The 57,671-nt window shown below is 37.5% G+C and carries 58 protein-coding genes and 1 riboswitch (1 of these 59 running past the window's edge); of the genes, 12 read left to right on the top strand and 46 right to left on the bottom strand.

What is annotated here, in order from left to right; genetic code table 11:
• The 19 genes from ACXYMX_RS12760 to ACXYMX_RS12670 all read right to left on the bottom strand — a co-directional run.
• Positions 1-322, bottom strand: part of the annotated coding region (locus ACXYMX_RS12760) for an IS110 family RNA-guided transposase (RefSeq protein ID WP_459044624.1) (this coding region is incomplete at its 3' end). Its footprint begins 802 nt before the window's first position; 322 of its 1,124 annotated nt are in view.
• Positions 323-689: 367 nt separating this feature from the next.
• On the bottom strand, positions 690-947 hold the full coding sequence (locus tag ACXYMX_RS12755) for an HPr family phosphocarrier protein (protein ID WP_459044623.1): 258 nt from the start codon (positions 945-947) through the stop codon (positions 690-692).
• Positions 948-979: 32 nt separating this feature from the next.
• Positions 980-1,927: a DNA-binding protein WhiA gene (gene whiA, locus ACXYMX_RS12750; RefSeq protein ID WP_459044622.1), complete on the bottom strand. Its 948-nt coding sequence runs from the start codon at positions 1,925-1,927 to the stop codon at positions 980-982.
• Positions 1,928-1,951: 24 nt separating this feature from the next.
• On the bottom strand, positions 1,952-2,923 hold the full coding sequence (locus ACXYMX_RS12745; protein WP_459044621.1) for a gluconeogenesis factor YvcK family protein: 972 nt from the start codon (positions 2,921-2,923) through the stop codon (positions 1,952-1,954).
• Between the two features lie 4 nt (positions 2,924-2,927).
• Positions 2,928-3,818 (bottom strand): RNase adapter RapZ, encoded by an 891-nt coding sequence (gene rapZ / locus ACXYMX_RS12740; RefSeq protein ID WP_459044620.1) that lies wholly within the window; start codon positions 3,816-3,818, stop codon positions 2,928-2,930.
• Positions 3,818-4,297, bottom strand: a complete 480-nt coding sequence (locus ACXYMX_RS12735; protein ID WP_459044619.1) for an NUDIX hydrolase — start codon at positions 4,295-4,297, stop codon at positions 3,818-3,820. Before ACXYMX_RS12735 ends, rapZ begins: the two co-directional genes overlap by 1 nt.
• A 228-nt stretch (positions 4,298-4,525) precedes the next feature.
• Complete coding sequence (trxB, locus tag ACXYMX_RS12730) at positions 4,526-5,476, bottom strand: thioredoxin-disulfide reductase (RefSeq protein ID WP_459044618.1); 951 nt, start codon at positions 5,474-5,476, stop codon at positions 4,526-4,528.
• Between the two features lie 73 nt (positions 5,477-5,549).
• Positions 5,550-7,073 carry a tetratricopeptide repeat protein gene (locus ACXYMX_RS12725; RefSeq protein WP_459044617.1) on the bottom strand — a complete coding sequence of 508 codons (1,524 nt, stop codon included), beginning with the start codon at positions 7,071-7,073 and terminating at the stop codon, positions 5,550-5,552.
• A gap of 84 nt (positions 7,074-7,157) precedes the next feature.
• Positions 7,158-7,700 (bottom strand): acyltransferase, encoded by a 543-nt coding sequence (locus tag ACXYMX_RS12720; protein WP_459044616.1) that lies wholly within the window; start codon positions 7,698-7,700, stop codon positions 7,158-7,160.
• Complete coding sequence (gene ppaX, locus ACXYMX_RS12715) at positions 7,697-8,353, bottom strand: pyrophosphatase PpaX (protein WP_459044615.1); 657 nt, start codon at positions 8,351-8,353, stop codon at positions 7,697-7,699. The genes ACXYMX_RS12720 and ppaX overlap by 4 nt, the downstream gene beginning before the upstream one ends.
• Positions 8,346-9,302: a nucleoside recognition domain-containing protein gene (locus ACXYMX_RS12710; RefSeq protein ID WP_459044614.1), complete on the bottom strand. Its 957-nt coding sequence runs from the start codon at positions 9,300-9,302 to the stop codon at positions 8,346-8,348. Before ACXYMX_RS12710 ends, ppaX begins: the two co-directional genes overlap by 8 nt.
• Before the next feature lie 15 nt (positions 9,303-9,317).
• Positions 9,318-10,127 carry a prolipoprotein diacylglyceryl transferase gene (lgt, locus tag ACXYMX_RS12705; protein ID WP_459044613.1) on the bottom strand — a complete coding sequence of 270 codons (810 nt, stop codon included), beginning with the start codon at positions 10,125-10,127 and terminating at the stop codon, positions 9,318-9,320.
• Between the two features lie 11 nt (positions 10,128-10,138).
• On the bottom strand, positions 10,139-11,083 hold the full coding sequence (gene hprK / locus ACXYMX_RS12700; RefSeq protein WP_459044612.1) for an HPr(Ser) kinase/phosphatase: 945 nt from the start codon (positions 11,081-11,083) through the stop codon (positions 10,139-10,141).
• 197 nt (positions 11,084-11,280) lie between these two features.
• A complete protein-coding gene (locus tag ACXYMX_RS12695; protein WP_459044611.1) occupies positions 11,281-12,426 on the bottom strand; it encodes a DUF4097 family beta strand repeat-containing protein in 1,146 nt (381 codons plus the stop codon).
• An 81-nt stretch (positions 12,427-12,507) separates the two neighbouring features.
• Positions 12,508-15,381 (bottom strand): excinuclease ABC subunit UvrA, encoded by a 2,874-nt coding sequence (gene uvrA / locus ACXYMX_RS12690; RefSeq protein ID WP_459044610.1) that lies wholly within the window; start codon positions 15,379-15,381, stop codon positions 12,508-12,510.
• A gap of 8 nt (positions 15,382-15,389) precedes the next feature.
• Positions 15,390-17,372 (bottom strand): excinuclease ABC subunit UvrB, encoded by a 1,983-nt coding sequence (gene uvrB, locus ACXYMX_RS12685; RefSeq protein ID WP_459044609.1) that lies wholly within the window; start codon positions 17,370-17,372, stop codon positions 15,390-15,392.
• 140 nt (positions 17,373-17,512) lie between these two features.
• Positions 17,513-17,746: an IDEAL domain-containing protein gene (locus tag ACXYMX_RS12680; RefSeq protein ID WP_459044608.1), complete on the bottom strand. Its 234-nt coding sequence runs from the start codon at positions 17,744-17,746 to the stop codon at positions 17,513-17,515.
• Between the two features lie 105 nt (positions 17,747-17,851).
• On the bottom strand, positions 17,852-19,063 hold the full coding sequence (locus ACXYMX_RS12675) for an ABC transporter permease (protein ID WP_459044607.1): 1,212 nt from the start codon (positions 19,061-19,063) through the stop codon (positions 17,852-17,854).
• Positions 19,047-19,796 carry an ABC transporter ATP-binding protein gene (locus ACXYMX_RS12670; protein WP_459044606.1) on the bottom strand — a complete coding sequence of 250 codons (750 nt, stop codon included), beginning with the start codon at positions 19,794-19,796 and terminating at the stop codon, positions 19,047-19,049. The genes ACXYMX_RS12675 and ACXYMX_RS12670 overlap by 17 nt, the downstream gene beginning before the upstream one ends.
• A gap of 118 nt (positions 19,797-19,914) precedes the next feature.
• On the opposite strand from ACXYMX_RS12670, the gene ACXYMX_RS12665 reads away from it, so the two are divergent.
• From ACXYMX_RS12665 to ACXYMX_RS12645, 5 genes are all read left to right on the top strand, one after another.
• Positions 19,915-20,343, top strand: a complete 429-nt coding sequence (locus ACXYMX_RS12665) for an HIT family protein (protein WP_459044605.1) — start codon at positions 19,915-19,917, stop codon at positions 20,341-20,343.
• A gap of 113 nt (positions 20,344-20,456) precedes the next feature.
• The gene (locus ACXYMX_RS12660; RefSeq protein WP_459044604.1) at positions 20,457-20,996 is read left to right on the top strand and encodes a tryptophan transporter; all 540 of its coding nucleotides are present in this window, start codon (positions 20,457-20,459) and stop codon (positions 20,994-20,996) included.
• A 124-nt stretch (positions 20,997-21,120) separates the two neighbouring features.
• Positions 21,121-21,483 carry a YtxH domain-containing protein gene (locus tag ACXYMX_RS12655; RefSeq protein WP_459044603.1) on the top strand — a complete coding sequence of 121 codons (363 nt, stop codon included), beginning with the start codon at positions 21,121-21,123 and terminating at the stop codon, positions 21,481-21,483.
• 251 nt (positions 21,484-21,734) lie between these two features.
• On the top strand, positions 21,735-22,307 hold the full coding sequence (locus ACXYMX_RS12650; protein WP_459044602.1) for an HTH-type transcriptional regulator Hpr: 573 nt from the start codon (positions 21,735-21,737) through the stop codon (positions 22,305-22,307).
• 94 nt (positions 22,308-22,401) lie between these two features.
• On the top strand, positions 22,402-22,587 hold the full coding sequence (locus tag ACXYMX_RS12645) for a hypothetical protein (protein ID WP_459044601.1): 186 nt from the start codon (positions 22,402-22,404) through the stop codon (positions 22,585-22,587).
• Positions 22,588-22,633: 46 nt separating this feature from the next.
• Here the strand turns inward: ACXYMX_RS12645 and ACXYMX_RS12640 are convergent, their stop codons facing one another.
• The gene (locus ACXYMX_RS12640; RefSeq protein WP_459044600.1) at positions 22,634-22,726 is read right to left on the bottom strand and encodes a YjcZ family sporulation protein; all 93 of its coding nucleotides are present in this window, start codon (positions 22,724-22,726) and stop codon (positions 22,634-22,636) included.
• Between the two features lie 145 nt (positions 22,727-22,871).
• Between ACXYMX_RS12640 and ACXYMX_RS12635 the strand changes: the two genes are divergently transcribed.
• Together ACXYMX_RS12635 and yghU are read left to right on the top strand one after the other, a co-directional pair.
• On the top strand, positions 22,872-23,762 hold the full coding sequence (locus ACXYMX_RS12635; RefSeq protein WP_459044599.1) for a peptidylprolyl isomerase: 891 nt from the start codon (positions 22,872-22,874) through the stop codon (positions 23,760-23,762).
• A gap of 266 nt (positions 23,763-24,028) precedes the next feature.
• Positions 24,029-24,817: a glutathione-dependent disulfide-bond oxidoreductase gene (gene yghU / locus ACXYMX_RS12630; protein WP_459044598.1), complete on the top strand. Its 789-nt coding sequence runs from the start codon at positions 24,029-24,031 to the stop codon at positions 24,815-24,817.
• Between the two features lie 313 nt (positions 24,818-25,130).
• On the opposite strand, the gene yhaM is transcribed toward yghU, so the two are convergent.
• The 5 genes from yhaM to ACXYMX_RS12605 form a co-directional block, all read right to left on the bottom strand.
• Entirely contained in the window at positions 25,131-26,069 is a 939-nt protein-coding gene (gene yhaM, locus ACXYMX_RS12625) for a 3'-5' exoribonuclease YhaM (protein ID WP_459044630.1), read from the bottom strand.
• On the bottom strand, positions 26,069-28,963 hold the full coding sequence (locus ACXYMX_RS12620; protein ID WP_459044597.1) for an ATP-binding protein: 2,895 nt from the start codon (positions 28,961-28,963) through the stop codon (positions 26,069-26,071). Before ACXYMX_RS12620 ends, yhaM begins: the two co-directional genes overlap by 1 nt.
• 9 nt (positions 28,964-28,972) lie before the next feature.
• Entirely contained in the window at positions 28,973-30,187 is a 1,215-nt protein-coding gene (locus ACXYMX_RS12615) for a metallophosphoesterase family protein (protein ID WP_459044629.1), read from the bottom strand.
• A gap of 123 nt (positions 30,188-30,310) precedes the next feature.
• On the bottom strand, positions 30,311-31,573 hold the full coding sequence (locus ACXYMX_RS12610) for an ABC transporter permease (protein WP_459044596.1): 1,263 nt from the start codon (positions 31,571-31,573) through the stop codon (positions 30,311-30,313).
• Positions 31,566-32,465 carry an ABC transporter ATP-binding protein gene (locus tag ACXYMX_RS12605; RefSeq protein WP_459044595.1) on the bottom strand — a complete coding sequence of 300 codons (900 nt, stop codon included), beginning with the start codon at positions 32,463-32,465 and terminating at the stop codon, positions 31,566-31,568. Before ACXYMX_RS12605 ends, ACXYMX_RS12610 begins: the two co-directional genes overlap by 8 nt.
• 182 nt (positions 32,466-32,647) lie before the next feature.
• Here ACXYMX_RS12605 and ACXYMX_RS12600 point away from each other — a divergent pair, with 182 nt between their 5' ends.
• The gene (locus ACXYMX_RS12600) at positions 32,648-32,833 is read left to right on the top strand and encodes a YhzD family protein (protein ID WP_459044594.1); all 186 of its coding nucleotides are present in this window, start codon (positions 32,648-32,650) and stop codon (positions 32,831-32,833) included.
• A gap of 79 nt (positions 32,834-32,912) precedes the next feature.
• On the opposite strand, the gene ACXYMX_RS12595 is transcribed toward ACXYMX_RS12600, so the two are convergent.
• On the bottom strand, positions 32,913-33,710 hold the full coding sequence (locus ACXYMX_RS12595; protein WP_459044593.1) for an IclR family transcriptional regulator: 798 nt from the start codon (positions 33,708-33,710) through the stop codon (positions 32,913-32,915).
• Positions 33,711-33,801: 91 nt separating this feature from the next.
• Complete coding sequence (locus tag ACXYMX_RS12590; protein ID WP_459044592.1) at positions 33,802-35,067, bottom strand: dicarboxylate/amino acid:cation symporter; 1,266 nt, start codon at positions 35,065-35,067, stop codon at positions 33,802-33,804.
• A gap of 202 nt (positions 35,068-35,269) precedes the next feature.
• Here ACXYMX_RS12590 and ACXYMX_RS12585 point away from each other — a divergent pair, with 202 nt between their 5' ends.
• Both ACXYMX_RS12585 and mgsA read left to right on the top strand, forming a co-directional pair.
• A complete protein-coding gene (locus ACXYMX_RS12585; RefSeq protein ID WP_459044591.1) occupies positions 35,270-36,391 on the top strand; it encodes a saccharopine dehydrogenase NADP-binding domain-containing protein in 1,122 nt (373 codons plus the stop codon).
• Between the two features lie 210 nt (positions 36,392-36,601).
• On the top strand, positions 36,602-37,006 hold the full coding sequence (mgsA, locus tag ACXYMX_RS12580; RefSeq protein WP_459044590.1) for a methylglyoxal synthase: 405 nt from the start codon (positions 36,602-36,604) through the stop codon (positions 37,004-37,006).
• Between the two features lie 80 nt (positions 37,007-37,086).
• On the opposite strand, the gene ACXYMX_RS12575 is transcribed toward mgsA, so the two are convergent.
• The 4 genes from ACXYMX_RS12575 to ACXYMX_RS12560 all read right to left on the bottom strand — a co-directional run bounded on the left by ACXYMX_RS12575 (position 37,087) and on the right by ACXYMX_RS12560 (position 41,153).
• A complete protein-coding gene (locus ACXYMX_RS12575) occupies positions 37,087-37,866 on the bottom strand; it encodes an enoyl-CoA hydratase (RefSeq protein ID WP_459044589.1) in 780 nt (259 codons plus the stop codon).
• Between the two features lie 205 nt (positions 37,867-38,071).
• A complete protein-coding gene (locus tag ACXYMX_RS12570; protein ID WP_459044588.1) occupies positions 38,072-39,580 on the bottom strand; it encodes a coproporphyrinogen III oxidase in 1,509 nt (502 codons plus the stop codon).
• 64 nt (positions 39,581-39,644) lie between these two features.
• Positions 39,645-39,992, bottom strand: coding sequence for a YlbF family regulator (locus tag ACXYMX_RS12565; RefSeq protein ID WP_459044587.1), 348 nt, complete (start codon positions 39,990-39,992; stop codon positions 39,645-39,647).
• A 12-nt stretch (positions 39,993-40,004) separates the two neighbouring features.
• Positions 40,005-41,153 (bottom strand): DUF445 domain-containing protein, encoded by a 1,149-nt coding sequence (locus ACXYMX_RS12560; RefSeq protein WP_459044586.1) that lies wholly within the window; start codon positions 41,151-41,153, stop codon positions 40,005-40,007.
• Positions 41,154-41,309: 156 nt separating this feature from the next.
• A riboswitch (purine riboswitch) is annotated at positions 41,310-41,409 on the top strand.
• A gap of 84 nt (positions 41,410-41,493) precedes the next feature.
• Here ACXYMX_RS12560 and ACXYMX_RS12555 point away from each other — a divergent pair.
• A complete protein-coding gene (locus ACXYMX_RS12555; protein ID WP_459044585.1) occupies positions 41,494-42,567 on the top strand; it encodes an NCS2 family permease in 1,074 nt (357 codons plus the stop codon).
• A gap of 13 nt (positions 42,568-42,580) precedes the next feature.
• Positions 42,581-43,126, top strand: a complete 546-nt coding sequence (locus ACXYMX_RS12550; RefSeq protein WP_459044584.1) for a phosphoribosyltransferase family protein — start codon at positions 42,581-42,583, stop codon at positions 43,124-43,126.
• A gap of 195 nt (positions 43,127-43,321) precedes the next feature.
• Here ACXYMX_RS12550 and ACXYMX_RS12545 read toward each other — a convergent pair whose 3' ends face one another.
• From ACXYMX_RS12545 to ACXYMX_RS12475, 15 genes are all read right to left on the bottom strand, one after another.
• Complete coding sequence (locus ACXYMX_RS12545) at positions 43,322-43,960, bottom strand: class F sortase (RefSeq protein WP_459044583.1); 639 nt, start codon at positions 43,958-43,960, stop codon at positions 43,322-43,324.
• Positions 43,961-44,021: 61 nt separating this feature from the next.
• Complete coding sequence (locus ACXYMX_RS12540) at positions 44,022-45,380, bottom strand: copper amine oxidase (RefSeq protein ID WP_459044582.1); 1,359 nt, start codon at positions 45,378-45,380, stop codon at positions 44,022-44,024.
• A gap of 172 nt (positions 45,381-45,552) precedes the next feature.
• Positions 45,553-46,299: an anti-sigma factor gene (locus ACXYMX_RS12535; RefSeq protein WP_459044581.1), complete on the bottom strand. Its 747-nt coding sequence runs from the start codon at positions 46,297-46,299 to the stop codon at positions 45,553-45,555.
• The gene (locus ACXYMX_RS12530; RefSeq protein ID WP_459044580.1) at positions 46,296-46,856 is read right to left on the bottom strand and encodes an RNA polymerase sigma factor; all 561 of its coding nucleotides are present in this window, start codon (positions 46,854-46,856) and stop codon (positions 46,296-46,298) included. Before ACXYMX_RS12530 ends, ACXYMX_RS12535 begins: the two co-directional genes overlap by 4 nt.
• 268 nt (positions 46,857-47,124) lie before the next feature.
• On the bottom strand, positions 47,125-47,307 hold the full coding sequence (locus ACXYMX_RS12525) for a DUF4181 domain-containing protein (protein ID WP_459044579.1): 183 nt from the start codon (positions 47,305-47,307) through the stop codon (positions 47,125-47,127).
• Between the two features lie 642 nt (positions 47,308-47,949).
• Positions 47,950-49,341: a VanZ family protein gene (locus tag ACXYMX_RS12520; protein WP_459044578.1), complete on the bottom strand. Its 1,392-nt coding sequence runs from the start codon at positions 49,339-49,341 to the stop codon at positions 47,950-47,952.
• Between the two features lie 229 nt (positions 49,342-49,570).
• Positions 49,571-49,876: a hypothetical protein gene (locus ACXYMX_RS12515; protein WP_459044577.1), complete on the bottom strand. Its 306-nt coding sequence runs from the start codon at positions 49,874-49,876 to the stop codon at positions 49,571-49,573.
• Between the two features lie 54 nt (positions 49,877-49,930).
• Positions 49,931-50,215 (bottom strand): CPCC family cysteine-rich protein, encoded by a 285-nt coding sequence (locus tag ACXYMX_RS12510; RefSeq protein WP_459044576.1) that lies wholly within the window; start codon positions 50,213-50,215, stop codon positions 49,931-49,933.
• A gap of 105 nt (positions 50,216-50,320) precedes the next feature.
• The gene (locus tag ACXYMX_RS12505) at positions 50,321-50,506 is read right to left on the bottom strand and encodes a hypothetical protein (protein ID WP_459044575.1); all 186 of its coding nucleotides are present in this window, start codon (positions 50,504-50,506) and stop codon (positions 50,321-50,323) included.
• A gap of 885 nt (positions 50,507-51,391) precedes the next feature.
• Positions 51,392-52,231: a beta-carotene 15,15'-monooxygenase gene (locus ACXYMX_RS12500; RefSeq protein ID WP_459044574.1), complete on the bottom strand. Its 840-nt coding sequence runs from the start codon at positions 52,229-52,231 to the stop codon at positions 51,392-51,394.
• A gap of 432 nt (positions 52,232-52,663) precedes the next feature.
• Positions 52,664-53,149 (bottom strand): RrF2 family transcriptional regulator, encoded by a 486-nt coding sequence (locus ACXYMX_RS12495; RefSeq protein ID WP_459044573.1) that lies wholly within the window; start codon positions 53,147-53,149, stop codon positions 52,664-52,666.
• Positions 53,150-53,250: 101 nt separating this feature from the next.
• Positions 53,251-54,624 carry an MATE family efflux transporter gene (locus ACXYMX_RS12490; RefSeq protein ID WP_459044572.1) on the bottom strand — a complete coding sequence of 458 codons (1,374 nt, stop codon included), beginning with the start codon at positions 54,622-54,624 and terminating at the stop codon, positions 53,251-53,253.
• A gap of 73 nt (positions 54,625-54,697) precedes the next feature.
• Positions 54,698-55,258 (bottom strand): class I SAM-dependent methyltransferase, encoded by a 561-nt coding sequence (locus ACXYMX_RS12485; protein ID WP_459044571.1) that lies wholly within the window; start codon positions 55,256-55,258, stop codon positions 54,698-54,700.
• A gap of 170 nt (positions 55,259-55,428) precedes the next feature.
• A complete protein-coding gene (locus tag ACXYMX_RS12480) occupies positions 55,429-56,328 on the bottom strand; it encodes an NAD(P)/FAD-dependent oxidoreductase (protein WP_459044570.1) in 900 nt (299 codons plus the stop codon).
• A 714-nt stretch (positions 56,329-57,042) separates the two neighbouring features.
• Positions 57,043-57,456, bottom strand: coding sequence for a hypothetical protein (locus ACXYMX_RS12475; protein WP_459044569.1), 414 nt, complete (start codon positions 57,454-57,456; stop codon positions 57,043-57,045).
• Positions 57,457-57,671: the final 215 nt, after the last annotated feature.

Here is a 57,671-nt window from a genome sequence, read left to right as displayed (position 1 = left end):
GATGTGCGTCACTTCGGTCCGTTTTATGGACACGTAGCGTATCGCATTGGAGCTTCGCCTCCAGCGGATTCAGCAGATAATATCCGTAGCCATTATCTCGCATGAAACGTTCAAGGGGCCTGGAATAGACACCCGTCGCTTCAAAGACGATGTGTGGTTGTTCACCATATCCGTCAATTATGTCATCAATTAATAACTTCAGTTCCGCAAATTCGGGACGTGTGTGTTCGATTTCCTTCTCTATTTCACATTTTTTTAGTGCGTTATAAACGACCATATAGCTTTTACCCATACTGATGTCAAATGCAATAACGTGTTTCATACTCTGCCTCCTCTTGATGTTTTGAAGCCTCACCTTCACCTTATCGATTCCCATTTCTTATACACGATCTCAAAGGATCCAACATACTAAAACCTGATTCAAATAAGGGTGGTGAAGTAGACCAGTTTTCAGTACGGATTCGAGATCCAAAGTCCAATTCGGTCTATTCTTCACCTCTACTATACAAAAAAATAGTAGTGCAAACCAATGCCTTGGTCTACACTACTAATCTTAGTATGTTTTCAGTGGCCTCTAAATTTAGGTTCGGTTTTTTATTGTGCAACTAACATACAAGTTCATAAAAAACTTCATACAAAAACCGTTCCCTTCTGTCCATAGACAGCAAGTAACGGTTTTGATTGTTTACTTAATCTTCTTTTTCAACAAAAGCTGCAAGTGAGGATAGCGCTTTATCCTCATCGCTTCCATCTGCAATAAGGGTTATTGAAGTTCCATGAGCGATTGCAAGGCTCATAATACCCATTATACTTTTGGCATTGACTTGTCTCTCATCTTTCTTAAGAAATATATCCGCCATAAATCGATTTGCTTCTTGAACAAAAAGTGCCGCTTGGCGTGCCTGAAGTCCAGGCTTTATTTTCACTTCTACTATTTTTTCTGCCATTCGATGTACCACTCCTTTTTTTTGCAACTCTATTAACTGTTGCCAATTCCTCCATTACGAAGGTTATCCGCTATTTCCTCGATTTTTCTCAGACGATGATTCACTCCAGATTTACTGACCGTCCCACTAGTTATCAGTTCCCCTAGTTCTTTCAATGTAATATCTTGATGCTCCACACGAAGCAATGCAATTTCTTGTAATCTGTCTGGTAGTTCCTTTAAGCCGATTGTACTTTCAATAAATTGGATATTGTTCACCTGGCGCTGTGCAGCACTGATTGTCTTGTTTAAGTTTGCCGTCTCGCAATTCACTAGTCGATTTACGCTATTTCTCATATCCCTTAAAATACGGACATCTTCAAACTTCATTAAAGCGACATGTGCACCCACAAGGCTTAAAAAGTCTGATATTTTCTCTGCTTCTTTTAGGTAGGCAATATAACCTTTTTTACGCTCAATCGACTTTGAATTCAGACGAAACTTATTCATTAAATCGACCAACGCTTCACTGTGCTCTTTGTAAATCGAGAAAATCTCGAGATGGTATGAAGATGTTTCTGGATTGTTCACTGAACCTCCTGCAAGAAATGCTCCTCGCAGATATGCACGTTGGCAACATTTTTTCTTTATCAATTCTTTGGATATTTCATTTTTAAATTGAAACGTTCCAGTTAAAATCAATAAATCTTCTAAGAGTGTTTTTGCGCCTTCGCGTATTCTACATATGTAGACGTTATTTTTCTTTAAGCGCATCTTCTTGCGAACAAGAAGCTCCACTTTATATGGATAAAGATGCTTAAGATTCGTATAAAGCCTTCTTGCAATAGCTGCATTCTCTGTTTGTACATCTAAACTTAGCTGCTTATTAGAGAATGATAATACACCATTCATACGAATAAAGGCAGCAATTTCAGACTTAATACAGCAATCATCAGCTTCAATCTGCGTCATTTCTTTTTTTGTTCTAGCTGCGAACGACATGAGCTATCCCCTTTCAAGCGAAGATCAGGTCTGTTCCATTTCTTTCGCACTTTCTATATAATTCATGAGCCATTCTGCTACTTTATCAGATTTATGCCCTATAATACCATCTCTAATAATTGCAATGTCTTTTATTACGATATCCTGTACAAGCAATTCAAGTTTTTTGACATCTATTTCGACTGGCCAAGGAGGTCCTCCATTGAAATAAGAAGAGAATTCTCCTGAGTTCAACAATATCGTATCAATAAATGGTGCCCCTGCATGATCGTATAGCGCTTTGATATGCTCTGATGCAGTATACCTATAAGTTTCTCCTACCTGTGCAGTTAGATTGCAAATATACACCTTTTTCGCAGTACACTTGATGACAGCATCTCGAATGTCTTGAACAAGAATTGTCGGTAAAATACTTGTATACAGACTACCCGGTCCGAAAATAAGTAAGTCGGCAGACATAATCGCAGCTACCGTTTCAGGTAGTGGTTTCACTTCTTCTGGCGACATAAAAACACGCTTAATTCTCTGTTCATATGCTGGAATTTTCGATTCTCCAGTAACCATCGTACCATCTTCAAGCTCTGCATGAAGTGTAATACGCTGATTAGCAGCAGGCAGCACTTTCCCTTTAATATTAAGTACACGACTCATCTGCTCAACTGCTCGAGCAAAATCTCCCGTAATATCCGTTAATGCGGCAAGCATCAGATTTCCAAGTGAATGCCCTTTTAAATCCTCTGTACTTGAAAATCGATATTGAAACATTGTTTCAATTAAGGGCTCTACGTCTGAGAGCGCTGCCATGACATTGCGGATATCTCCTGGAGGCGGAATGTCATATTCATCGAGAAGCCTGCCTGAACTCCCGCCATCATCAGCAACAGTAACAACCGCTGTTAGATCCACTGAATAAGTTTTTAGGCCTCTTAGCAATGTAGCTAACCCGGTGCCGCCACCAAAAACGACGATTTTCTTCTCTTTCCCGGATTGCGTCATAGTGTCAACCCTTTCTCTTCTCAATATCACGGTGGGTGATTAAAGTCTGGTACTCACCCTCAAATCGTTTTCCAAAAAATTCAGCTAGTGTCACAGAACGATGTTGACCACCTGTACAGCCAAATGCGATTACCACCTGTGATTTCCCCTCATTTTTATACTGAGGGATTAGAAATTTAAAGAGATCTGTTAATTTTTCAATTAACATTTGTGTGTCTCCCCATTTTAACACATAATCAGCGACTTCTTTTTGTAATCCCGTTTTTGTTTTTAATTCTTGTATATAGAAAGGGTTTGGCAAAAATCGAACGTCAAAAACGACATCTGCATCAATTGGCATACCATGCTTAAATCCGAATGAAATAAAATTCACTGTAAAAATAGACTCTCCAGTTGATGAGAATTCTGTCATAATTTTTTCGCGAAGTTCTCTTGGCTTTAAATTTGACGTATTGTAAATCGATCGTGCCCGACCTTTTAACTCAGATAGAATTTGTCGCTCTTTACGTATTCCATCAAGCGGTAAACCACCTTCAGCAAGGGGGTGAGAGCGCCTGCTTTCTTTATATCGCCTAACAAGTGCTTCATCGTTAGCGTCTAAAAATAATATGCGAGAAGAGATACCTTCACGGGCAATCAAGTCATCCACAGCACCCATTAATGAATCAAAAAGGTCTCCACCCCGCGTATCCATCACTGCCACTATCCTTCTCATACGATTTTCCGACTTGGTCATCAAATCAAGAAAAGTAACAAGTAATTCAGGCGGAAGATTATCGATACAATAAAAACCTAGATCTTCAAAACTTTGCATCGCTACAGTTTTACCCGCTCCGGACATTCCTGTAATGATGACTAATTCCATGTCATCATTATAAATTCCCTCTTCTGTCATTATTCATCACCTTCCTTAGAATGCTGAATTTCTTCCTTCAGTAATACGAATTGTTCCGTATAAACAAACGTTCCATATTGCATTCCAGAATTTGTAACCGCAAACATTAAATTCGTTCGGTCACCCTCGGCCATTGGAAGTGTCTGTATGCTCTCTATTGGATGCCATTCCAACTCACCTTCAGTTGTTACCGTAAATGGAATGCCCTCTAAATCGTTTGCCAAGAACGTATACAACATCCATTCATCTACTTGCTGCTGACTATCTTCATCTACGATAACCATCGTATAGACGCCTTTAAGGTGAGGCTTTATTGGTTCTGTCCCTGTTTCTTCCCTAAACTCTCTTTTAGCCGCTTCATAAATCGATTCGCCTGGTTCTATTTTTCCACCTGGAGCCACATACCAGCCTCTTCGTGGTTTTTTCAATAATAGTACGTTTCCGTCTTTCACGACGAGTAAATTTGCGATTCTTTGCATAATACCAACTCCAAAATATTTTCACGTATAGTATTATTATACATCTAAATCACCCAAAACAACATTAGAAAGAAAAAAGAGACCGCCTACTGGAATTAACCAGTAGACGGTCTAAATTTTTTAAATCTATATCAAAAGGGGGGTCAATTGATAACTCTACTATAACCCACTCATGTTGCATAACTGTTACAGTCATGTTAAAGATTTATTAAGTTAGGTTAAATCAACTTATGCTTCTACGCCTAATTTTTCTTTTAATTCTTCAATGTACTTCTGGACAGCTTGTGCTGCAATGCTTCCATCACCAGTCGCAGTAACAATTTGTCTTAGGAGCTTCTCACGTACATCCCCTGCTGCGTATATACCTGGGACAGATGTTTCCATAATTTCATTTGTATCAATGTATCCATTTTCATCAAGGATTCCAAGTTTTTCAAAAGGAGCTGTCAATGGATCCATACCGATATATACAAACATTCCCTCTGTCTCGTACTCTGTCTCAGTACCATCTACTGTAGAAAGGAATGTAACTGAACCGATTTTGCCATCTTTTTCGTTCACTTGCTTAATTGTTGTGTTCCAAACAAAGTCCATTTTCTCATTAGCAAATGCGCGGTCTTGAAGAATTTTCTGAGCACGTAATTCATCACGACGGTGAACGATTGTTACTTTGTCAGCAAAACGAGTTAAATAAGATCCTTCTTCGACTGCAGAGTCTCCTCCACCAACTACGATGATCTCCTTACCTCGGAAAAATGCACCATCACACACTGCACAGTAACTTACACCGCGGCCAGTTAGTTCGGTTTCCCCAGGGATACCCATCTTTCTATACTCAGCACCCGTTGTAATAATGATCGCACGAGCTTTATATTCTTTACCGCCTGCAATAATCGTTTTATAACTTTCTCCGTCAATTACTTCTTTAACATCACCATATGCATATTCTGCACCAAATTTACGCGCATGTTCAAACATTTTTGTTGATAAATCTGGGCCTAAAATATGGTCAAAACCTGGATAGTTTTCAACGTCTTCCGTGTTTGCCATTTGACCACCTGGCATTCCTCGCTCAAGCATTAGTGTCGATAGATTTCCTCGCGAAGCATATACCGCAGCTGTCAATCCAGCAGGTCCAGCACCTATAATTATTACATCATATATTTTTTCTGTCGTCATTTGAATTTCCTCCTTCGAACAATTACACTGACCAAATCGTATAATAATTGCTTGGTACTATCAACTTTTTTGCTTATTTATCAAAATGAGGTAAGAACTCAATTAATTCATTCACGTATTTAGTCAATGTAGGCACGGATACTTCAAACTTTTTTGCAATTGCCTTTTTCGTCACATCTGTATAACGTGCAGATTGAAACATATAATCTGCTGCCGCCGCAAGGCCTTTTGGATTTCTGAAGTGATAAGATTTCGTCAGCGCACTTTCACATAATGTGAACCACATTTGAAATAAATGCGTTGCCTGGCGATCTAACGGCCGATAGTTTTTGTAAAGTAATTCAGTTGTTTCAAGAGCGCGCATAAAAGATTTATCAAATGAAGTTTCAGGCATGAATTCATAATCAAGACCACTTACAAGAAAAAGTTGTTCCAAAGAACTTAGCTTCTCGACGTTAATATAGGAAGGGTGGGATATCAGTTCTTGTTTATGGCCCGATTTACCAAGTAGATAGAACCCAAACATTCTTTCGCTACGATATGAATTTCGTATTTTTGCTAGCAAAAAATCTCTATCCTGCTCAAGCGAGCTAGATTCGATGTCCTTTTCTACACCATTCCAAGGTTCGAATCCTGCTTTTGTAGGATCCATTTCAATAAGTTTAGCGTATGCATCCTGTGCTACTTCTTGATGCCCTGAAAAGTAAGCAGAATGTGCAAGCCAAAAGTAGTAACCCGCATCACCTTCAAATCCACGTTTCTGTAAACTTCTAAGCCAATTGAATGCTTCTTGATGCTTACCTACGAGTGCAAACGTTGCGCCTAATTTATATCTATGTTCGATTACATAGGGTTTAATTTTCACTAATAACTTAAGAAGTTCTTCTAGCTCTTCTTCCTTCTTTTCATAATAATAAAATACGGCAAGATTACAAAGTGCATGAAGATTTCCTTTGTTTTTCTTAAGAATATCATCAAGAAGTTCTCTAGCTTTTTTCGTTTTTCCGATATAAAAATAAGCAAGCGCTAAGTTATTATATGCAGCCCAAAAGTCCGGGTTGTCAGAAATAATCGACTCAAGAAGCTCAGTGGCTGCCTTAAAGTCCCCGGCTTCCATTAAGCGTCGTGCTTTTTCTTGTAAGAAATATACTTCACCATCTCGAACTTCATCTTCATCGTAAAATGCATCTTCTTGCTCGGCAAAATCTATAATTTCCATTGATTCATCAGCAAACGGTCCATCAGGATCCATTGAAATATACTTTTTCGCATAAGCTTTCGCATCTCGAAGAAGGCCCAAATGCGCATGTATCTCAGCTAGATAAAAGACAATTTCTTCCTCCGAGGAATCAAGTGCATGAGCGGCTAACAATAGTTCCAAAGCATCTTCAAAACGCCCCTCTTCCATGACAAGTACACCGTACTGCATTAAAATCAGGGGATCGTCCGGTTTCAATTCTGTCGCTCTTTTTAAATACTTATGTGCTTCTTCAAAACGATCCTTTTGCATCGATTGAACAGCTTTTTTATAATAAAACTCACCATCTGGATTGAAGGAGATTATATTTTTATTGTGTGTGTCATTCTTATTATCCATTCATATGCCTCCAAAAAAAGAAGAAGGAACGTATCATACGTTCCTTCTCGTAATTGTTTCTATTATATCATAGATGAGGCGTCGTCAGTCATTTTCTAAAACTATGCCCGATGTAGAAGTTTTTAACCGCTCTTCCATTTCTTCTTTTGTAAAAATAATTTTCACAGGATTACCACCCGCAAAAACACCTGGTGGTATATCCCGATTGACCAATGTCGCAGCCGAAACAATCGCTCCATCGCCAATTTCTACACCTGGAAGGATCGTTGTATTTGCTCCAATCAACACATTCTTACCAATCACTACATCGCCAATGCGATATTCATCAATTAGATATTCATGTGCCAGAATAGTCGTATTATAACCAATTACTGAATTGTCACCTACCGTTATTCGTTCTGGAAACATGACGTCCGGCATAACCATTAATGCAAACGATGTTTTATTTCCAACTTTCATTTTCAGAAACGTACGAAAAAGAAAGTTTTTCATCGGGATAAAAGGCGTATACCTTGAAAGTTGGATAACAGCAAAGTTCTTAGACACTTTAAAAAATGGGACCGTTTTATAAATATGCCAAAGTGAATTTGCTCCACCTTTTGCAGGGTATCGCTCAGTGCGTCTCAAACCGATTCCTCTTCTACAATTGCCAGTATATCTGAAATATGGTGCAACATAAAATCAGGGTTAAACGTTTGTAGATATGCTTCTCCTTTTAATGCCCAAGCAACCCCAACAGTTCGAACACCCGCATTCTGTCCACCAAGAATATCATGATAATTATCCCCAACCATTAGCGCCTCTTCCTTACTTACTCCTAATTTATCGAGCGCAAATAAAAGTGATTCTGGATTTGGTTTTGCATGTGTAACTTGGTCCAATCCAATAATGGCGTCAAACAATGTTTCATCGACATCTAAGAGCTTTACGCCTCTTTTTACCATAGCCGTTTGCTTTGTCGAGACAATGGCTATTTTCAAACCTTTCTCTTTTAGCAATTTTAGAGTTTTGGAAACACCTTCAAATTCATGAACAAGGCCATCATGCATTTCTTCATTCCACGCTCTATATTCCTGAATGAGTTGGCTCGACTTCTCGGGGTTAATTGATTCGAACGTTTCTTCTAACGTTGGCCCAATAAAAGCGTAAATATCTGTTCGTTCATACTTCCCAGGATAATGTCTACCAAGAACATGTTCAAAAGTTTGTACAATCAATTCGTTTGTATCCATCAATGTCCCATCAAAATCAAATAAAATTGCAGTAATCTGTTTAGACATCCGCAACAGTGCCCCCTTTCTCTTTCTTCTCCGCACTGCTCTCTTCCCTACGCCTCCATACATACGCAACAGCAATCGTCAATACAAAAGCTGTTACAATTCGAATGAGAAGTAAAGGTAAAATTGGTACCCCAAGTGGAATAAATATCAATGTGTCCTCGATGACTGCGTGACAAGCTATCAGAAATATAAATGCAAGCGTAGCATCTTTTTTACTTAAGCCGTCATCTTTTACTGCTTGAATTAGTACTCCGGCACCTATTGCCAGACCGACAACTAATCCAGCAACAAGTGTCATCGAAGCATTTGGCTTTAGGCCAATTACCTTCGTAAAGGGTGCCAACTTTTCGGAAAATTTCTGTAGATAATTCAAATCCTTTAAATATTGAACAAGTATCATCAATGGAATCACAATGAGTGCGAGCTGAAAGACTCCATAGGATGCCTTTTGAACTCCCAGCAACACAATTTCTAACCAACCTTCCGGAAGTTCAGTGATTTTCGGAGCCATCCCATATTTCGCAATTTCTCCTCCACCCTTCCAGAGTAGGTTAATAACAATACCCGAAATTGCAGCGAGACCAAATCTTACCAGTAGAACAACCCAGAGTTTTACACCGACCTTCAACGCAACACTCGTCTCGATAAAAAGATTGTGGGAAAATGACAGCATTACTGCAATGATAAATACCTCTTTCACAGACATTTCAAGCGATAAAATACCCGCAATTGCGGCATATAAATTCAAGGCATTTCCCAATACTAGGGGAATTGCAGCATCTCCACTTAGTCCAAACAGACTCATGAAAGGTGCAACAAGATTAATTATCCAAGGAAGAACAGGGGTATGTTGCAAGATAACAACTAGAATCGTTATTGGGAAAATAATTTTTCCCAACGACCAAGTAGTTTTCATCCCTTCTTGCAATCCTTTTTTAATCGAACTCATTTACGCAACTCCTGTTCACTTATCATTATAATTCGTATCGACTTTTTGGACAAAACGTCGGATGATAAAAATGGCAACGGCAACGACGATTGTTATTATTGAAACTAGTTGAGCTGCACGTAGTTCCCCGATTACGTACAAGCTGTCTGTCCGCATGCCTTCGATGAAGAAGCGTCCAAGAGAATACCATGCAAGATAGAACAAAAATACCTCTCCGCGTTTTAAATTAATTCTCCGTAAAACTAAAATAAGAATTAGCGCAACGAGATTCCACATCGATTCGTAAAGGAATGTAGGATGATACGTAATCCCTTCAATCGTCATCTGATTCATAATCCAGTCTGGGATGATCGTCGTATCAAGGAAGTTTTGGGATACAGGACCACCATGAGCTTCTTGGTTCATGAAGTTTCCCCAACGCCCAATAATTTGGCCAATTAATAACCCTGGTGCAGCTATATCAACAACTTTCCAAAATGATATCCCACGACGTTTCGTGAAGAAATATGTTGTAATAAAGGCACCAATTAATGCACCATGGATTGCGATGCCGCCTTCCCATATTTGAATAACCTGTCCGATATTATCTTTATAATAATCCCAAGTGAAAATAACATAATAAATTCGCGCACTAATAATTGCTATCGGAACTGCCCAAATAAGTAAATCCGTTAGAAATTCCGGATGCATACCTTGTTTAACCATTTCCCGCTGAACAACTATAAATGCAAGAACGATACCTAGTGCGATTAAAATCCCATACCAACGGACTTCTAAAGGTCCAAGTGAGAATGCAATTGGATTAATTGCCAATAAATTTAACACGTTTAACCACCTTACCTTTCTTCATTTCCATGATTTGAAGACGTTCCAATCATATTATCAAGCTTGTCGGAAAATGTTTTCGCTGCATTTATACCTAAACGCTTCATTCTATAGTCCATCGCTGCTACCTCAATAATGACGGACAAATTACGTCCCGGTCGTACGGGCACTGTTAACTTATTTAACTCCGTATCGATAATTTTAACTTTTTCCTCATCCAGGCCTAGGCGATCATATTCCTTTTCTGCTTCCCATACTTCCAGATCCAAAACAATCGAAATTCGAGCGTCTCCTTTGATCGCACTTGCGCCAAATAATGTCATGATATCAATTATGCCAATTCCACGTATCTCAATCATATGCTCAATCAGTTCTGGTGCTTTACCAATTAATATATTTTCAGCAACTTGTCTAATTTCCACCGCGTCATCTGCAACCAAGCGATGACCTCTTTTCACAAGTTCAAGTGCCGTCTCGCTCTTGCCTATGCCACTTTTCCCTGTAATTAGGATTCCAATTCCATAAACATCAACTAAAACACCATGTACCGTTGTAATAGGTGCCAATTTACTTTCTAGGTAATTTGCCAACATTCCAGAAAAGCGAGTTGTTGGGATTTTAGTTTTAAAAACAGGCACTCGATTTTTTTCAGCTGCATCTAACAATTCATCTGGAACAACCATACTATTTGCTACAATAATAGCAGGCGTATCTGCTGAACAAAGCTGAATCATTCGATCGTCTTTCACGGATTTTTCAAGTTTCATAAAAAAAGAAATTTCTGTTTTGCCTAGGAGTTGAATTCGGTCGGCTGGATAAAAATCAAAAAATCCTGCCATCTCCAGACCAGGCCTTGAAATGTCACTCTTATGTATTTTTTTATCTAACCCTTCTTGCCCCGCAATTAGTTCTAATCCAAAATTACTTTGCACATCTTTTACAACTACAAAAGACATAGTCAATCCTCCATTCAATAATTACACAGCATTTGTACTTATATTAACATACCATCGAAAAAGACTTACATCTGCGGATTGCCTTCTTTATTTAATTTTAGCGAAGTTGAAATAGTCCTTAAATGATGTAGTTTTTATAATTAAAAACAGCCCATCCCCAGTGAATAATCCAGGTCCAGGCTGTTTTCGGTTTTTATTTATTCGTGTTTAGCATTGTAACAGACAAGAACAGATCCGGTTTTCGCTTCTCCAGAAATTTGTAACGGAGATGTAGAACCTTCTACTTCCTTTTTAAATCGAATTGAACGTTGGAAGAATTGTTCATGCTCATCTGTATGGTCAACATCTTTAAGTTGCAAGTCGAGTCGTCCCATATTAGAAGCAATTTCTCCTTTTAACGCTATGCCAGATGGAATGTAGATTTCAACTGATCCACTCATTGTTTTGGCATCAATACTTTCTGCATTCACATCACTTGTTGTTACAGCAACATTGCCGCTAAGTGATTGTGCTTCTACCTCTTTTAAAACACCATCAATGTAGACACGCCCATTTAATGATTCAGCTTCTAGTTTCTTTCCCTTTAAACCACTTAAGTTAATTGCTCCATTGGCCGTTTCAAATTCAGCTTCATCAAAATCTAGACCTTTGACTTCGATTCTACCATTGGCCGTTCTCACTCGGACTTTCTTTGAGTCAGCATTATCCATTCTAAACGATCCATTTAACATACGAGCTGATATTTTTTCATAGTGCTTTACAGGTAAATATAGATTCAAATTTACTTGAGTCAATTTCATATCACTTGAAATTAATAACTTCTTTTCATCTCTCACAACAATAACACGGTCCAAAAAGTATTCTTTCGCTTTCTTTTCTGAATCATGTTTATGTGTTTTCACTGTGAATTCAGCACGTACTTCCTCGGTATCTTCAGAATGAATTGCTATTTTCCCATTATCAAGGTCGATAACGATTTCATCCAGACCTTCCGCATTTTTTGTTTCTGAATGCTTAAATGTGATTGATTCACCAAATGGAGATTCAAAATCAAACGTTTTAACTTTTTGAACTGCTGTTTGCATGAAATCCATGAATCGATCTCCTGCATGCGTAAAATCTTTTCTTAAGTTCTCAAGAAATTCCTCCATTGAAGGCTCTTCTTTTTGTCCTTCCGAAGAAGTAGACTTTTTTTCCTTTGATTCTTGTTGTTTCGCTTTATCTTCGAAAGGTAGAGCTTTCTGTTTTGGTTCCTCTAATTTTTCCAGAAGTGTTAATGCATCACTTGTCGTGATTTTCCCATCTTCAAGCATCGCTAAAATACGTTTCCGTTCATTTTGCATCGCTTTACCTCCTAGATGATAGTATTCGGATTACTCCGTTTTCATCTTATCTTATATATACGAATAGGCTTTGAAAAAGTTTCACTTTGTGATCGTTTCGGCATTATTAACTCGTTTTTCCATTCGTTCGCGGTCTCTCGCTAGAATCGATTGTAGATAGTATCCAGTATGAGAGTCCTTTGATTTTGCAATTTTCTCTGGAGTTCCAGTTGCGATAATTTGGCCACCTTTATCTCCGCCCTCGGGTCCAAGGTCTATAATATGATCGACTGTTTTAATAACATCTAGATTATGTTCGATGACGAGTACTGTATTTCCGCTATCAACAAGTCTTTGAAGTACAACTAATAGTTTTTCTATATCAAACGTATGAAGCCCCGTAGTCGGTTCATCGAGAATATAAAAGGATTTACCATTCGAACGTTTATGCAGTTCTGAAGCCAACTTCACACGTTGGGCTTCTCCACCTGATAACGTCGTTGCCGGTTGGCCCAACTTAATATAACCTAAACCGACATCTACAATTGTTTGTAGTTTACGACTAATCTTTGGTATGTTTTCAAAAAACACAAGCGCATCTTCAACTGTCATTGCAAGAACATCCGCGATATTCTTGCCTTTGTATTTAATTTCAAGTGTTTCTCTATTATATCTTTTTCCGTGGCATACTTCACATGGTACGTATACGTCTGGTAAGAAATGCATCTCTATTTTAATAATGCCATCTCCACGACACGCTTCGCATCGTCCACCTTTTACGTTAAAGCTAAACCTACCTTTTTTATATCCACGTACTTTCGCTTCATTCGTTAAAGCAAATACATCTCTTACATCATCAAACATACTTGTATACGTTGCAGGGTTCGACCTTGGCGTTCTCCCTATTGGTGACTGATCTATCTCAATTACCTTTTCCAATTCCTCTAACCCTACTACTGATTTATGTTGGCCCGGCTTTTGCTTCGAGCGATTTAATTGCTGCGCAAGCACTTTGTACAACACTTCATTCACAAGTGTGCTTTTCCCGGAACCAGACACCCCTGTTACAGCAATAAATTGTCCAAGTGGGATGTTAACGTTGACGTTTTTTAAGTTGTTTGCTGAAGCACCTTTAATAGTTATTTTTCTACCATCTGATTTCCGTCTTTCTAAAGGTAAAGGTATAAATCTTTTCCCACTTAAATATTGACCTGTTAACGAGGCAGGATCATTCATTACCTCTTCAGGCAATCCCGCAGAGACAACCTCGCCGCCAGCGACACCCGCACCTGGTCCCATATCAATCAGATAATCAGCTGCCATCATTGTATCCTCGTCGTGTTCGACGACAATCAATGTATTCCCTATATCTCTCATGCTTTTCAACGTGCCAATTAACCGTTCATTATCACGTTGATGCAAACCGATTGAAGGTTCGTCCAAAATATAAAGCACACCGGTAAGCCTAGATCCTATTTGAGTTGCAAGTCGGATACGTTGTGCCTCACCACCAGAAAGTGTTCCTGCAGCTCGTGAAAGTGTTAGATAATCGAGTCCAACGTTAATTAGAAAACCAAGACGTTCTGCAATTTCACGCAAAATTAACGCAGCAATCTGCTGATCCTTTTCAGATAGTTCAAGGCTTTTGAAAAAGGCGTCTGCCTCAGTAATTGAGAGTTCGGTAACCTTTCCTATATGAACATTATTCACTTTTACTGCTAACGTTTCCTCTTTCAAACGATAGCCGTTACATGAAGGACAATCACGTTGAGCCATATATTTCTCCATTTGGTCACGAACGTAATCTGATGATGTTTCCTTATAGCGTCGGGCAACGTTCGACATGACCCCTTCGAAGTAAATGTCGCTATCTCTTGTGCCGCCAAACTCATTTGTATACTTGAACCTGATTTTTTCTTCACCAGACCCATTTAAAATTTTATCCAATTGTTCTTCAGATAATTTGCTAATAGGTGTAGCCATTGAAATCCCGTAATGCTTGGCCACAGCTTTCAGGAGTTCTGGATAATACTGTGAACTCGTTGGTTCCCATGGCGCGATTGCATGTTTTTTTAACGAGAGCGACCAATCCGGTATGACAAGCTCGGGATCGACTTCAAGTTTTGTTCCTAATCCATCACATTCCTGACATGCACCAAATGGGCTGTTGAATGAAAACATCCTCGGTTCAAGTTCACCAATTGAAAATCCACATAATGGACATGCGTGATGTTCGCTAAACAGTATTTCTTCACCATCAATGACATCAATAAGTGCATTTCCTTCAGCTAGCCGAAGTGCGGATTCTAGCGAGTCACCTAATCGAGCTGCGATATCTTCTTTCATTACAATGCGGTCGATAACTACTTCAATCGTATGCTTCTTATTTTTATTCAGTTCAATTGTATCGTCAAGATCTAAAATATCTCCATTTACACGAACCCGAACATAGCCCTCTTTCCTTATGTCCTCAAGTAGCTTCACATGAGCCCCTTTACGTCCTGAGACAATAGGTGCTAGAACTTGTAATCGGGTACGTTCAGGCAACTCCATTAAGCGGTCCACCATTTGCTGTACAGTCTGAGACTTAATTTCTGTGCCGTGAATTGGACAAATCGGTTTTCCAACTCGAGCATATAAAAGGCGTAAGTAATCGTATATTTCCGTCACAGTACCTACCGTTGAGCGAGGATTTCGACTCGTCGTCTTTTGGTCAATAGAGATTGCTGGTGATAACCCTTCAATTACATCTACGTCAGGCTTTTCCATTTGCCCCAAGAACTGACGAGCATACGACGACAGAGACTCTACATACCTTCGCTGCCCTTCCGCATAAATCGTATCGAATGCGAGAGAAGATTTTCCTGATCCGGATAAACCCGTCATTACAACGAGTTGGTCGCGTGGTATATTCACGTCAATATTTTTTAAATTATGTGCACGTGCACCTTGAATTACAATTTCTTTGTTTTTCATCCTTGGCCTCACCTTTCAGCTTTGAGTTCCAAAATCGTGTCTCTTAGTTCTGCCGCTCGTTCAAAATCAAGCTCTTTTGCTGCCGCCCTCATTTCTTTATCAAGCACAGCGAGAAGCGAGGTCTTCTCATCTTTTGTAAGCTTCTTACCTTTTGTTAATTTTTCAACATATGACTCTGCTTCTTCCACCACTTGCGACGCACGAATTACATCTCGGATTTCTTTAACGATTGTCGTTGGCGTAATTCCATGTTTTTCATTGTGAGCAATTTGAATATCGCGTCGCCGTTGAGTTTCCCCTAAAGCTTTTTCCATCGAATCTGTTATTTTATCGGCATACATAATAACATGTCCATTCGAATTTCGAGCCGCTCGACCAATTGTCTGAATTAGCGCCCTCTCCGAGCGAAGAAAACCTTCTTTATCTGCATCTAGTATTGTAACAAGCGACACTTCAGGAATATCAATTCCCTCTCGTAAAAGGTTAATTCCAACAAGTACATCATGAATACCCATTCTTAACTCTCTAATAATTTCAATTCGTTCAAGTGTTTTTATTTCGGAATGTAAGTATTGAACTTTAATTCCTATATCTTTCAAATAATCCGTTAAGTCTTCAGACATTTTTTTGGTTAACGTCGTAATAAGAACACGCTCATTCTTCTTTGTTCGTTCATTAATTTCATAAATTAAATCATCTATTTGTCCTTCTATCGGTCGAACATCTACAGTCGGATCTAAGAGGCCTGTCGGACGTATTATTTGCTCAATCATTTTAGGTGTATGCTCAATCTCGTAAGGTCCTGGAGTTGCGGATACATAAATAGCCTGATGAACATGATTTTCAAATTCTTGAAACATTAACGGCCTGTTGTCAAGTGCTGATGGCAATCGAAACCCATGTTCAACAAGTGTTGACTTTCTTGCTTGGTCACCGTTATACATCCCTCGAACTTGGGGCAATGTCACATGACTTTCATCAACAATTAAGAGAAAGTCATCTGGAAAATAATCAATTAGTGTATAGGGCGTTGCACCTGCTGGTCTCAATGTCAAATGACGTGAATAGTTTTCAATACCTGAACAAAATCCCATCTCTCGCATCATTTCGAGATCGTAACGTGTACGTTGTTCAAGGCGTTGAGCTTCCAACAACTTATCTTCCGAACGCATCTTCTTAAGTTGTTCTTCCAATTCAACTTCTATATTTTCGATGGCCTGAACCATTTTTTCTTCACTTGTAACGAAGTGAGATGCTGGGAATATAGCAACGTGATCGCGGTCAGCTATAATTTCTCCTGTAAGTGCATCAACTTCTCGAATGCGCTCAATTTCATCTCCAAAAAACTCGATACGCATACAACGCTCGTCCCGCGATGCAGGAAATACTTCTACAACGTCACCTCGTACTCGGAACGTTCCACGAATGAAGTTGATATCGTTTCTTTCATACTGAATATCTACAAATTTCCGTAATAATTCGTTCCGCCCAATTTCCATTCCTACACGTAACGAAACTACATGCTCACGGTATTCTTGAGGTGAACCTAATCCGTAAATACACGATACCGATGCAACGATCAACACGTCACTTCTTTCGAATAATGAGGACGTAGCAGAGTGTCTAAGCTTGTCTATTTCATCGTTAATACTCGAATCTTTCTCGATATACGTATCTGTATGAGCAACGTATGCTTCAGGCTGAAAATAATCATAATAACTAACAAAATATTCAACTGCGTTATTAGGAAAAAACTCCTTAAATTCACTATATAATTGTCCTGCTAACGTTTTATTATGGGCCATAACTAGAGTTGGTCTATTTATTTCGTTAACAACGTTAGAAACCGTAAATGTTTTCCCTGTCCCTGTTGCACCAAGAAGTGTTTGATGCTTTTCGTGGTTTTTCAACCCTTTCAAAAGCTCTGCAATTGCAGTTGGCTGATCACCTTGTGGAGTATACGGAGCTTGCAAATTAAATTTCTCGACCAACGCTATCCCTCCAATTAAAGAATTGTACTAATCTTAACATATTCTATTTTATTTCACGAACAAAAAGCGAACTGGTGTTTTAAAAATGAAGTTGAAAAAACGCTATATGTTATTTACACATAGCGTTCCCATTATATTCTTTATAACTCTTCCAACTCTACTAATTTCTTAGAAAGTTCCATAAAAGCTACCTCATCCTTACTATCCAATGCAAAATCGATAAGTAAAGTTAGCCTTTCCTTTGTCTGCTCTCTGTGAATTCGGTTTAGAAACAGGTCCATGTAAATTTCATTCAACAGTCTTTCGGCTTGGAAAGAAGAGCTATTTCTTCCCACAGCCTTTATAAACTCTGCATATGAATAATTCTTCTCCATTTCGCTCACCCCTGAGGCCTTTTAATTAGTATATATAATTATCAAGGGAAGTTGCAAGTTTTTTTAAAATTTTCTATCTATTATTTAGTAATATTATTCGCACCTCTAATAATCCTCTGCTTTTTCAGCTGTTAATCGAATCGTCGCTTCTGAAACAATGAGTATTACGCACCCAACTAGTAGTGGTGTCAACAACACTTTAAAACTAACAAATGCCGCAATCACTACAATTCCAGCTTGAATCCATTGGACCGTTCGAACGATTTTTCGTATAGCAGCTGGACGTGTATTTTTGGGTTCTGGAAAAAGCAGATCCATTCTAAACTCATCCCCTGATTGCAACGCATAAATAAGTTGGATAGAGGAAGCGAATGCAAGTGCACCACTAAAAATAAAAACAACGATTGGAAAAGGGATAAAAATTGCACCTACTAAAGATATAATTGTAAGTCTTACCCAAAGCCAAAATATATCATCTGTTCGAAGAAACGTTCGCTTAACCAGGTATGCTTGCGCCTCTGATTTACCTAAAGTAGCTGAGCCAAGCACAAATGTAAGCCAACCCCTTCTACTAACTGAACCCTTCAAGTGTGGTACATCTGTAAAATAATTTGCAAATCGATAGAAACGCATCATTCTATTTTGTTCCAACTCAATAAAGTGATCATATGGAAATGGCTTTTTATCTTTCTTCTTTTGCCAGTACAAATTGTAAGAAAAGAGTGCGATAAAAATTATTAAAGCAAATAAAAGGGAATGACTTAACCAAAAATATACGAGTGACGCAGCCATTAAAAACCTTATCAAACGATCTCCCCATATATATTTACCATTCCTTGCATGACGAAAAAAGTATTCAGTTCGAACAAACAGCCACTTCAATACAATAATCATAAGAGCCATCCAAACGAAGCCTGAGTTCGCTCCATTTCCTACTGCCACAAGCAAAGGTAAAGAAACAATATATAATGCGAGTGGCAAAAGTAGTTGTGAAACAGTTGTCCAATTCAGAGCGCGCTCAAGATAACTTGAAAGTTTCTTTTCAAGAGGGAGAAAATAGACACTATCCGCCGGTTTTAATAAGGTGATTGGAGTGGCAAAGGTAAGCGATGCACCAATGACAAGTGCAGTTAGAAGAATGGCAGGGAAATTCGCAGGTACTTCCTTCAACCACTCGCTATATGCATATCCTCCGGCACCTAGAGTAAATACTAGGACGATGGCTAAATGCCCTGTGAAGACATACTTCAGATACTTTTGAAGTTCCGTTATATAATGGACAAATCGTTGACCCCATATTTCACGTAAGTTGTTCATAAGTAGATTCCTCTGTCATTGCAATATAAAGGTCATCTAGAGATGCCTCAGGTCGACCAAACGCATCCCTTAGCTCTTTCATCGTTCCTTGTGCTCTTAACTGTCCTTCATGTAGCAAAATAATACGATCACAATGCTTTTCCGCAGTCGATAGAATATGAGTTGACATTAAAACGGACGCCCCTTCTGCCTTCTTTTCCGACATTTGTTCCAACAGAGATTTAATCCCAATTGGATCGAGTCCTACGAATGGTTCATCAATTATATACAACTGTGGATTTACTAGGAATGCGCACATAATCATCACTTTTTGCCGCATGCCTTTTGAGAAATGCGATGGAAACCATTTCAATCTTTTTTCCATCATGAATTCACGTAGAAGTGAGGCAGAGCGTGCCTCAAAAACCTCCTTATCCAACCCATACGCCATCGCTGTCAGCTCTAAATGTTCTCTCAGTGTCAGCTCCTCGTATAGTATCGGAGTTTCAGGAATATACGAAAATGATTTTCTATATTTCTCAGGATCCTCGCTAAATGTGACCCCGTTTACACGAATTTCTCCCTCGTGAGGATTCATTAATCCGATAATATGTTTAATAGTTGTACTTTTTCCGGCGCCGTTTAAGCCGATTAAGCCGACGAGTTCACCATTACCAATCTCAAATGATAGATCATGCAATACAGGTTTCCGTGAATATCCACCCGTTACATTAATTAATTCAACGATTGCCATAACCATCCTCCATTCTTCATTTCATAGTAACAAAAATTCGGCATTGATGTCTTGTCCACGCCTACCTTTACTAATAAAATATGCTACACTTATGACATTAATGAAAGGAAGTGTCAAAATGACGGATTGTATTTTTTGTAAAATCATTGAAGGAACAATTCCTAGTACAAAAATCTATGAAGATGACCACGTCTACGCTTTCATGGATATTATGCCCGTAACGAAAGGACATGTCCTACTTATTCCTAAGAACCATGTGGAAAATGTCTATGATTTAACACCTGAAGTTGCCGGACATTTGTTTTCAGTTGCTCCTCTAATTGCGAATGCATTAAAAGCTGAATTGAACCCTAAAGGAATGAACTTACTCCAAAATAACGGATCCTTTGCCGGACAAACCGTTTTTCATTTCCATCTACATTTCGTTCCACGGTTTGATGACTCAGACGGATTTAGCTTGTCTGGTTGGAATCCAAAAACAACTGAATATACACCTGAGCGAATTAATGAGATTGCAATTGGAATTCGTAAAAGCTTAGAAATTTAAACTTGTGATCTATCTAAATCTATTATATGATGAAAAGTAAGTTTTTCGCTGCCGATCATGAGGATACGGTAGGAGAAATCAAAAAAACTAGTTGAGTTGAGGAGAGATTAGAAATGAATACAAAAAACTTAGTGTTAATGGCGTTATTGGTAGCTATAGGTGCAACACTTTACCTAATCGTACCACCAATTACAGGAACTATGAAAATCGATTTTATGTTAGCAATGATGTTTGTCGGAATGCTTTTGTTCAGAGATGTTAAAAGTGTTTTCTTACTAGCTTTATCGACAGGTGTGATATCAGGATTGTTTTCTACTTTCCCTTTAGGGTTCTTCCCTAACATCATAGATAAACTGGTTACCGCATTTATTATTTTCGCACTCATAAAAGTTCTTAAAAATATAGCAAACAACTTATTTGTTGCTACAGCACTTACAGGACTTGGTACATTAATTTCCGGAACGATATTCTTATCTGTTGCACTATTTATTTTAGGTGTGGAACTTCCCGGTCTAGAGAATCCATTCCCTATATTATTTGTAACAGTTGTTCTACCTACAATCGTTATTAATTCGCTTGCATTTTTCATCATCTATCCAGTTGTAAATAAACTGATGAAACGCTCTTCGTTTAATACGGCTATCGCTAATTAATAGTACTATTTTAAGATGAAAGCTTTTCGTTTCTTATTCGAAAAGCTTTTTTTGTTTGCCCACACACCTTGAACGTGTTTTAATTAAACTATAAGAAAGTATAGAAAGGGGCATATAAATCATTATGAAAACATCTACATTTTTTATTGGACTAGCAGCAGGAACTGTTGCCGCTGCAGTTACAGTACTTTACTCCACTCCTCAATCTGGAAGTGAATTGCGAACGACCGTTAAAAGTGCTTCTACAGATATGAAAGAAATGTTTCAAGATGTAAAGGAAAAAGTTAGTGACTTAAAACTTTCCGTTTCAAAGTTAACCAAGGAAGCGAAAGAAACCGTTCCGAACGTTGTTGAAGGTATGAAGGATTCAGTAGAGCAATGGAAAGATACTACCAATTTAAATAAAACTCGTTTAGAAAAAGAACTTTCGGCAATCCAGTCAGCTATCGAAAGTCTAGAAAAAACCATCGCAACACAACAAAAATAATTAAACTTAAGAAGTAACTGGGTTTCATCTATTTTACAGGCTAAATTAACTAAATCGTTTTGCAAGTTCCCTATTCATTATGATACACAAATAATTTAGCGGTCTTTAGTACGTAACTTTCAAGCTATTCTTTTTTCTGAATAGCTTTTTTATTATTCAAATTTTAGTTTTTTAAAAATTTTCTGCTTTTAATTCTTTGCTTTTCTGCTATAATAAAAGAAATTGTATAATTTCGGAAAGCGGGTGTTTTTATGTCGGAACAAAAATATTCATTAAAAGAATCGATGATCTTCGGTCAACGTGTTGCACAAATGTCAAAAGCTCTATGGAAAGCGGTCGAAAAAGACTGGCAACTATGGATTAAACCTTATGACTTAAATATTAATGAACATCATATTTTATGGATATCATTTCATCTCCAAGATGCAACAATTTCCGATATTGCCAAATTCGGAGTGATGCATGTTTCTACTGCATTTAACTTTTCAAAAAAACTAGAACAACGAGGTTATTTATGCTTTTATAAAAGGGAAGATGATCGTCGGAATACATATGTTTCTGTTACCGAAGAGGGCCAAGAACTGTTAGTAAAAATGAATGAAAACTATTATAATACTAAACATGGAATACTTGAGGGTTCTCTCCCAATAAAAGAACTGTACGGGAAATTCCCTGAATTTCTTGAAGTTATGTCTGTAATTAAAAATATTTACGGGGATGATTTTATGGAGATATTTGAAAGAGGCTTTAAAAGCATTGAAAATACATTCGATGAATCTAACGGTAAATTATCCCTTTCAAAGAAGAATCGAAATATCGAATAACAATTAATAGCTAACCTTCACCTATTGATTATTAGTTTCAATTCTTAAGTGATTCTGCTACAATAGTGGGAGCAATAAAAGAGGGGGTACCCAATTGATTCTTTTAGTTACAGTTCTGTTTTCATTGTTTTATTTATTCCAAATAAATAAGATGACGTATGCACTTTGTGAATCAAAAGAGATTCCTGAAGAAAAACAACCCAAAATTTACATGACCGTCAATATACTTATAACTCTTCTAATGACTTCTTTTTTCCTTGAAGTATTATTAGCTTTATAAAATAAAGTCCATTGTCTTTTTCAAGACAATGGACTTTTTTTAATTTTTAATACATGTACGCTGCACCGACGATGATTAGTAGTATAAATAACACAACGATTAGCGCAAAACCTGAAGTATTTTGATTGCATCCGCTCACAGGAGCACCCCCTCTCTCTCTTTGTATCTTATGCATCCTATTTCCATGTTTGTTAGGCAATTATTACCGAAGGAACCTTTTTGTTTTAAAAACGTTTTTATGTTATAGTGTCTACTGTTGTACACAAAAGTTAGGGGAGAAAATTATGAAGAAATTAATTTTAGCATTAACTATGACATCAGCTTTTCTTGTACTTTCCGCATGTAGTAACGACAAAGCGGATGAAGAGATTATCGTTTCGTCGAAAGCTGGAAATATTACCAAAGATGAGCTTTATCAAGAATTAAAAGATGCTGCAGGTGAGCAGATGATCTTGCAACTTACGATTGAAAAAATACTTGCCGATAAATATGAAGTTTCAGATTCAGACGTTGAAGAAGCGTTAGAGGAAACAAAAGCACAATTGGGAGAAAGCTTTGAATCTGCATTAGCTCAACAAGGCTTAACCGAAGAAAGCTATAAAAAACAACTTCGTTTAGACTTATATAACCAAAAGGTTTTAACTGAGGATGTAGAAGTAACAGACGAAGAGATAAGTGAACGCATCAAAGAAAAGAATGCTGAGTTACACGTACGTCATATTCTTGTTGCGGACGAAGAAACGGCATTAGAAGTTATTGAAAAAATAAATGGCGGTACTGATTTTGCAGAAGCTGCAAAAGAATATTCAACAGATCCTGGCTCGAAGGATAACGGCGGAGAATACGAAGGTGTTCTATTCGGTGTAATGGTTCCTGAATTCTGGGAAGCAGCATATAATGCGGAACTGAATACACTAAGTGCTCCAGTTCAGTCTTCCCACGGATTCCATGTTATTGAAACATTAGCTAAAGGTGAAGTTGAAGAAGGTAAAGTAACAGATGCTGATAAAGACAAAATCTCTAATGAAATCGCGCTTGAAAAAGCAGATTCCGATGCACTATTTAATAAAGTTTCCGAACTTGTTAAAGCAGCAGACGTGAAAATTAAAGACGAAGATTTAAAATCAGCTCTTGATTTATTCTTAAAAGAAGATGAAGAAGAAGTTAAAGAATAAGCCCCAATAATTAGTAAAACCACCAACATCAATTAAACACACTATTAGAGTCCAATTCGCATATGAATTGGACTCTTTTCTTTTACCTATGAATCAAGGTTTGTGGATGAAACACACTTACTTTAGGCACCTTACTAACACACACAGGCACTTAGATATATTTTGTGCTGAGCCGTGATATTAATAGATGATAAGCTAAATAATAGGAGTACTATTACATTATTAGTATGATGGAGTTAATAACAGATATTAGGAGGAGTGTTGAAATGACAAATTATAAATTACCAGCCGTATGGCAGTGGGAAGAAGAGAATTCAAATAGAGGCGGTAATCGTCCGACAGCCGGTGAACGATTCGACCAAAAACTACCCGTCGGAGATGCACCGTTCCAACTCTATTCACTGGGAACGCCGAATGGTATTAAAGTGACGATTATGCTGGAAGAATTAAAAGAGTTGGGTGTCGATGGTGCAGACTTTGATGTGTATAAAATTGATATTGGAGCCGGCGATCAATTTGGGTCAGATTTTGTCAGTATTAATCCTAATTCTAAGATCCCAGCTCTAGTCGATCAAAGTCAAAGTCCACGAGTGGAAATTTTTGAATCAGGGTCGATTCTGCTTTACTTGGCTGAGAAATTTAATAAACTAATCCCGACAGATATTCATGGGCGGACAGAAACCCTCAATTGGCTATTCTGGCAAATTGGGTCAGGTCCTTATGTCGGCGGAGGATTTGGTCACTTTTTTGCATATGCGCCAGAGCCTATGAAGTACCCGATTGATCGTTTTACTATGGAAACGAAACGTCAACTAGACATACTTGATAAACGATTAGCTCAGCATTCTTATATCGCTGGTGACATTTATACGATTGCAGATATTGCGATATGGTCTTGGTACGGGCGTTTAGCTGTAGGTAAATCGTATAAAGGCTCTTATGAATTTTTAAACATGGGTGAATATACTCATCTCTTGGAATGGGCTCAACGCATTGCGGAACGACCAGGCGTTCAAAAAGGTCTGGCAGCAGAGTATCAGTCACTTGAGGAGTAATTTCAAGTAAACAATGTATTTATGTTTTTCTCTTTTAAAGTAGAATAAAACCTTATATAGACATTTTAAAGAGAACGTTATCATAAATAGGACGTGTAGTTTATACAACAAAAGGGCGCCTTCTTGAATAAGAAGGCGTCTTTTTGATGTGCCAAACACATTTTGAGCAATCTCGTCCGATTCTCGACAGCTTAATTTATTCAAATAAAAAAGCACCGCTATTTTGCGATGCTGATCATTGTTATTTTCGCTTGTTAATTCAACTTTTGTACCAGTGAATTGAACGAGTTACATCGATTGATGATGGTTGTTTTTATTCCATAATTGGTTTGTAAAAAGAACGATTATCTAATGGGAAAATTCGTTCTGTAAATTCACCAGGCTCCGTTTTTCCTAACGCACGATTGAGCATGTTCATTTTCGCATCAATATTATCAATGTAATGTAGCATTTCCGCCTCTTTTAACATAGGACGCTTTGGACTTCCCCACTCTTCTTTTCCGTGATGGGATAAAACCATATGTTGAAGTAACATTACTTCCTCACCAGTGATTTCTAATTCGTCTGCTGCTTTAGAAATCTCATTCACCATAATTGTAATATGGCCTAATAGATTTCCTTCGTTCGTGTATTGTGTGCCAATAGGACCTGAAAGCTCAACTACCTTGCCTACGTCATGAAGAATAATTCCAGCAAACAATAAATCTTTATTCAAAGTTGGATATAAATCAGCTAGTGCTTTTCCAAGTTTTAACATAGAAACCACATGATCAATCAAACCTGAAACATAGTCATGATGATTACGAGTTGCTGCCGGGTACGTCATAAAAGCTTCCTGATGTTTTTTCAGTAAATGCCTGGTAATCCGTTGGATGTGTGGATTCTCCATTTCAAAAAAGTATTGCATCAATTCTTCGTAAAGAACCTCTTTACTTTTTTCTGATGAAGGAACTAAATCAGCAATTGATACGCCCTCATCTACTTTTATAGGTCGAATGCTCTTTATTCGCAATTGGTTTTTCCCGCGATACTCATGAACATCACCGCCAACCTTAACAATTGTTGCTGCCGCATACGTTTTTGCATGCTCATCGGTCGTATCCCATAACTTAGCTTCGATGTCTCCACTTTTATCTTGTAGAACAAGTGACATAAAAGGGCTGCCTTGAGTAGTAACCCCTTTCGTTGACTGCTTAATCATTAAAAAAAGATCCACTGTTTCTCCAACTTGGTGGTCCATTAATTTCTTCATCATACGATTGCCCCCTGTTCGTTTCTAAGTTCAGAAACGTTAATTGCTGTTGCTCCCGGCCATTGATTTCTCATTTTTTCATGACATGTGAAATATATAAATTGGCGATTCGTTTGCAATCCATCTAATAATTCTATCATACGTAATAGCCGTTCCGCATCAAAATGCACAAATGGATCATCCATAATGATTGGAAAGGGAGCGGATTCGGACAATGAGCTAGCAAGAGCAAGACGTAAAGAGATATATGCTTGCTCCTTTGTCGCCTGACTCAACTCGATAATCGGATATCGCATACCTTCATATGAAACAACTTCGAAATAGGAATCTTCGGTTACTTCAAGGTTCAAATATCTACCATCTGTCAATTCTTTAAATATCTGCTCAGCAATTCGAAGAACTTCTGGCAATTTCTTTTCCTTTAATTCAGCCATTGTCCGCTTAATAGATTCAGATATCGCTTTACGTTCCGACCACTTTTTCGCCATTTCTACAAGTTCATCTTTCTTCATTTCAAAAAGTTGCAATTGCTGTCCGTAGCGATCATCTGTCATAAGTCTTTCAGTTTTATTGATCAATATTGCTTTTTCATTGATCAGTTGATTACGTTTTTCATGAATCGACGTACCTAATTCTTTATTCTCTTGTTCTTTTAGCGTAACTTCTTCAATAGTTAAGTTCTTTGATATGTCAAACTCACCGTGCATTGCCATTTGTACGTTCACATCAGTTAACTGACCTTGAAGCGAGATTTGTTGCTGATGTGTTGAAAACGCACTGTACAACTCCTCTTCAGTTTCCACATTGGCCTCTGCAAAAAGGTGTTTTAGCTTCTCTTCTAACAAATTAATCATTTCTAATTTCTCTTGTAAATCTCTTTCTGCTTGTTCTTTTCGCAGAGTTAACGTCTTAACTTGTCCCATTGCTTCGGATAACTTAGAAAACTCTCTTCTCACAATCTCATACACTGCGTTCTGTGGCACAGATTGTTGCAAAAGAACTTCAACTTCCATTAATCTCTTCTCAACAAGGTGCGTTGTTTTCTGGAGTTGAATCTTATTCTCTTCTAATTCATACTCAATGTTTTGGGCCTCACGAATCATATTAAATAATTCAGGAACAATTGTAGGTGATGGCAAACCATCAAACCCATACTGCTGAATAAATTGTCCGAACTCTGCTTCTAGATGGGTTCTTGATTTATGAATCGAATCTAGATTTGCTACGAACACATCCCGTTTTTGTTCATTTGCATACATTAATTCTTCGTAGCTTTCCATATCTCTTTTATATTTGTCTATGCGATCAGTCAATTCTTCCATATGTTGTTCTTTTCCATCGTAGGCTTCGATTAGCCCCTTCATCTTTCTCATCTTTTTTTGATCCTCTTGAATGCTTTCTTTTTTAAAATATAGGAATATACCCAAGCTTCCAATTAGGATTCCAATCGCAATAAACAACCATTCTGTTTGGCTAAAACCAAATACAATTACGACAAGTGACAGCAGCAGTAAAATACCTGAAAGGATGTCAGGTTGCTTTTTCACCGGAACATCCCTAAATGATACATACGCCTTCGCTTCTGCTAACTGTTGACGGATTGTCGGCCAATCTTTGCCAAGGTTCATTTCATCGAAGGTTGGTTGTGTACGTTCAATTGATACTAGTTTCTCTTTTATGTTCGTCCATTCATTTTCTGCATCATTCAACTGGCTTTCCGTAAACGCAAAGTTCTGTTTGACCTTTGCAAGTTCTTCAATTAGAACATGCATCTCTTCTTCTTTTCGAAGGGACACATCTGCAGTTAAGAGAATGGAGTCCATTTCGTCATTTGCACCAAGTCTCTCAAAAAGGTTTCTTTTCCTAGCGGTTAGACGTTTCTTCTCTTCCTTAGCTGTTTGTAACACCGTCTGCCAACTATGCCACTCTGATTCTTTTGCAACAAGATTTTCAAGTTCAGCTAACATTTTCTGTTCATGATTTTTCGGCATACGTGCGGTTAGATCAGCTAACTCTTTTTCCACCCTCTGCTTACCCATCTCTGCTTCAGTTAACTTTCCCGAGAGGATTTCATAGCGTCTAATCCCATCCACGGGAAATTCTACATTCCTCAGGGAAACAATTTGAGCTTCAAGCACCATTTTTTTATGATGAAGAGGAAGCAGTTGCCGAGTCAGTGTAAGTTGCTGAAGACTTTCTTGAAGTTTTTTTTGCTCGTTGTCTGTTTCTAAAAGTTGCACATCGATTTCAGAAATGCGTTCTATAGACGGTCCGTATTCTTCAATTTTCCTTTGTTCAACGACCAACTGTTTTTCCAGTTCTCGAAGCTCCGTAATTTTTCTGTTCATCTCAGGATTTTTACCTGACTTCTTAAATAAATCCCCATTTTCTTTTTCCATTCTCTTTTCGAGTACAATCATTGAGTCGACGCCCGTCGTACCAGAAGCAAGGAGTGTTCGGCTTAGTTCATCCCCATCCATTTTTTCAAAGTCTTGTAACTGCAATAAAGAGAATGAAAAAATAGACTCGAAAGCACTTCGATCATATTGACGAAGAATACGATGTAAGTCTTCCTCATTTCCTTTTCTTCCATCTTCGAAATAGACGATGACATCCCCCGCTGACTTCCCACGAACCCGCTCAATAATGCATCTTCCAAATGTCTCATCTACTATACACACTTGTCCCCCAAATTTTCCGCCCAATTTAGGTTCATATCGTAGAAGAACGCTATTTTTCTGCGGAAAACCAAACAATATATGAAGGATGAATTGTTGGATTGTAGTTTTTCCGGCTTCATTCAAGCCGTAAAGAACATTCATTCCTGGCCCGATTTCGACCTGAACGTTTTCATGCTTTCCAAAACCATAAATGAGTAGCTTTTCTATTTTCAATATGTCACCTCACTTCATTTTAGATGTCTGGGTAGTCAATAAAGATACTGCTCCTTTTTTAATTTCATCAATCGTTTGTTCGGTTAAAACGTCAAGGTATTTACTACCTTGCACGTGTTGATATACATCTTTTAATACGTCTTTCCAGTCATCTACTGTCCATTTTTCTATCGTCTCTTCAACCGACCTTGTAATCGTTCCTGTCGCTCCAGATACATTTTTAGGGTTCGCTAATTTTATTTTTTGTATCCAAACGAATGGTTCGCTTTCTTCTACGGTATCCCGAAGGACATCGAGCCATTCTTCAACCAGCGATTGATTGAAAAGCTCTATAAAGTCACTGTCAATGTCTGTCATAACTAATTCCACGATACCTGCACCGTACTCCATTTTATACGTATTAATAGCTTCCTTACATACGACTAACCATTCATTCGCATGCTGAATTCCTTTAACAGATATAAGTATTTCCTCAAATACGATTGCTGAAGTTGGGATGAAATTTAAGTTTGTACCTGTCTTCAACAATTCAACATCATAAAAGCCTTTTATTCCACGCTCATTTCGATGTCTTCCTTGAGTATTTCCTGGATATACAATCAAAGGCTGCTCGTGCAGATTTTGACGTAAGTGGATGTGTCCCAGTGCCCAGTAGTGATAGTTTTTACTAAGGAGTTCACCTTTCGTAAACGGTGCATACACCGCATGTGAAAGGTCTCCGTCTGGACTGCCATGCAACATTCCAATATGAAAGCCCTCATTATTTTCCACCGCGGGGTACTGATGAATCATCGACTCTCGAACATGCCGTTCGTTGTAGCTAAAGCCGTGAATAGAAACTTCATGCCCCCTGACCGTCAACGTAGCACGTTCGACTTCCTTGTCAAAAACATGAACATTTGAAGGCAACTCAAATCGCGTCCAACTTCCACCAAGATGGTCATGATTTCCATGGGAAATGAATACTGGAATACCTTGCGCATCAAGTTTCTTCATCCCTTCATGAAACTTCATCTGGGCGCGTAAACTACGGTCTTCTCCATCATAAATATCCCCGACAATTAAGACGAAATCAGGTTTTGTATCCATCGCATGCTGAATCAAATTCGTAAATGCAGTGAATGTGCTTTCTCGCAAACTAGTTAATCGATGGGCAGGCATCCCAACCATTCCTTTGAATGGACTATCAAGATGCAAATCAGCCGCGTGGATAAATCGAATCATCGACAAGATACTTCCTCCAATCCCAATCGAATATTTGTTCTTATTTTACCACAATTGCTTGGAATAAAAAAGTGAAGAAAGGATCCCCATCATTTTGGAATGCCTTCTTCACTCAATAAATCATTATTCTTTTCCAAGCTGAATTGCTTTTTTCAAATCTTTTAGAGAACGGGATGGACCATACATTAATACGCCACCACGATAGACTTTTGCTCCAAACCAACCTAAAAGGAATATCGTTAACAGCATGATACCAATTGAAAGCAACGGCTCCCATAGTGGTAAGTCGAGCATTCCAACCCGTAAAAACATGACGAGAGGTGCAAAGAACGGGAAATAGGATGCGTATTTCAAATAGGCCATCTCTGGATTTCCTAGCCCAGTCACTGCAATCATAAACGCAGCTACGATTAGTAATGTCATAGGAAGAATCATTTGTTGTACGTCCTCTGTTCGACTAACAAGAGAGCCTAGAAGCGCTGCCAACGTCGCATATAGGAAGTACCCCAACAAGAAGAAAATGATTGCAAATACAATTGTCCCTACATTCATATTCGAAAAGCCAAAGACTGAGAAGAAACCATCGACCATCTCTGACGACGAAGTTTTTAGTGCGATGAAACCAGCAATACCAAATAGCATCATTTGCAATAATCCAAGTGATCCTATTCCTAATACTTTCGCAAACATATGCTTAACTGGAGAAACACTAGAAATTAAAATTTCCATTACACGGGATGATTTTTCCGTTGCAACTTCAGTCGCAATCATGCCGGAATAAAGAATAACTGCAAAATAAATTAGGAACATCAGCACATACACAAGCCCTCTTGCTTGGCTTAATTCTTCTTCAGATTTTGCAGATGGGGAGATTAGTTTGTGCTCGAACTCGATCGGTGTAAATAGCATCTGCACTTCTACGATCGATAGAGACAATTCTTCTGCGTTCATTTCGGTTTGAATTGCTTGAAGCGCATCCTCCAACATCATCGGTAAGCTAAATTCCATAGCACTCATAGAAGAATATTCTGCTACAATATTGTTTTCCGAATTCAGTGAAACTGTAAGAAAGGAATCGATTTCCCCTTCTTCCATTTCCGAAATTAAATCGGTTTTCGTCTTTTCTGTTGCCTCAATTGCAATGGTAGATTCATTCGTTTCAAACTGGTTTTTCAAACGATCTGCAAGCACACTGCTTTCATCAATAACATAGAGTACTTCTTCGCTTTCATTTTTCCCAGTAACACTTTGTACCGTGTCTATAATCTTTGATAGATTTGCAAAAAGGAATACGCCAACAATCATTATTGCAGTTGTTATGATAAATGATTTCGTTTTTGCCTTCGTCATGAATGCTTGTTTAAAAATCAACCAAAATTCACGCATGATTTTTCCCCACCTTTTCGATAAATATATCTTGTAGAGAAGGTTCTTCAATTGCAAAGTGTCGAATCGGACCGGACTGCAGTGCTGCTTTTAATAACGTTTCCGCAATGTTCTCTGATTCAACTTGGTACACGGCACCTTCAATCGATTTATGAACGGATGTAACACCTGATATTAAATCTAGTTCAGAAAGATCATTATCTGAATGAATGCGCACGTTCTGTTTTCCGAATGAGCGCTTCACATCTCGAAGGGATCCACTCACAATTTGCTTGCCCTGATGAATAATACTCAATTGCTCACAAAGTTCCTCCACATGATCCATACGATGACTGGAGAAAACAATCGTCGCCCCATTATTTCGAAATTCGAGTATCGCTTGCTTCAACATTTCAACGTTGACTGGGTCTAATCCCGAAAAGGGTTCGTCTAAAATGAGAAGTTTTGGATTGTGCATAAGAGATGCGATAACTTGAATTTTTTGTTGGTTTCCTTTGGAGAGCTCTTCAACTTTCTTATTTACGTAATGAGGAATTTCCATGCGGTCGAGCCATTTTGTCATTGCTTGTTTGGCATCTGCTTTTTTCATTCCACGTAGCTGTGCTAGGAAGATGAGCTGCTCCTCCACCTTCATTTTAGGATAGAGACCGCGTTCTTCTGGTAAGTAGCCAATTTCAGGACTCGTTGCGTATGTAATCGGCTTATTATTCCATGTAATCTCCCCTTCATTTGTTTTTAAAAGGCCTAGAATCATTCGGAATGTCGTGGTCTTTCCAGCACCATTGGCACCTAGAAACCCATACATTGTTCCTTCGCCTACAGATAACGTTAAATCATCCACAGCGGTAAATTCGCCGAAGCGCTTCGTTACATTTTCAATTATTAAACTCATTTTATTTCCCCTTTCGAAATACTCTATAGTAGCTATACGAAGTAATTACTCATAAGTTTCAATAGATTCAATATGTAACGACTGAAATTTCAAATTGAACACTAATTTTCTAACATGAATACCTATTCATACTATTACTTTCAATGTATACTATATGAAAGCTAATTGGGAGGATGAAGGATATGAGATCTTATAAATTAACTGCCTTTGAAAATACTGGTAAGGTATTAATTGAAGAAACTTTCACAGCAGCAACAGACGATGAAGCAAAGGTAAAAGGACAAGCAATGCTTGAAGAAAAAGATTTGATTGAGCAAACGCATCGTCTTGCGTCTCCTACTGGTAAATTACTTTTATTTCATTCGTAAAAAAAGTGCAACTCGGCGATTGGGCCAAGTTGCACTTTAACTTTTTGCTTGTCTTTACTACTCTACTATTTGCCTATATTTATTTTAGCAATTCTTCACTGTTATAAGACTTTGTCTGAAGCTTTATCTTATTAGATATATTCATTGCTGTCTGGTGAACCAACTTCTCTATATGTGGTAAATTCTTCATAGAACTAATCTTCTTAACTCCTATTAATGAAAGTGATGCCACTACTTGTTTTTTAGCGTCGTAAATTGCTGCTGCAATACTGTATGCGCCGTCGATAGGGTCATCTACTCCAACTGAAATTCCAGTTTCTCGCACCTTTATTAAATCTTCTATATACGTATTGATATCTGTAACAGTATTTGCTCCGTATGATTTTAACGGATATTTTTCTAGGTAATCCAAAACCTTGGCATGTGACATACCTGATAAAAAAACTTTTCCAAAGTTCCCATAAGTAATTGGTAAAACTTTCCCTACTTTTGAGTAAATTCTTATGATATCACTACCCTCTAGCACATTCACCAGTACTATTTTATTATTTTCTACGATAGCTAGCTGAATTGTTTCATTTACTTCGTTTCTCAAAGATTTCATATCGTCTATTGCTAGTTTACTGATTTCTAAATCATAGTTTAACGCCGAAGCTAAAGACAAGATAGCAAATCCTAAGCTATACCTTTTCGTCTCTTCATCTTGTCTTACAAACCCTCTTCTCTCCAGGGTCAGAAGAATTCGATGCAAGGCGCTTTTAGACATACCAACGATTTCGCTTAGCTCCCTTATACTTTTATTTCCGTTTTCACTAATCGAAAATAATATATTTAAAGAGTTATCAACAGAAGCAATTATATTGTCATTCTTATTCATTATCTAGCCACCTTAAATCAATTGCTTTGTCTATTACGATATTACCAATAAAACCCCATTCACTACGATATGAATAGGGTCTCTACTGTTCTTAATTTAACTTGTTACTACTATCGTTATACATCTCTAAATCTAATTCATTTTCGGATTTAGCAATAATCGTTGCCCCTACTAAATCACCCGTAATATTAATCGATGTCCTTGCCATATCCACAATACGATCGATTCCTATGATTAAGGCGATTCCTTCTATTGGTAAATTAACAGAAGTTAGAACAAGTGATAACATGATTAGTCCGGCACCTGGGACCGCTGCAGTTCCAATAGAAGCCAATGTGGCCGTTACAATGATAATTAGATAATCTGTAAAAGCAAGGTCAACCAAATATACTTGAGCTATAAAAATGGTAGCAATACCTTGCATAATCGCTGTACCATCCATATTGATTGTGGCACCCAAAGGTAGTGTAAATGAAGCAACCTTTTTATTGATGCCGAGACTTTCTTCTGCGGTTCTTAGTGAGACCGGCAAAGCTGCCGCTGAACTAGCTGTCGAAAAGCCAATTGACAAGGGAGGCATCACTTTATTCAAAAATTTAAGAGGACTAACATTTCCAACATAACGTATTAAGAGTAGATAAAACACAACTTGTAATGCTAAGACAAAAAATATAATACCCAAATACTTTGTGAGCGGTAACATTACATCGTAGCCTAGCTCAGCAAATGTTTTCGCAGTTAGCGCAAGAACTCCTATAGGAGCAAATGCCATTACCAATGTAATCATTTTAAGAAATAAATCATTTGATTCACTAGCCAACTTTTTAATTGTTGGAACATTTTCACCAAGAATGGTGATTACTAGACCTACTATGATTGCAAAGAAGAGGACTTGTAGCATATTCGCTTGAGCCATAGAACTAATGGGATTTTCAGGAATAATATTAATAATCGTTTCAAAGAATGGTACAGGTTCGTTGATTGTCACGTCATTTTTAGAGATCACTGTCATATCCAAACCCTTACCTGGATTAATTGCAGTACCAATGAGCAGAGCTAAGGTAATTGCAAATGCAGTGGTTAATAAATAATAAGACATGGTCTTAATACCTATCCTACCTAACTGTTTAATATTGTCTAGAGAGGACACACCAACAATTAAGGAAAAGAATACTACCGGAACGATTAGCATTTTCAAGGTTGAAATAAACATTTTTCCGATAGCATAAAAGATTCCATTGATCAGTATTGTATCTTTAAAATGAGATGCTGGGAGATTATAAAGAATTATTCCAATAACAATACCTAGAACAAGTGCAAGTATAATTTGCTTTGTTAACCCAAAATTTTTAAACACTACATTCCCTCCTATCATTTATTCGGGACACAGTCCCGTCTTGCGTACTGTATCCTATGAAATTTTAGAAATGGATATGCCTTTAATTACTCATGCCACTTAGTCTGCTTTTAAATGACCGGAATAATATTTTATTTTGAAAATATACTTTCTATAATCACCAAAAGGGACACTGTCCCAAAGTGTAAGAGGGGGTATATTAATGAGCAAAGTAATGCTGGTTGGTTTAGGTGAGGTCGGAACACATATTTTAGAGTTTCTTGTAAGGGATCCAAAATGTCCAGAAGTTGTAGTATGTGATTTAAATGTCGAGGTAACTGAAAAACGTATTAATAACGCTTTAATTGGTGCTGCGGTATTCAGATTGTATCCTAAAGTTACATTTAAAAAGCTAGATTTAAGTAAAGTCGATGATGCTACGGCAATCATTGACGAGGTGAAACCAGATATTGTTATAAATTGTGCTGTATTGCAAACGTGGCATGTCATTCGTCAATTACCAAAGAAGTATTATGAAAAAATAAGTTCTGCTAGTTTGGGAGCGTGGTTACCTTGTCAGCTTGGTTTATCCTATAACTTAATGCAGGCTATTAAAAATTCAACTATAAATCCTAAAGTTATTAATACGTCACTCTCTTGTATCACAAATCCTGTTTTGGCTAATGCAGGAATTGCACCGACAATTGGAATTGGAAACGTAGAACTGATTGAACCAGCAGTGAGATTAATGGTTTCAAAGAGGCTTAATGCTCCGATGGATATGATTAAAGTGTATCTTGTCGCACATCATGTCTGGTGGGTTTATCCGAGAGAGGCAGGTTATAAAAAAGCTCCTTATTTCTTAAAAGTATTTGTAAATGACAAAGATGTTACTACTCAATTCAATTCAGACGAATTAATGTGGGATGCAATTAAGCAATACCCACCTGACACAGAATTTACAACAGTTTCAGCCAGTTCAACAATTAAAAATATGTACGCTTTATTAAATCCAACACCTATCTTTACGCACTCTCCTGCGCCTAATGGACTGCCCGGTGGATATCCAATTTTGTTAAGTAGTGCCGGTGCTGAACTAGCTTTGCCAGAAGGGATTACAGAATTAGAAGCCATTAAAATTAATGAAGATAGCCATAAGCTTGATGGCATCGAACGGATTGAGAAAGATGGCACCGTAATTTATGCAGACTATACTTACAGCATTCTGAAAGAGTATTTGAACTTCGATTATCCATCTTTTAAAGCCGAAGATAGTTTAGAAGTAGCATTCGAGTTAATGGCTAAGTATCGCGAATTCGCTAAGAAAGTCGGAAACAATAATTAATTAAATTCCTGCCAAATCCGATTGCGTTTAAACTTTTTATCAGATTATTTAAATGCTGATAGATATAAAGAAACTTGAAAATGAAAAAGTGCAGCTAAATGGACTAAATCCACTTTGCTGCACTTTTAATTAGTGTCGTTCGTTCACCTTATTGTGCTATCATTATACATAAGAAGAATATCCATCATTCAAATTGACGAGGTGTGTCTTATGAAAATTGCATTAATTGCGCATGATGAAAAGAAAAATGAAATGGTGAATTTCACCATCGCTTATGAACATATCTTTGCTAAACAAATTCTCTACGGAACAGGTACTACCGCGCTCCGTATTATGGAAGAAACAAATCTCACTATCAATCGGCTTATGTCAGGGCCACTTGGCGGCGACCAACAAATTGGAGCCATGATTGCAACAGGTGAATTAGATCTAATTCTATTTTTCAGAGACCCACTGACAGCACAACCACATGAACCTGATGTCAGTGCGTTGCTGCGTCTCTGCGATGTTTATGGCATTCCGCTAGCAACGAATATTGCGACTGCAGAGCTTTTAATTCGAGCAGTTGAAAAAGGTTATTTTGCTTGGCGCGAGATGGTCGACAAGTATAAATAAAGCAGTGAACACCTATTTCTTTACACAAAAAAGTCCAAGCGCTTCACAACTTCCCAATTGTGAAATCGCTTGGACTTTTTTCATTTACCTGTAAACTGTGGCTTGCGTTTCTCGACGAATGCTTGAATTCCTTCTAAATGATCCTCAGTTAACCTCATGTTTACTTGTGTTTCACTTTCCATAGCTAAAACACTTTCAAGTTCAGCAAATTTTTGGTCATGTAAGATCTTTTTTGTAGCAATCATTGAAGTTATTGGTGAAGTTAATAATTTATGTACAAGTCCTTCAGCAAACTCTTCGCTCTTTCCTACAGGAGTTACCTCATCAACAAGCCCCTTTTCAAACGCTTCGTTTCCTGTCATTACCTCGCCCGACCAGATAATTTGTTTAGCTTGCGGTACTCCAACCCGTTCTTTCAAGAAAAAGTGTCCTGCACCATCTGGCACCAGTCCGATACCTATGAAATTCATTGCTAATTTACTTTCTTCCTCCGCAATAATATAATCACAACCAAGAACAACGCTAAACGCAAGTCCCGCCGCCGCCCCATGAACAGCTGCAATCGTGATTTGTGGCAATGTATAAAGTGCTTTTGCAAGTCGTGATACATCTACCATAACTTCTTTTATATCCATTGGATTATCAGGATCTAACATGGATTTAATATCCCCACCTGCAGAGAAAAAACGTCCCTCTCCCCGAATTAACACAACCTGAATGTTTGTGTCACTTTTCAGTTCCTCAAAAACATCCGCTAACTCTTTCATCATAACTCCATCCATTGCGTTCATTGAATCTGGTCGATTCAATGTTAGACGAGCTTGACGACCTTCCCTCTTTAATTCAATTGTTTTATACATTTACGTACACCCCTTTAATCAAATATGCTCCGGCATATTTGTGCTAAGATTTTGAATTGAGCTTGCGCTATTAACACCCTCCAAAATCTCTGGCATCCGCCGAAGGATTTAACTTTATTCAGTAGACATTTGAATTTCTGCTGAATGAAGTTAAAATGAATCATCGTTCATTACAACTACTTCGGCATAGACGCCCAAAACCCTTTTATTTTTTCACTGAAGGTGGAAATATTTCATTTAAATAAGCCAACTTTTTCTCAATCGCTTCTTCAAATGTCAGGATATATGCAGCTGGATCTTTCGGGTTGTAAAACTGCGTAATCTTTCCTGTTTCAGGGTGGATGAATTTACTTGATGCCCCACATCCAACACCAATAATCGTTTGTACTTCTTCCATGATGACGATGTTGTAAATACTTTCTTCACCTGGTTTTGCATAGCCAACGTTTTCAAGATTTCCTAAAATGTTTTTCTGACGATACAAATAATAAGGTTCATAGCCGTTTTTTGCGTTCCATTCTTCACCAAGCTTCATCATTTTCTCTACAGTTTCACGGTCAGCTACTTTATATTTGTCTTTGTTCCGTGTCATTTCTGAAGCTCTTTTGAATGAAAGTGTATGCACAGTAAGTGATTCAGGCTGCATTTTTTCAGTTTCTGCAAGAGAGTGAGTAAACTCCTCCATCCCTTCATTTGGTAACCCAATAATTAAATCCATATTGATATTTTTCATACCCATCTCACGCGACAGCCAAAACTTATCGATTGTTTCCTGAACTGTGTGATGACGTCCAATCGCCTTCAATGTTTCGTCTGTGTAGGATTGTGGGTTGACACTTATTCTGTCTATTTTATATTTTTTCAGCACGTCGATTTTGGCAGGGGTGATTGTATCTGGTCGCCCTGCTTCTACTGTAATCTCACGTACATTTTCCATTCCAGGAAACGCGGCATTCATCGTCTCGTAAAGCGCATCCATTTCTTCCGCTTCGATTGAGGTCGGTGTTCCACCGCCATAATAGATCGTAGTGATTTTCATATCGCGTTCGGTTAGCCATTTCCCCATCTGGCGAATTTCCTCATGTAAACCATCGAGGAATGATTCGACCCGACCGCTTTTCCTACGAATCGCATAAGCAGGAAATGTACAGTAAGCACATTTTGTTGGACAAAATGGAATACCGATGTAAATACTAACTTCCTCTTTCAACTCATATAAATCCGGAACGGACCGGAGTTGGATTTTTGCAATTTTAGCTAGGAGGTCCGCTTTTTCACGAGAAACGCGGTAGTTTTTCATTAAATTCGTAACTGCCTCTTCTGAACCCATTCCTTGTTGACGATACTTATGATACAACTTCATAGGGCGAATCCCTGTTAAAATGCCCCATGATTGCTTCATGCCTGTAAATTGTTCAAGCACTTCAAGAAAGACATGTGAATAAATTCTCTTAAGCTGACGTGTTGTAACCTTTGCATTCCCGTCTTGCTCAATTTCAATAAATTCCGCTTTATACTCCACATTATTCTTAATGAGTAGTGCTCGGCCTACTAACGTATCTTCATTCGTTTTCTCCAAACTCATTTCTACTTTTAGTGCTCCCTCTTCATCTTCCGAAACAATTTTACATTCTTCAAAGAAAAGATTCGCTAGATGTGCGAACATTCGTATCCAGTCTTCCCGGTACTCTCCTGTAACAAAGATTTTCTGCATAGGTATTAACCAGCCTTCTATATGTATTTAGATAAAAATAAAAACTGGCGCGAGGCCAGTTTTTTTAGATGGATTCGTACATCGATTGTACAGGTTTCATAAGTACTTTATTTACTTCTTCAAGGAGACCACTTAATTGCATTTCTGCTTCAAGCATCTTCATTATTTTTTCATTCATTTGAGCAAGTTGTGCTGTTTGTTGTGCATGCTCTAATTCATCTTCCTCAACTTGTTCACCTTGCATTTGTTTCTCCTGGAGTTTCAATTGAACTTCGCGAAAGTTTTTAAAGAGAACGAGTGCCTCCTCATCATTTTTCACTTCTTGAATCGCTTGCTCTACTGTTGCGAATTGTTCCGTTTGTCGAAAAGTAGCTTCCAATCTGTTTAAATCATCATAAATATTTACCGTCATTTTCTATTCCCCCTATGTAAGATTTAGTCCAAACACAATAAGACCTTGTATGATTCCTATCGCTCCACCTAACACGGCACCAAGAACTGTAATCATCTTGAATTCGCGTCGGGAGATGCCAAGAACGAGATCTTCCAATACTTCCACTGGAAAGGAATCGACTTGCTCTTTGACCATTTCATCTATCTTTAATTTACGGAGAGATATCTCCAGTTGTTCCCCTGCTTGTGTAAATGCAAATTCAGTTAGCGTTGGTGTCACATTGTTAGCTGTCCACTCACCGCTAGTAGGCCAATATTCCGCCAAGGTCTTATCAAGTCGTGACTCAATTGCGAGCTCTTTACTTGTATACGCCTTAACCGAAGAAAATAGACCATCCCAATCAAAATCTTTTAGTAATTCATCAAGTGGACGTTTTTGTAGTTTTTCCCACTCATTTCCTATTATGTTATTGACGAGATCATACGTACCTGGGGCGGCCAAAAACTTAAGCGCCTCTTTTTGGACTTTCCCGACAAGTGATTCCGATTCTCCAAAGAACATATTTACCATACTACCTAGTGTGCCTTTTGATGCTAAGAAATCATCAATGAGCTTGCGAAACATTGCTCGTCCTTCTTCGGAATCACAATATGTTTCGGACTTTTCCAAAATGTACGTTGTAATTTGAGGTATGCGTGAATCCACACCTGAACGCCACTCGAGTGGCAATACTTCCTCAATTGTACCTGTTGTTAATTTTACTTTAAGACCAGCCAGTTGTTCATCCAGAACTTCGAACACTTTTTGCTCCGTTTTGCTTGCAACATCTGTCGCACCAGCAACTGCGAGCCAATCATTCAAGCTTTTATCTGAATAAAGAACATGCTCTTCAAGTTTTTGTTGAAGAAAACTTTCCGTCTTTTGTTTCATAGCTGGAGTTAATAACTTCTTCCTGAACGTGTCAGGAGTTAGCAAATAATTTGTTACCGTCTTTCCAAACTGTCTAGCCAACTCATCTCTTCGTTTCGGAATCAATCCTGGCGTAAAAGGCACTCGCCATGATCCAATATATTTCGCCTCATGTGGCCTGAATAACATTTTAATGGCCAGATGATTCGTAAAGCCCCCGATTAGTGCACCAATAAACGCCATAAATAATAATGTCCATAGAAAATTCATCGCTTCACCTTTTTCTTCTTCATCAATAAATAATTATAACAGAACTAGACCGCCCAGAAAAATATTTCGGCGTTAATAAGACAATTTAGGCAAAATGAGTCGTAAACCATTTAATATCCAGTTGTACCCTTCTGGCTTTTATGGTACTTTAGTTAAGTTGAAATTATTGAACACACCCATATAATCCTAATAATCGGTTTAGGAGTTCCTACAGGGCAACCTTAATTGCTCTACTATGGATGGTACTTGAAAAATTATTAGTTCGTTTATTAATTCATGTGCTATTTTTTAAATCCATAAGATGTTTCTGTAGGTTTGGCGTGATGGAAGGGGAACAACATTGGATATTTGGAAAGACATACTCGCCGCCTTAAGCGGGGTTTTAAACGCTTTACCTCAAGGATTACTCGCAATGACATTCGGTTTTGCTTCTATTCCTACTGCTCTTGCTTTTATAGTCGGTGCATTTGGTAACGCGGCAACTAGTAACGTAGCTGTTATCTCCTATCAGGCGGAAACAATTACGCTTGCTGGAACGATGGGCAGAAATATGCGTGAACGACTGTCGATGATCTTTTTTGGAGCCGCCATTTTACTTATGGTCGGATTGTTTGGTTTTCTTGAAGCACTTATCGACTGGATTGGTCCAATCATTACTTCTGGTATGATGGCTGGTGTTGGTATTATGCTTTCAAAAGTTGCCTGGGATATGGCCAAAAATGACCGAGTTATCGGGGTCACGTCTATGCTTAGTGCTTTTATCGTCTACTTTGCAACTAAAGATTTAGTATACACAATTACTGTGTCCGTAATTCTTTCAAGTATTGTTTTCTACTTTAATAATAAAAATAAAGAAACACCTAAGGCTGGAATCGAAGTAAAAGAAGGATTCCATAGACAGAAGCTTATTATTAATCCGATGGTTATTCGCGGTGCGCTTGCTATGGTTTGTTTGAACATCGGAGCGAATATTGCTTTTGGTAAAATTAACGGAGAAATTGCCGATACTGAAGTGAACGTTGATACAATTACAGTTATTAGTAGTTTAGCGGATATGGTTTCTTCCTTCTTCGGAGGAGCACCTGTTGAAATTGTCATATCAGCAACGGCGAGCGCTCCACATGCCGTCTGGTCAGGAGTCCTAATGATGGTCTTGATGGCGGTTATTTTAATCACTGGCCTTCTTCCGAAGATTGGTAAATTTGTACCAAGTGCTTCAATCGCTGGATTCTTATTCGTTTTAGGGGCTGTTGTTACTTTACCCGTCAATGCGATTGGTGCATTAACTGGTGAAGGAGCAGGTTCAGGAATTGTTGGTGGGATTACGATGATTGTTACCGCGATCACCGATCCTTTCTTAGGTATGTTAGCGGGAGTTATTGTTGAATTTCTAATAAATATCTTTGGATTCTAATTGGAGGATACTCATGAAAACCTATACGTTGCAAGTAGCTGGATTGGAAAGAAAGTTACCAATCATCGCTTTATCTGAAACACTTAGTATCGCAAGTTTTGATATTTTAGGAGATACGGAAATCGTTCTAGCAACTGCTCCACTCGTTGCTAAAAGGTTACCTGAAATTGATGCAATTGTTACTGCTGAAGCAAAAGGAATTCCATTTGCCTACGAGGTTGCAAAACAGCTTGGTTTAGATCGATATATCGTTGCCAGAAAAAGTGTTAAACCTTATATGGTCGATCCGCTTGTAAGTAAAGTGACTTCGATTACTACACAAGTTGAACAAGTTCTTTGCTTGGACAACATCGATGTAGAACATATAAAAGGGAAACGCGTCGCAATTGTCGACGATGTTATTAGCACAGGCGAGTCCCTTCGTGCATTGAGTGAGTTAGCTAAAGCAGCCGGTACAGAAGTTGTTGCACAAGCAGCTATTCTGGCAGAAGGCGATGCAGCTGAACGCGATGACATTATCTTTTTAGAACACCTTCCTCTTTTTATAACGGAAAATTAATATTCCTATGTATTCGTGCCACATATCGAAACGATAACCCGTTTCGTTCACTGGTATAAAACGCAAAATAAAGATCGAAATAGCCCACTAATTCATATGAATTAGTGGGCTATTTGTTCCCTTGGAAAACTACAACTTTATAAATAGGCAATCCTTTTTGTTCAGTATAACAAACTAAGGAGATGGCTGTTTCTTCTATTCTCCAACTAATTCTGTATACACTACAAATCTTTCTTCATGTGTTTTAGCTGTGCGATTATATTCCCCTGTACATGTAATTAACGTAAGGCCACTGCTATAGTTAAATCCAAAAATAGCTTCGACTGGTGAATCATTACGTGGATATGCTTCTGTTTTCGTAACAATAAAGCGGATCTTTTCGTCATTTTTTCCATGTACGACAATTTCATCGCCTTTTTCTAATTTCTCTAACTTATGGAAAACTGCAGGGCCTGTTGCCGAATCGATGTGACCTGCCATCACAGCATTTCCCTGTGCACCAGGTTTAATTCCCGGTTCGAACCAACCAATATTGTCAGGATTTTGAGGAACACCCATTTGTCCATTTTCTATACGGCCAACTCCTTCAATGACTGCATCTACCTTCAGCTTAGGTATCTCAAGCCGAGCAGGCTCAATACCTACTCGTTTATCAGCTAATGATAAACCTTCAGATGAGGGCAGTGCCGCCACCTCTTGAGCTGTTTCAGAAGTTGTTGTTTGCTCCGGTTGAGTCACTCGTTCTTGTTGTACCACTTCTGTAGATACCTCTTGCGCACAACCTGAAAGTAATCCAAGGATAAATAAAACACCTATTAGTAAATGGTTTTTCATAGCAGTGCTCCTCCTTTCCATTGTGATCAGATAAAAATTAAAAGAGGAGTCTCCCCCTCTTTTAATAGTTATTCGTTACTTTTCTTCGAATTAACACTGCGCCTGCTCCCATTGCTAGAATTAGACTAGACATAATTGCCCAAAGCGTATAATCCGTCCCCTGACTCATGCCACCTAGTCCTGTTTTCGGCATATCTGTTGGTGTTGCGGCTGCAAACTTCTCTGGGTATTGATCAACAACCGCTCCAGCTAAAGCTGTTCCTACACCAAACATATGGCTATATGCTTCATGAATACTGTCATATGCTTTGTCATAATCTTCGTCGACATAGCTGTTGAATGCAGCTAGTAATTGATCAACATGCCCTTTTAAACCTTCTTCTAAATCAGCTGCTTTCAATCTTCCCTCTGTAGCTGTATCAAGAAACTCTGCCTGTACTTTACGATATCCATCAAGATCTTTCATCGCTTTTTCTTTAGCTACCTCATCGTTACTAGCCGTTGCCGTAACATAATCTACAAAGAAACCAATGTGACTATTCCAGATTTCATTAAACTGCTTACCGCCTTCAACACCATAAACAGACTCAACTGATTTCGTTAGATCCTCTGTATTTTCATTCAATGCTGCGACAACTGCATCAAAGTCTTTCGCTCCATCAATCCCTTTTTGCATTGCAAGTATAGCAAGTGCTGCGTGTGCTGAGAATTCACTGTTCAAAGCTTCACGAAGGTCAGCTTCAGGTGTATCAACAGAAAGGTTATTAAATTTATCTGGGAACTGTTCTGTAATTGCCCAAGACAATCCTTTTCCTGTTCCAAACATATGGTGCATAGATTCAGTTAGACTTGTGTACGCCTTTTCATAATCTTCTGCTACATAGTTGTCGAACGCCCAAACAAGTTGATCAACGTGCATTTTCAATCCTTCTTCAAGATCTTTTGCTTTCAGACGTCCTTCTGTTGCTTTATCTAGAAAATCCGCTTGTACTACTCGGTAATTATCCAAATCCGCTAATGCTTTTGTACGTCCATCTTCATTCTTTTCAGCTGTAGCGGTTACATAGTCAACAAAGTATCCAATGTGGCTACTCCAAATCGTTTGGAACTGCTTGCCCGCTTCCTCTCCATAAATCGAACCAACGGCTGCTGATAGTTCCTCAGTGTTTTCGCCTAATTGTCCTGCTGCAGCTTCGAAATCTTTTGAACCGTCAATTCCTTTTTGCATCGTGACAACTGCTAAGTATGCATGTTCCGATAAAATACTATCAAGTGCGGCTCTTAAATCTACCGCTGGATTCGATACTGCTTCTGATTGTGCTGCTCCGTGGCCATGATCTGCGGCATTTGCTAAAGCCCCCATCGGAAGTAATAGTGAAACGCTTAATGGAATGGCTAACAATGTTTTGTTTAATTTCATTTGTATCTCTCCTTTTCGGTTTTGTAATAAGCTAACGCAATGAAAAATGGAATGGTTCACTTTTATTTAAAAAAGATTTTATTTTAAATTGAATAAGGCCAGACATCCAACATTAAAAAGCCTCATTCAGCCAGTAGAGTCGGCGAATGAGACTTTCTTTTTGTTCGATTATTTAAATTCCACCAGCTAAGACAATCACGCCTTCTGGTAGTGGTAAGTTTGGTTCTTTCTCAATGGTGATGGCAATTGTATCCCACTTCCCATCAAGGTTTGCTAATGGATGGCTTACTTTTCCCCCACCTGTTTCTGTAAGTTCAATAACGCCAGCTGGATATGGCTGTTCTCCTTCAATCACCCAGACCTGGTAAAGTTCACCTTCCCCTAAAACCGGTAAGTTTTCCGCATCAACAACTAATACAGGTTCACCTTTATCAGATAGGAGCATCGCAACCGCAGATGCATCTTCTACACCTGGTTGTGCAGCTAATACGGTTTTACCAATGACTTCAATATCACTTACTGCAATTTCAGGCGCTTTAGTATTTTCATTGATCAAATAGATATTCGACAACAAGGAAATCAATAATGCTGCTGCAACTGTCGGAAGCATAAATCTGAAACGTTTTTTCGGCTGATTTTGACTTTGAATCGGTGGAAAATAGTCAATAGTCTTCTGTTCAACGGGTGTTTCGGGTGTTTCGGGTGTTTCAGCTATTGCAGCAAAAACTTTAGCTTTCATCCCTGATGGAACTTCAACTTCTTCAGATAAAAAAGGTAAGTCCTCCGTTAACGTTTCCCACTCAATCAATTCTTCTTGGCATGATTCGCATCCTATTAAGTGTTCTTCGAATTCATTTATTTCTTCGTCGGTTAGGGTACGATTGAAATAATCAATCAGCATATTGCACTGTTTACTCATTCGAAAACCCCTCCTTCCTGTCCGATTAAGCCTTTCAAATGCTTTAACGCCAATCGGATTCTTCCTTTAACCGTGCCAAGCGGCAATTTACAATGGTCCGCAATCTTCTGTTGGCTATATCCTTGAAAATAGAACAGTTCAATAATTTCTTGCTGCTCTGCACTTAATTCGCCAATTGCTTCACGAATTTCCCCACGTTTTTCTTTCCACTCTACTTCTAATTCTGTAGAACCTGCCTCTTCGATCAAAGCATCTTTCTCGAGCATCGGCTCATGGTCATGACGCTTCAGTCTTCTGATTTCATCAATCGCTTTATTGCGCGTTATGGTAAGTAGCCACGATGAGAATTTGCCTTTGTCTTCCTGGTATACCGAAGTCCCCTGCCATAATTTCAGAAAGACGTCCTGAGTAACTTCTTCAGCAATGGTACGATCTCCAGTTAACCGATAAGCAAATGAGTAGATTAGTTTTTCATAGCGGTCATAAACGATTTCGAAGGCGTGACGATCTTGCTTCACGACTCTTTCATAGAGGTTTACATCATCCAATCCAGTCATATGATTCTCCTTTTTTCGAGCATTTCTTTAAGAATAGCATATTCTGGTTATCGAATGACCGATTTATTTAGCATCGGAGGGTTACTAAGCTAACGTAATATGTAGACAAAACGATCACTTTATTTTAACAGTTTCAAAAATCCCCACAAAGCTTGTTTACTGGGGGGGTATCCTAACTTGGATAAACTGCACTAAAGATATCCTACTTAAATATCATTATTTTCGGTAAAAAAATATCCGAATTCATAACTACTTCTAATCATTCTTCCTATGAATAATATTCTAACCAGAAATCGAATCCAAGTAAGGTTGCAATAGTTAAAGTAAGCTGGATTAGTGATACTTGAAAGTCTTTTCTGTTTTCCGAAAATCTCCATTCCATATATGCCTGAACGCCTATTTGAGTTAATACGAAAAATCCAATCATTATATATGTAGAATTAGGGCACAATTCTTCTTCAAGAATTGCCCACGTTAGATGAAAACTCGACTAACAGATCAATCTAATTAGCTGCTCTAAATCCCTCTCGGACCCTTTTCATTTCGGGAAAGTTTTAGTATTGCGATAACTACATAGACAATTAATCCTAAGGCCAATAACGTACGCACAGCCGATACATCGACAAACCAATCAATGATAGAGATTGTTACCAGGAGGATGCCAAAAAGCGAAAGATACTTGTTTAAACGAATTCTATAATCGGAAAATGTAGGTTCTTTTTTATATTCCTATCTTGCGAAAAGCAACAAGCTTTCTTTTGGAAAAATATATATCATAATTAAAATTACGTATAGGACGATTAAAATAAATCCATAAAAAATAATATCTCCCAAAGAGATCATCCCCCCTCAATTAATCTAAATGTTTTAGAAATAAGCTGCTTTTAAGTAGCTCAATCCAGGCATAAGGCTTACTCAACAAATAACCTATTCAATAATCATATTATTTCGCTTAGTTTTTTCTTTCCTAATTTATATACGGATGATTGCTTTATAGTTTCATTCAATTAGTCCATTACTGAAAAGGGTGCAATTCCTCTTCAAGAATTGCGCCCTTTTGTAGAGTATTGATACACACAATGATAAAACCTTTTTATATTGCTGGAACTAATATAGTCATATTCGAACCATCTAATGTACTTTGAAATGCATAAACAGGTTGAAAGTATCCCTTGGAATCTAAATAGTAGCTTACTCGTACTTTATGAACTTGTAAGGTATCAATTCTATTGTTTTCGGAAAGGATCTGAAAATTCCCTTCCAAGATTTCTGCAAATGCTTCTTGTTCACTCTTTATTTGAATATCCTTTATCTTGTCGTAGGTAATTAACTGATTCTCAATCTGCTTCACTGTATGATCATTATAATATGTTGCCGTTAAAGAACCGTCTATTAGCTGATTTCCACTAACTTTTTTATCTATTATCCACTCATACGAACCAGTATCGACTCTTTGAAAATAGAAGTCCTTTTGTATATCTACACCAAATTTCAATAAAGATTCCTTTAAGGATTCTTCATCTGTGTCTTTAGGCACTATTTCCTCATCGTGGCTTGAAAAGTCTGTAAAACTATAACCTCCATCTAAGAATTGGAACCATAAATCATATGATTTCTCTCCACTACTCCGATATATACCTTGATCTGGATAAGATATATCTTCTATATTTGCTGCATCCACATCCATCCTTTTATAAAATGTTTCAGCAAATGCATCTGCCTCAGCTTTTGTATAACTTGGCGCCTTATAAATTGGAATAGTTGCTTTCTTAACATTGAACTCAACATCAGAAGTAAGAATAACTTCCTTCATATTTACTTTATTGGTTGCCACAATGGAGAGGTTACCAAATTCCTTCAAATGATAATATGTAAACACACTTGTAGAAAAGATAACCACTAGTAGCAATGGCGAGAAATAGAATAATGATTGTTTTATTCCTTTCTCTTTTATGTTGATAAAACCCATAGTGATGCCATATCCAATGATTGCCCCTAATAAATTATTGAATAAATCGTCAACTACAAAATTACCGTATCCCGTTATTAATTGAACGCTTTCAATGGAAAGTGTACATAAGGCCGCTACTCCAATTGTCCATATCGCTTTTCGAAAACGTGGTTGTAATAATGGGAAAAGAATACCGAAAGGAACGAACATAAATATATTTAAATATATGAATTGCCAATGTCTAACACTAAAACTATTCCAAGATTCACGGTATGATGAAAATAAGGAAAAGTCCATTCCAGCATTATAGGTAGATCCCCTGTTTAAAAAAGTCACACCAATAACCATTATCACATAGCCGCTAAACATCACTAGCAAAAGTAGCCTCTTCTTTGAAAACCTTTTCTTCCCTTTTAAAATGGTTTTATAAAAAATGAAATATATTAGGATCAATATAATCCCTAAAGTAATTACAGCTAATAATGCTAAAGAAAAATATTCTCTAACTATACCTACGATTTCTTCTATTTTCATTTTTTTCTCCTTCATACGAATTCAAAAACAATATAATCCTTACCGCTTCTTTGCACGGTACAGAATATTTCTCTGTTTCTAACCCATAACTGTGAATGATTTTTTAAATTGGCCCGTTTACGCGATCTGGACGCAATCACTTTTTAAGCAATCGCGCCCAGATTGTGAAACTATTGGTATTTCTTAAGTAGTCCTATATGAATCTGTTTCTTTCCACTAGAAAATAAAACTAACTTATCCAATCCAGACATACTAATTTATCGTTTTTAATAGTCCAACCATATTTTTTATGATTTATGTCCTTACGACACAGATTGCAAAACTTTGGCCATCCTTCTTTACGCCACTTTGCAATAATTTGTAATCCGGCTGTATGGCAAAACGCAGTGTACTCAAATTCGTTTAACAACAAATATTCTTGGGGTTCGATATCTAGATCCCCATCATGAAACCTTTCCATAACCTCATCAAATATTTTATAAGCCTTGTCTTCATTAATTTTACTATCATTCAGAAGCGTTAATAAATCAATCATGGCTTATTATCCCTTCCTTTAACGTGCAGTTTGCACCTTCTACTAATTAAAAAGCTAATGACCCCAGATTTCATTACACAGGCATTTCCATTTAACATACCTTATATCATTTTCATCGGGCTTTCTTACAAATTCAATGAATACTTTTTCGCAAGCTCCCAATTCGATAAAGTTCTTTTGCGCTTGTTTTAAAGACGGAACATTAGCTCCCCCTTCATAATCAGGATCATCATATTGGACACTGTCATCTTCCCAGAAGCAAATTTCACAAATCTCGTAAGTGCCAGGTGGCTTTTTATATAATGTTTTATACCCACAACATGGACAAGTATATTTCATATAGTCTCTCCATCACTTTTAATTTAAATACTCCTTATACGGCAATATTTGGCCCTTTAACGGCACAATCCTTATTACAGAATCGCGCCCATTTGTAGCAATCCCCTATTGGTTCTCTTTCTTGACTGAAAATAGCTTACTACCTATCCACCAACCAATTAAAACTGCTAACACGGAAATTCCAATTGAAACAAAAACACTAGTATTAGGAATTAAAGACTCGAAAATAAAATTCACAACTCCTAAAAATATTCCCGTAAATAAAGCTATTTTGATATTTCCTTTTTTCATAGCTACCACCTCAAATATTAAATAACATTGTTTCTTTTACAAAAAATGGCCCGTTTGAAGCACAGCCCTTATTCAACAACTGCGCCAATTTGTTGAATGCTTAATCTTTGTTTTTTAAAAATGGTAAATAAAGTGCGAGACTCAAAAACACAATTATACCGATTATCACAACGTAAAATAAAAGCTCCATATTAACTCCCCCTAAAATTATTTGTTAATTCTAGATCCCCTGAAATGATACATTCAAAGCGTAAGTTTTCTTAACAATATGGCCCGATAGTAGCCCAGCCATTATTCCGTAAACGCCCCCATTTGCTTAATTACTTCAACTCAAGAGTTATAGCCGAATGAGATAATAAATATCATTGCAATCAAAGATACAACGATAAAAGTTGTAGATATTAAAGTTATAATTGCGGTTAAACTTTTAGGTATGTTAGTACGATTTTTCCAAGTAGCTACTAACAGGAAAATACTCAGTAAAATTATGATAAGAAAAAATGCTAAGAATCCAGAACGCTCTTTAATCATAAACCACAAATCCATTTCGTCTGCTCCTCTCCGATAACACTTAACTCAATTTTGTCCGATTGAGTCGCAGCGGTTGTTCAGTTAACGCACCAGTTGATTGAACAAACAAATTTTATGGATTCTAAATTTTCTTGTGCACAAGCACGTAACTATTTTGTAATCAAAATTTAGATTTCAGTACTTCTTTAAACTTTTCTGGTTCATCTACTCGAATAGCAACTTGCTCATAACTTTTCTTCATTCCCATAAGCAGAGTAGCTTCTTGTAGATGTTTTAATTTTATTATGACGTCCGGATATGCTTTCTTAAAATCGCGGGCTACAAAATCTATGGTGTTCTTAGTGAGCTTTTTTTCTAATGTGGAACGGTCTTTATTATCTCGTCAATATCCTCCCACCTTATTTCCATCCGTTTCATTAATCCCAATGAAACATACATGCGATCATTATCAATTTGCAAAGGGTTAAATCGCATAGCTTGGATATTGCCTAAAAATAAAACAATTGAATAGATATTTACAACTAACAATAGCAACGATAAGATCAATGACTTATCATGTAACCACCAATGCACTCCCAAAGTTTCGACTACAATTGCATGAATCATCATCACTTGAAATGCAATTAGACTTGATTTCTGATGAAGCGTAAACGTATTTTCTTTGCGGACAGGTTCTTTTTTCCAAAGGTAAAAAGCATAGTAGAACATCAGCATTTCTGAACAGATAACCTGTATAATCGGATTTTTTCTTACTTTTTGGTCTACTGCATTTGAGAAAGAAAATAAATGTGGTAAAGGACTATTCTTCACACTTCGGATGATTTCAGGCAAATATTTAAAGAGTGTTAACAACAATAATATCTCAAGAAAAACGAACCCGGCTTCCACTACAAAGCCCATTAGTGTAAGTGTCTTAAATGGAGTTAAATATTGCATTGGGATCATAAAGCGGGCGAGAATTAGTCCTCCTGCCATCAATGTAAGAAGATACTTCCAACTTAATTTTCGTTGCCAAGCTAAAAATAATACGGGAGCCACAATAGTTAGGTCGATTAGAGAATCCAGAACCACAGGACGAGTATTAGCTGGCAAAATGCTGATTCCAAATGAAGTGCGATATAAAGCAAAGTTGGAAGCCAGTACAAGTAAAAAAAGAATAGGCCATATCATACGTAGAGAAACTTTATTAAACACCATACTTTTCACCTCAGTTATTTTTAATTGTTAATTTCTTTAGTCCATTTGTGGAACACAAGTTAAAGATCCAGGGCTTGAACTATCGCGTCAATACCCTCCTGTGCAATCCTGATATGCCGTAAACCCACTCTATCGGAAATATGGTTAAATATTTTCATCAAAAGCACAATAATTAATAGGATTTACGCAATATTTATTTCCTTATGTATTTAAACATACAGACCTCAATCTTACTTAAGCTAATTGTAACACGCGCCATTTTAGATTCAGATTACAAATAAAAGAAGAATTAAAATAAAAAATCCTAAACCCTTGATATAAATGGGTTTAGGCTCTTTTCTGAATCTAATGTCTTTCTATTGTGTTGGATTCATTTTTGGGGGATACTTACTTTATTTATAGTGAATAATTTCAAGTCCGATAAATCTGTTATTCTTTTTGTAAATGATGATTACGGTCTTTATTCGCCTTATCTAAAATAGATTGTATGGAGTGACTTTCTAAATATTGGTGTAAGGCACTTTCAGCATTATCCATGACCTCTTTAATTCTACAAATACGTTGGTCCTCTTCTCGCTCCATTAACTGCTCATTGCTTTCATCTATCAATAATGTATGTTGTTTAGAATCTGAATTTGAACAGTTAAACATGTCTTGTCTACCTTCAGTGGACAAAATAACATCTAAAAATGTGATATGACTAGCTGAACGTGATATTTCATATCCACCTTTTACACCAGGGACAGCCCTTATAATTCCATCTTTCCGTAACTGAGTCATAATTTTCGACAAATAACTCTCCGATACGTCTAGCTTATAGGATAATTCTTTAATACCTACTTTATCTTCGCTCTCTGAATTAGCCAAATACACTAAGGCGTGTAACGCATAATCAGTACTCTTCGCAAATTGCATCTTCTCAACCCCCATCTATAATATTACTTCCTACTCAAATCTATCCATAATATCTACAATTGACAATTGAAAGCCCTCGAAAAACTATTTGAATTCCCTCTCTATTCGCCTTGTCCTTTTACTAAAATAATCTCTTTATCCCGATAAAGCATAACACTCGCCAACATAAATGATAGTAAATCAGCAATAGGGAATGCAAGAAACACCCCGTACACCCCGAAATAAATAGGTAAGATTACCACTAAAGGCACCAAAAAGAACACTTGCCTGGAAAGTGATAGAATTAAAGCTTGTCTAGGTTTCCCTAAGGCTTGATAAATACCACCAGCAATAATTTGTACGCCAACTATAAAATAAAGAGAAAAAATGATTTTCATGGCATTTGATCCTATTTCTATAAATTCTGGATCGCTTGTGAAAATACCCATAGCATACTCAGGGAATAATTGAGCAAGAAGAACGACGACTACAGAGATAATCACAACATATCTAAAAGATAACCATATCGTCTTTCTCATTCTTTCATATAGTTTCGCACCATAGTTGTACCCTACAATTGGTAACATTCCCTGCACGATTCCATTAATAGGCATGACAGCGAAGGCTATGACACGTTGGGCGACACCATAAGCTGCTAAATACATATATCCTCCGTATTGAAGCAACATCGTATTAATCACTATAGCGACTAAACTAAATGATGCAGTGTGTACAAAGGTTGGAAATCCAATAGTTAAAATTTCTTTTATAGTAGAAATCCTCATTCTAATATAGTTAAGATGAATTGTAAGTGAACTATGGCCTTTACGATAATATATTAAAATGATTATACTCATTATCGCGTGTGAGATTACGGTTGCTATACCAGCCCCCATTACTCCTAATCCAAAACCGAAATCGAATATAAGAATAGGATCAATGATAATGTTAAGTATTGCAGGGATGATCATTGCATACATTGCAAATTTTGCGTTTCCCTCTGCTCGTAAAATAATATTTGTCGCCATTGAAAAACTAACGAAAATGAACCCCAAAAGAATTGGTAACATATAAGCGGAAGCATAACCAATAATTTTTTCTGTTGCCCCAAATAAAATCAAAAGATCATCTAATAAGAAAATCCCAACTAGTATACTTACTATACTAATGAGGAGAAGCAGAAATATATAAGTCCCAAAAATCATGTTGGACTCTTTGATTCGTTTTTCCCCTAATCGTCTAGCTATTACTGAAGACGTGCCTACTCCTACGGAAGCCGCTAAGGTCATAACAATCATCATAACAGGGAATGAAACTGTCAATCCCGCAACTGCATTTACACCCTCTGCAAGTGAAATGTAAAACATATCAACAAGATTATATAGAGCCATAACGAATATACCTATCATTGCTGGTATAGCTAAATTTAACATTAATTTAGATGGTTTTTCAGTTCCAAGTTTGTCACTAGAATTCGGCTTTTCTTCTGAACGCATATAATACTCCTTTTTTACAGTAACTAATAAAACTAGTTGTTAAGTTTATATTAACAACTAGTTCAATACTGTTTTATTTATTTTTTTGTGCCACAACTACATAAACAGATTGGTTAGCCAATTTAGCTGGTGGATAAAGAACATCGATGATGTCAAAGCCAGCAGCAAGAACCTCTTCTTTCATATTTTCCGATGAAACCCTTGGGCCAGTTGATAACTCTGATTTCTCTAATTCAATACAAAGAAAAACTCCTTTATTTTTTAAGACTCGATAGATTTCGCCTAATGCAAGCGAAAGCGGTTTAACTTCGTGAAGTGATATCGAAGCAACGGCCTTATCAAATTCTTCGTCACCTATTTGTAGATCTTTGAAATCTGATACAAGCGTTTTAATATTGGTAATTCCATTTTCCACAGCTTTTGTTTCCAAATATTTTAAAATATCTTCATCAAAATCAAGTGCAGTAACTTCATCTACATACTTAGAAATGGGAAAACTTATATAACCAACGCCTGCTCCAAGATCTAATAATTTATCCTCTTTGTTAAGAGATACGAACTGAAATAACTCTTCAGCAGGGCTTCTCTCTATATTCTCCAGATTATTTATTTTCCTCATTAATTTTTCATTCATTTCATTTCCTCTTTCCATTACGGATATTATGAATCTACAATAACTATAATTGTTTTATAATTATTTGTAAAGACTTTTGTTTTACAGGATATTAAGATTGCATCCTTTATAAAAATCTTATTGGTAAATTTAATTTAAGCTATCATGTTATTTTATTAAGACCAAACTTTTTAGAAGGTTTCCTCGATTAAAGCTGCATTTACCCCCAAAGCAGCTTTGCTACCTTCCGCGGCCGCAATGATTAATTGGGATGGAGCAATCATTGACGTATCACCACATGCAAAAACTCCTTCAACATTGGTACGACCCATCCGATCCGTTTTGATTGCCCCTTGTTTGTTTAATTCACACCCTAGATTTTCGCCAATTGATGACGCTTGCTCCATTTCCGGTACGATAAATCCTCCCTCCCGTGAAATGGTAGTCCCATCTTCAAATAAGATGTTTGTCAAATAACCGTTATCACCAATTAATGAGGATATCTTTTGTTCGTAAATTATAATTCCTTTATCTTTATAAACCTTCTTTTCATCAATGGATAAAAATTGACTTCCATTAGTGCTGACAATCAGATCCTTGGTCCAGTTATATACAACCTTCGCCATATGAAAAGTGCTGTGGTTTTCAGCAATCACAACTAAGGGACGATCCCTTAATTCCCACCCATCACAGAAGGGACAACTAAAGAGACTAGTCCCATAAAAATTACTGATACAATCTATATCCGGTAGTTTTTCTTTAAGCCCAGCGGCTAAGACAACTTTCTTGGCCTGAAAGACCTCTCCTGCATCTGTTTCAATCGTAAATAATTGTCCCTTTTTAGTTACATTAATAACCCGCTGTCTCTTGACTTCAACATCGGGATATTTATCTAGTTCTTTGCTAGCAATTCTTCTTAACTCTTTAGGATTTATTCCATCCCTAGTAATGAAACCGTGTGATTCATTTGTTACAAAATTTCTAGGTTTATTATCATCAAATAACATCGTTTTTCGCAAAGACCTTCCAAGAACTAGGGAAGCATTTAACCCAGCAGGTCCCCCGCCAATTACGGCACAATCTAATATCATTCCATCATCTCCCTTGGTTTATTCTTACTTACTTTTGTTCATATACTTTTCTACTAGGTTATTGGCAATAACGATCCGACACTTATTATCGAGAGCCCATTTCATTTTTCCAGCCTTTATCATCACATTCTCAAGCATGGATTCTCCGTTATAGTTCATGGGCAATTAAACAAACTGGAATCCCCCCAACTGTTTTTTTCGTCTAGAAATGATGCTCCAACTTTGGGTTTGGAACCCTTATAACTAGCCCTAACCCCAGGGGGGTGACTCAAATAACCTGCCTTTAGCAAGTTTAGTATATATCTTTGACATGTAGGTTGTTTAAAGGTTTTACGTTTCTGCCAAATTCTAAACACCTATTGCACCTACTTCGGATAAGGTAAGTAGTACACCATTGTGTATAATGCTTAGTGAGTAGCTTTCGAGTATTTCATAACCCCTTTCTATTATCATTGATTATAGATATTGGCGGTCGTGTTTATCTATAATGATTTTATAATATCACCCTACAATACTTAAGTCAACTTAGATATTTTAAAACCATAATATCAATTAAGGCATAGCCAAGTTGAATAAGATGTAAAAGATTTTCCATCCCGAAATATATCTCTTTTTTACTATACAAAACACACGATTACTTCGAAATCGAACCTTCAATAATCTGGCCGATTGAAGCATAGTCCCTATTCAACAACTGCACCCGATTCTAGAGAATCACTTTATTAATTCTTCACCTGTTAAAATTTTGTATAGATCGGCTGAATCGTGCTTTGTTAATTTCACATATTTATCGCTATCGGTAACTATCTCTAGATTTTCACCTTTTGGGCTAATCCAAAGTAAATAAGATGCTATTTTGTCTTCACTGCTATTCTTAGATGGAAATTGAAATTGGTAGTCAGCATAACGTTCCATTTTTACTTTTGCATTTTCCCAATTAGCATTTTTCACTATATCTATCGCTTTAGTCACCTGTTTTCGTTGGGTGACTTCCTTGAAGTCTTCAAAAACATTTTCTTCTCCTGTTCGATTCTGCACAGTTATTTTTTGCCCTACCATTTCATTTACGCAACCCGAGCTAACTAACAAAACACTTAGTACAGAAAGAAATAGTAGTATTTTTTTCAAGCGAGTATACCCCCATATATTACTTTCTAATTGTATTAATACTACCCTAGTACAATAAGCCGTATGCCGTTTAAGTAGCAATAGGTAAGCCTTTGAAGTTATCTCCAACTTTTCCCCTGCTCCGCACGGAACGTGCCAGTTTCCAAGCATTCCGCGTTCCATCTAACGATGGTTTTATTAATTATAAGTTTCAAGTTACTCTTCTTGATTTGGGT

It is taken from the genome of Sporosarcina sp. CAU 1771, assembly GCF_054482775.1.
This window is presented reverse-complemented; position numbering and strand designations above follow the sequence as displayed.

Bases quoted from the DNA above. Each gene is read 5' to 3' on its own strand.
- ACXYMX_RS12755 (WP_459044623.1), bottom strand. From the start codon at position 947: ATGGCAGAAAAAATAGTAGAAGTGAAAATAAAGCCTGGACTTCAGGCA.
- whiA (WP_459044622.1), bottom strand. From the start codon at position 1,927: ATGTCGTTCGCAGCTAGAACAAAAAAAGAAATGACGCAGATTGAAGCT.
- ACXYMX_RS12745 (WP_459044621.1), bottom strand. From the start codon at position 2,923: ATGACGCAATCCGGGAAAGAGAAGAAAATCGTCGTTTTTGGTGGCGGC.
- rapZ (WP_459044620.1), bottom strand. From the start codon at position 3,818: ATGACAGAAGAGGGAATTTATAATGATGACATGGAATTAGTCATCATT.
- ACXYMX_RS12735 (WP_459044619.1), bottom strand. From the start codon at position 4,297: ATGCAAAGAATCGCAAATTTACTCGTCGTGAAAGACGGAAACGTACTA.
- trxB (WP_459044618.1), bottom strand. From the start codon at position 5,476: ATGACGACAGAAAAAATATATGATGTAATAATTATAGGTGCTGGACCT.
- ACXYMX_RS12725 (WP_459044617.1), bottom strand. From the start codon at position 7,073: ATGGATAATAAGAATGACACACACAATAAAAATATAATCTCCTTCAAT.
- ppaX (WP_459044615.1), bottom strand. From the start codon at position 8,353: ATGTCTAAACAGATTACTGCAATTTTATTTGATTTTGATGGGACATTG.
- ACXYMX_RS12710 (WP_459044614.1), bottom strand. From the start codon at position 9,302: ATGAGTTCGATTAAAAAAGGATTGCAAGAAGGGATGAAAACTACTTGG.
- hprK (WP_459044612.1), bottom strand. From the start codon at position 11,083: ATGTCTTTTGTAGTTGTAAAAGATGTGCAAAGTAATTTTGGATTAGAA.
- ACXYMX_RS12695 (WP_459044611.1), bottom strand. From the start codon at position 12,426: ATGCAAAATGAACGGAAACGTATTTTAGCGATGCTTGAAGATGGGAAA.
- uvrA (WP_459044610.1), bottom strand. From the start codon at position 15,381: ATGAAAAACAAAGAAATTGTAATTCAAGGTGCACGTGCACATAATTTA.
- ACXYMX_RS12680 (WP_459044608.1), bottom strand. From the start codon at position 17,746: ATGGAGAAGAATTATTCATATGCAGAGTTTATAAAGGCTGTGGGAAGA.
- ACXYMX_RS12675 (WP_459044607.1), bottom strand. From the start codon at position 19,063: ATGAACAACTTACGTGAAATATGGGGTCAACGATTTGTCCATTATATA.
- ACXYMX_RS12670 (WP_459044606.1), bottom strand. From the start codon at position 19,796: ATGGCAATCGTTGAATTAATTAATGTAACGGGTGGATATTCACGGAAA.
- ACXYMX_RS12665 (WP_459044605.1), top strand. From the start codon at position 19,915: ATGACGGATTGTATTTTTTGTAAAATCATTGAAGGAACAATTCCTAGT.
- ACXYMX_RS12660 (WP_459044604.1), top strand. From the start codon at position 20,457: ATGAATACAAAAAACTTAGTGTTAATGGCGTTATTGGTAGCTATAGGT.
- ACXYMX_RS12655 (WP_459044603.1), top strand. From the start codon at position 21,121: ATGAAAACATCTACATTTTTTATTGGACTAGCAGCAGGAACTGTTGCC.
- ACXYMX_RS12650 (WP_459044602.1), top strand. From the start codon at position 21,735: ATGTCGGAACAAAAATATTCATTAAAAGAATCGATGATCTTCGGTCAA.
- ACXYMX_RS12635 (WP_459044599.1), top strand. From the start codon at position 22,872: ATGAAGAAATTAATTTTAGCATTAACTATGACATCAGCTTTTCTTGTA.
- yghU (WP_459044598.1), top strand. From the start codon at position 24,029: ATGACAAATTATAAATTACCAGCCGTATGGCAGTGGGAAGAAGAGAAT.
- yhaM (WP_459044630.1), bottom strand. From the start codon at position 26,069: ATGAAGAAATTAATGGACCACCAAGTTGGAGAAACAGTGGATCTTTTT.
- ACXYMX_RS12615 (WP_459044629.1), bottom strand. From the start codon at position 30,187: ATGATTCGATTTATCCACGCGGCTGATTTGCATCTTGATAGTCCATTC.
- ACXYMX_RS12610 (WP_459044596.1), bottom strand. From the start codon at position 31,573: ATGCGTGAATTTTGGTTGATTTTTAAACAAGCATTCATGACGAAGGCA.
- ACXYMX_RS12605 (WP_459044595.1), bottom strand. From the start codon at position 32,465: ATGAGTTTAATAATTGAAAATGTAACGAAGCGCTTCGGCGAATTTACC.
- ACXYMX_RS12600 (WP_459044594.1), top strand. From the start codon at position 32,648: ATGAGATCTTATAAATTAACTGCCTTTGAAAATACTGGTAAGGTATTA.
- ACXYMX_RS12595 (WP_459044593.1), bottom strand. From the start codon at position 33,710: ATGAATAAGAATGACAATATAATTGCTTCTGTTGATAACTCTTTAAAT.
- ACXYMX_RS12585 (WP_459044591.1), top strand. From the start codon at position 35,270: ATGAGCAAAGTAATGCTGGTTGGTTTAGGTGAGGTCGGAACACATATT.
- mgsA (WP_459044590.1), top strand. From the start codon at position 36,602: ATGAAAATTGCATTAATTGCGCATGATGAAAAGAAAAATGAAATGGTG.
- ACXYMX_RS12575 (WP_459044589.1), bottom strand. From the start codon at position 37,866: ATGTATAAAACAATTGAATTAAAGAGGGAAGGTCGTCAAGCTCGTCTA.
- ACXYMX_RS12570 (WP_459044588.1), bottom strand. From the start codon at position 39,580: ATGCAGAAAATCTTTGTTACAGGAGAGTACCGGGAAGACTGGATACGA.
- ACXYMX_RS12565 (WP_459044587.1), bottom strand. From the start codon at position 39,992: ATGACGGTAAATATTTATGATGATTTAAACAGATTGGAAGCTACTTTT.
- ACXYMX_RS12560 (WP_459044586.1), bottom strand. From the start codon at position 41,153: ATGAATTTTCTATGGACATTATTATTTATGGCGTTTATTGGTGCACTA.
- ACXYMX_RS12550 (WP_459044584.1), top strand. From the start codon at position 42,581: ATGAAAACCTATACGTTGCAAGTAGCTGGATTGGAAAGAAAGTTACCA.
- ACXYMX_RS12545 (WP_459044583.1), bottom strand. From the start codon at position 43,960: ATGAAAAACCATTTACTAATAGGTGTTTTATTTATCCTTGGATTACTT.
- ACXYMX_RS12540 (WP_459044582.1), bottom strand. From the start codon at position 45,380: ATGAAATTAAACAAAACATTGTTAGCCATTCCATTAAGCGTTTCACTA.
- ACXYMX_RS12535 (WP_459044581.1), bottom strand. From the start codon at position 46,299: ATGAGTAAACAGTGCAATATGCTGATTGATTATTTCAATCGTACCCTA.
- ACXYMX_RS12530 (WP_459044580.1), bottom strand. From the start codon at position 46,856: ATGACTGGATTGGATGATGTAAACCTCTATGAAAGAGTCGTGAAGCAA.
- ACXYMX_RS12520 (WP_459044578.1), bottom strand. From the start codon at position 49,341: ATGAAAATAGAAGAAATCGTAGGTATAGTTAGAGAATATTTTTCTTTA.
- ACXYMX_RS12515 (WP_459044577.1), bottom strand. From the start codon at position 49,876: ATGATTGATTTATTAACGCTTCTGAATGATAGTAAAATTAATGAAGAC.
- ACXYMX_RS12510 (WP_459044576.1), bottom strand. From the start codon at position 50,215: ATGAAATATACTTGTCCATGTTGTGGGTATAAAACATTATATAAAAAG.
- ACXYMX_RS12505 (WP_459044575.1), bottom strand. From the start codon at position 50,506: ATGAAAAAAGGAAATATCAAAATAGCTTTATTTACGGGAATATTTTTA.
- ACXYMX_RS12495 (WP_459044573.1), bottom strand. From the start codon at position 53,149: ATGCAATTTGCGAAGAGTACTGATTATGCGTTACACGCCTTAGTGTAT.
- ACXYMX_RS12490 (WP_459044572.1), bottom strand. From the start codon at position 54,624: ATGCGTTCAGAAGAAAAGCCGAATTCTAGTGACAAACTTGGAACTGAA.
- ACXYMX_RS12485 (WP_459044571.1), bottom strand. From the start codon at position 55,258: ATGAATGAAAAATTAATGAGGAAAATAAATAATCTGGAGAATATAGAG.
- ACXYMX_RS12480 (WP_459044570.1), bottom strand. From the start codon at position 56,328: ATGATATTAGATTGTGCCGTAATTGGCGGGGGACCTGCTGGGTTAAAT.